At 68.7% G+C, this 56,323-nt stretch carries 54 protein-coding genes and 1 tRNA gene (2 of these 55 only partly in view); 28 read left to right on the top strand and 27 right to left on the bottom strand.

The window, feature by feature from the left end:
* The 3 genes in view from ACQE3C_RS08855 to ACQE3C_RS08865 are tightly spaced (at most 12 nt apart) and all read right to left on the bottom strand, a layout consistent with a single transcriptional unit that may run on beyond the window.
* Positions 1 to 270: the 5' end (the start) of an NUDIX hydrolase gene (locus tag ACQE3C_RS08855; protein WP_434538817.1), read on the bottom strand. The gene continues 348 nt to the left of window position 1, outside the view; 270 of the gene's 618 nt are visible here — the first part of the coding sequence; the start codon lies at positions 268 to 270; its stop codon lies beyond the left edge, outside the window.
* Positions 271 to 282: 12 nt separating this feature from the next.
* A complete protein-coding gene (locus ACQE3C_RS08860; RefSeq protein WP_434538818.1) occupies positions 283 to 1,548 on the bottom strand; it encodes an MFS transporter in 1,266 nt (421 codons plus the stop codon).
* Positions 1,538 to 2,809 carry an amidohydrolase family protein gene (locus ACQE3C_RS08865; protein WP_434538819.1) on the bottom strand — a complete coding sequence of 424 codons (1,272 nt, stop codon included), beginning with the start codon at positions 2,807 to 2,809 and terminating at the stop codon, positions 1,538 to 1,540. The genes ACQE3C_RS08860 and ACQE3C_RS08865 overlap by 11 nt, the downstream gene beginning before the upstream one ends.
* 76 nt (positions 2,810 to 2,885) lie before the next feature.
* On the opposite strand from ACQE3C_RS08865, the gene ACQE3C_RS08870 reads away from it, so the two are divergent.
* Positions 2,886 to 4,049 carry a MalY/PatB family protein gene (locus ACQE3C_RS08870; protein WP_434538820.1) on the top strand — a complete coding sequence of 388 codons (1,164 nt, stop codon included), beginning with the start codon at positions 2,886 to 2,888 and terminating at the stop codon, positions 4,047 to 4,049.
* Positions 4,050 to 4,101: 52 nt separating this feature from the next.
* Here the strand turns inward: ACQE3C_RS08870 and ACQE3C_RS08875 are convergent, their stop codons facing one another.
* From ACQE3C_RS08875 to ACQE3C_RS08885, 3 genes are read right to left on the bottom strand one after another with little or no spacing between them, the layout of a single operon-like run.
* A complete protein-coding gene (locus ACQE3C_RS08875) occupies positions 4,102 to 4,968 on the bottom strand; it encodes an ABC transporter permease (protein ID WP_434538821.1) in 867 nt (288 codons plus the stop codon).
* Positions 4,965 to 5,825 carry an ABC transporter permease gene (locus ACQE3C_RS08880; RefSeq protein WP_434538822.1) on the bottom strand — a complete coding sequence of 287 codons (861 nt, stop codon included), beginning with the start codon at positions 5,823 to 5,825 and terminating at the stop codon, positions 4,965 to 4,967. Before ACQE3C_RS08880 ends, ACQE3C_RS08875 begins: the two co-directional genes overlap by 4 nt.
* Positions 5,818 to 6,747, bottom strand: a complete 930-nt coding sequence (locus ACQE3C_RS08885; protein WP_434538823.1) for an ABC transporter ATP-binding protein — start codon at positions 6,745 to 6,747, stop codon at positions 5,818 to 5,820. Before ACQE3C_RS08885 ends, ACQE3C_RS08880 begins: the two co-directional genes overlap by 8 nt.
* Positions 6,748 to 7,106: 359 nt before the next feature.
* Between ACQE3C_RS08885 and ACQE3C_RS08890 the strand changes: the two genes are divergently transcribed.
* On the top strand, positions 7,107 to 7,418 hold the full coding sequence (locus tag ACQE3C_RS08890) for a hypothetical protein (protein WP_434538824.1): 312 nt from the start codon (positions 7,107 to 7,109) through the stop codon (positions 7,416 to 7,418).
* Here the strand turns inward: ACQE3C_RS08890 and ACQE3C_RS08895 are convergent.
* Entirely contained in the window at positions 7,363 to 8,070 is a 708-nt protein-coding gene (locus ACQE3C_RS08895; protein ID WP_434538825.1) for a copper homeostasis protein CutC, read from the bottom strand. The genes ACQE3C_RS08890 and ACQE3C_RS08895 overlap by 56 nt on opposite strands.
* An 85-nt stretch (positions 8,071 to 8,155) precedes the next feature.
* Between ACQE3C_RS08895 and ACQE3C_RS08900 the strand changes: the two genes are divergently transcribed.
* From ACQE3C_RS08900 to ACQE3C_RS08915, 4 genes are all read left to right on the top strand, one after another.
* Positions 8,156 to 8,629, top strand: coding sequence for a hypothetical protein (locus tag ACQE3C_RS08900; protein WP_434538826.1), 474 nt, complete (start codon positions 8,156 to 8,158; stop codon positions 8,627 to 8,629).
* Positions 8,630 to 8,734: 105 nt separating this feature from the next.
* Positions 8,735 to 9,022: a hypothetical protein gene (locus ACQE3C_RS08905; RefSeq protein ID WP_434538827.1), complete on the top strand. Its 288-nt coding sequence runs from the start codon at positions 8,735 to 8,737 to the stop codon at positions 9,020 to 9,022.
* 10 nt (positions 9,023 to 9,032) lie between these two features.
* Positions 9,033 to 9,809 (top strand): hypothetical protein, encoded by a 777-nt coding sequence (locus ACQE3C_RS08910; RefSeq protein ID WP_434538828.1) that lies wholly within the window; start codon positions 9,033 to 9,035, stop codon positions 9,807 to 9,809.
* A gap of 2 nt (positions 9,810 to 9,811) precedes the next feature.
* Positions 9,812 to 10,585: a hypothetical protein gene (locus ACQE3C_RS08915; protein WP_434538829.1), complete on the top strand. Its 774-nt coding sequence runs from the start codon at positions 9,812 to 9,814 to the stop codon at positions 10,583 to 10,585.
* Between the two features lie 6 nt (positions 10,586 to 10,591).
* Here the strand turns inward: ACQE3C_RS08915 and ACQE3C_RS08920 are convergent, their stop codons facing one another.
* The 3 genes from ACQE3C_RS08920 to groL form a co-directional block, all read right to left on the bottom strand.
* Positions 10,592 to 10,912: a hypothetical protein gene (locus ACQE3C_RS08920; RefSeq protein ID WP_434538830.1), complete on the bottom strand. Its 321-nt coding sequence runs from the start codon at positions 10,910 to 10,912 to the stop codon at positions 10,592 to 10,594.
* A complete protein-coding gene (locus ACQE3C_RS08925; RefSeq protein WP_434538831.1) occupies positions 10,909 to 11,346 on the bottom strand; it encodes a hypothetical protein in 438 nt (145 codons plus the stop codon). The genes ACQE3C_RS08920 and ACQE3C_RS08925 overlap by 4 nt, the downstream gene beginning before the upstream one ends.
* A gap of 221 nt (positions 11,347 to 11,567) precedes the next feature.
* Positions 11,568 to 13,190, bottom strand: coding sequence for a chaperonin GroEL (gene groL, locus ACQE3C_RS08930; RefSeq protein WP_434538832.1), 1,623 nt, complete (start codon positions 13,188 to 13,190; stop codon positions 11,568 to 11,570).
* Between the two features lie 229 nt (positions 13,191 to 13,419).
* On the opposite strand from groL, the gene ACQE3C_RS08935 reads away from it, so the two are divergent.
* On the top strand, positions 13,420 to 13,896 hold the full coding sequence (locus ACQE3C_RS08935) for a hypothetical protein (protein WP_434538833.1): 477 nt from the start codon (positions 13,420 to 13,422) through the stop codon (positions 13,894 to 13,896).
* Between the two features lie 27 nt (positions 13,897 to 13,923).
* On the opposite strand, the gene ACQE3C_RS08940 is transcribed toward ACQE3C_RS08935, so the two are convergent.
* Positions 13,924 to 14,226 (bottom strand): DUF3263 domain-containing protein, encoded by a 303-nt coding sequence (locus tag ACQE3C_RS08940; RefSeq protein ID WP_434538834.1) that lies wholly within the window; start codon positions 14,224 to 14,226, stop codon positions 13,924 to 13,926.
* A gap of 142 nt (positions 14,227 to 14,368) precedes the next feature.
* Between ACQE3C_RS08940 and manA the strand changes: the two genes are divergently transcribed.
* Positions 14,369 to 15,565 (top strand): mannose-6-phosphate isomerase, class I, encoded by a 1,197-nt coding sequence (manA, locus tag ACQE3C_RS08945; protein WP_434538835.1) that lies wholly within the window; start codon positions 14,369 to 14,371, stop codon positions 15,563 to 15,565.
* 302 nt (positions 15,566 to 15,867) lie between these two features.
* Here the strand turns inward: manA and ACQE3C_RS08950 are convergent.
* A tRNA-Thr gene (locus ACQE3C_RS08950) sits at positions 15,868 to 15,940 on the bottom strand.
* An 86-nt stretch (positions 15,941 to 16,026) separates the two neighbouring features.
* On the opposite strand from ACQE3C_RS08950, the gene ACQE3C_RS08955 reads away from it, so the two are divergent.
* The gene (locus ACQE3C_RS08955; RefSeq protein WP_434538836.1) at positions 16,027 to 16,650 is read left to right on the top strand and encodes a class I SAM-dependent methyltransferase; all 624 of its coding nucleotides are present in this window, start codon (positions 16,027 to 16,029) and stop codon (positions 16,648 to 16,650) included.
* Here the strand turns inward: ACQE3C_RS08955 and ACQE3C_RS08960 are convergent.
* The 5 genes from ACQE3C_RS08960 to ACQE3C_RS08980 form a co-directional block, all read right to left on the bottom strand.
* Positions 16,602 to 17,129: a MarR family winged helix-turn-helix transcriptional regulator gene (locus tag ACQE3C_RS08960; RefSeq protein WP_434538837.1), complete on the bottom strand. Its 528-nt coding sequence runs from the start codon at positions 17,127 to 17,129 to the stop codon at positions 16,602 to 16,604. The two genes, ACQE3C_RS08955 and ACQE3C_RS08960, sit on opposite strands and share 49 nt — an antisense overlap.
* A 270-nt stretch (positions 17,130 to 17,399) precedes the next feature.
* Complete coding sequence (locus ACQE3C_RS08965; RefSeq protein WP_434538838.1) at positions 17,400 to 19,238, bottom strand: serine/threonine-protein kinase; 1,839 nt, start codon at positions 19,236 to 19,238, stop codon at positions 17,400 to 17,402.
* Between the two features lie 85 nt (positions 19,239 to 19,323).
* The gene (locus tag ACQE3C_RS08970; RefSeq protein ID WP_434538839.1) at positions 19,324 to 20,010 is read right to left on the bottom strand and encodes a response regulator; all 687 of its coding nucleotides are present in this window, start codon (positions 20,008 to 20,010) and stop codon (positions 19,324 to 19,326) included.
* The gene (locus ACQE3C_RS08975) at positions 20,007 to 21,233 is read right to left on the bottom strand and encodes a sensor histidine kinase (RefSeq protein WP_434538840.1); all 1,227 of its coding nucleotides are present in this window, start codon (positions 21,231 to 21,233) and stop codon (positions 20,007 to 20,009) included. The genes ACQE3C_RS08970 and ACQE3C_RS08975 overlap by 4 nt, the downstream gene beginning before the upstream one ends.
* 76 nt (positions 21,234 to 21,309) lie before the next feature.
* The gene (locus ACQE3C_RS08980) at positions 21,310 to 22,140 is read right to left on the bottom strand and encodes a DedA family protein (RefSeq protein ID WP_434538841.1); all 831 of its coding nucleotides are present in this window, start codon (positions 22,138 to 22,140) and stop codon (positions 21,310 to 21,312) included.
* 231 nt (positions 22,141 to 22,371) lie between these two features.
* Here ACQE3C_RS08980 and ACQE3C_RS08985 point away from each other — a divergent pair, with 231 nt between their 5' ends.
* From ACQE3C_RS08985 to ACQE3C_RS09000, 4 genes are all read left to right on the top strand, one after another.
* On the top strand, positions 22,372 to 24,159 hold the full coding sequence (locus ACQE3C_RS08985) for a glycoside hydrolase family 3 N-terminal domain-containing protein (protein WP_434538842.1): 1,788 nt from the start codon (positions 22,372 to 22,374) through the stop codon (positions 24,157 to 24,159).
* A 29-nt stretch (positions 24,160 to 24,188) separates the two neighbouring features.
* Positions 24,189 to 25,478, top strand: coding sequence for an exo-beta-N-acetylmuramidase NamZ family protein (locus tag ACQE3C_RS08990; RefSeq protein WP_434538843.1), 1,290 nt, complete (start codon positions 24,189 to 24,191; stop codon positions 25,476 to 25,478).
* Positions 25,475 to 27,196: a serine hydrolase gene (locus ACQE3C_RS08995; RefSeq protein WP_434538844.1), complete on the top strand. Its 1,722-nt coding sequence runs from the start codon at positions 25,475 to 25,477 to the stop codon at positions 27,194 to 27,196. The genes ACQE3C_RS08990 and ACQE3C_RS08995 overlap by 4 nt, the downstream gene beginning before the upstream one ends.
* A gap of 291 nt (positions 27,197 to 27,487) precedes the next feature.
* Positions 27,488 to 28,585 carry an ABC transporter ATP-binding protein gene (locus tag ACQE3C_RS09000; RefSeq protein WP_434538845.1) on the top strand — a complete coding sequence of 366 codons (1,098 nt, stop codon included), beginning with the start codon at positions 27,488 to 27,490 and terminating at the stop codon, positions 28,583 to 28,585.
* Positions 28,586 to 28,660: 75 nt separating this feature from the next.
* On the opposite strand, the gene ACQE3C_RS09005 is transcribed toward ACQE3C_RS09000, so the two are convergent.
* Positions 28,661 to 29,251, bottom strand: coding sequence for a MarC family protein (locus tag ACQE3C_RS09005; RefSeq protein WP_434538846.1), 591 nt, complete (start codon positions 29,249 to 29,251; stop codon positions 28,661 to 28,663).
* A gap of 36 nt (positions 29,252 to 29,287) precedes the next feature.
* Here ACQE3C_RS09005 and ACQE3C_RS09010 point away from each other — a divergent pair, with 36 nt between their 5' ends.
* The 8 genes from ACQE3C_RS09010 (at position 29,288) to rlmB (ending at position 38,977) form a co-directional block, all read left to right on the top strand.
* Complete coding sequence (locus ACQE3C_RS09010) at positions 29,288 to 30,220, top strand: rhodanese-related sulfurtransferase (RefSeq protein ID WP_434538847.1); 933 nt, start codon at positions 29,288 to 29,290, stop codon at positions 30,218 to 30,220.
* 495 nt (positions 30,221 to 30,715) lie between these two features.
* On the top strand, positions 30,716 to 31,891 hold the full coding sequence (metB, locus tag ACQE3C_RS09015) for a cystathionine gamma-synthase (RefSeq protein WP_434538848.1): 1,176 nt from the start codon (positions 30,716 to 30,718) through the stop codon (positions 31,889 to 31,891).
* 55 nt (positions 31,892 to 31,946) lie between these two features.
* A complete protein-coding gene (locus ACQE3C_RS09020; RefSeq protein WP_434538849.1) occupies positions 31,947 to 33,341 on the top strand; it encodes a DUF4032 domain-containing protein in 1,395 nt (464 codons plus the stop codon).
* Between the two features lie 377 nt (positions 33,342 to 33,718).
* Complete coding sequence (locus ACQE3C_RS09025) at positions 33,719 to 34,603, top strand: MetQ/NlpA family ABC transporter substrate-binding protein (RefSeq protein ID WP_434538850.1); 885 nt, start codon at positions 33,719 to 33,721, stop codon at positions 34,601 to 34,603.
* A gap of 18 nt (positions 34,604 to 34,621) precedes the next feature.
* Positions 34,622 to 35,776, top strand: a complete 1,155-nt coding sequence (locus ACQE3C_RS09030) for a methionine ABC transporter ATP-binding protein (protein ID WP_434538851.1) — start codon at positions 34,622 to 34,624, stop codon at positions 35,774 to 35,776.
* Entirely contained in the window at positions 35,773 to 36,435 is a 663-nt protein-coding gene (locus tag ACQE3C_RS09035; RefSeq protein WP_434538852.1) for a methionine ABC transporter permease, read from the top strand. The genes ACQE3C_RS09030 and ACQE3C_RS09035 overlap by 4 nt, the downstream gene beginning before the upstream one ends.
* A 102-nt stretch (positions 36,436 to 36,537) precedes the next feature.
* Positions 36,538 to 38,016 (top strand): cysteine--tRNA ligase, encoded by a 1,479-nt coding sequence (gene cysS / locus ACQE3C_RS09040; protein ID WP_434538853.1) that lies wholly within the window; start codon positions 36,538 to 36,540, stop codon positions 38,014 to 38,016.
* Position 38,017: 1 nt separating this feature from the next.
* Positions 38,018 to 38,977 carry a 23S rRNA (guanosine(2251)-2'-O)-methyltransferase RlmB gene (rlmB, locus tag ACQE3C_RS09045; protein WP_434538854.1) on the top strand — a complete coding sequence of 320 codons (960 nt, stop codon included), beginning with the start codon at positions 38,018 to 38,020 and terminating at the stop codon, positions 38,975 to 38,977.
* Between the two features lie 98 nt (positions 38,978 to 39,075).
* On the opposite strand, the gene ACQE3C_RS09050 is transcribed toward rlmB, so the two are convergent.
* Complete coding sequence (locus ACQE3C_RS09050; protein WP_434538855.1) at positions 39,076 to 39,906, bottom strand: DUF559 domain-containing protein; 831 nt, start codon at positions 39,904 to 39,906, stop codon at positions 39,076 to 39,078.
* A gap of 230 nt (positions 39,907 to 40,136) precedes the next feature.
* Here ACQE3C_RS09050 and ACQE3C_RS09055 point away from each other — a divergent pair, with 230 nt between their 5' ends.
* Complete coding sequence (locus ACQE3C_RS09055) at positions 40,137 to 41,576, top strand: glycine hydroxymethyltransferase (protein ID WP_434538856.1); 1,440 nt, start codon at positions 40,137 to 40,139, stop codon at positions 41,574 to 41,576.
* A 109-nt stretch (positions 41,577 to 41,685) separates the two neighbouring features.
* On the opposite strand, the gene ACQE3C_RS09060 is transcribed toward ACQE3C_RS09055, so the two are convergent.
* Positions 41,686 to 43,413: a DUF2207 domain-containing protein gene (locus ACQE3C_RS09060; RefSeq protein WP_434538857.1), complete on the bottom strand. Its 1,728-nt coding sequence runs from the start codon at positions 43,411 to 43,413 to the stop codon at positions 41,686 to 41,688.
* A gap of 193 nt (positions 43,414 to 43,606) precedes the next feature.
* On the opposite strand from ACQE3C_RS09060, the gene ACQE3C_RS09065 reads away from it, so the two are divergent.
* The 3 genes from ACQE3C_RS09065 (at position 43,607) to ACQE3C_RS09075 (ending at position 48,132) form a co-directional block, all read left to right on the top strand.
* Positions 43,607 to 44,878: a neutral zinc metallopeptidase gene (locus ACQE3C_RS09065; protein WP_434538858.1), complete on the top strand. Its 1,272-nt coding sequence runs from the start codon at positions 43,607 to 43,609 to the stop codon at positions 44,876 to 44,878.
* Between the two features lie 85 nt (positions 44,879 to 44,963).
* Positions 44,964 to 46,388: a neutral zinc metallopeptidase gene (locus ACQE3C_RS09070; RefSeq protein WP_434538859.1), complete on the top strand. Its 1,425-nt coding sequence runs from the start codon at positions 44,964 to 44,966 to the stop codon at positions 46,386 to 46,388.
* A gap of 70 nt (positions 46,389 to 46,458) precedes the next feature.
* On the top strand, positions 46,459 to 48,132 hold the full coding sequence (locus tag ACQE3C_RS09075; protein WP_434538860.1) for a neutral zinc metallopeptidase: 1,674 nt from the start codon (positions 46,459 to 46,461) through the stop codon (positions 48,130 to 48,132).
* On the opposite strand, the gene ispF is transcribed toward ACQE3C_RS09075, so the two are convergent.
* The 3 genes from ispF to ACQE3C_RS09090 all read right to left on the bottom strand — a co-directional run bounded on the left by ispF (position 48,102) and on the right by ACQE3C_RS09090 (position 49,915).
* Positions 48,102 to 48,596, bottom strand: coding sequence for a 2-C-methyl-D-erythritol 2,4-cyclodiphosphate synthase (gene ispF, locus ACQE3C_RS09080; protein WP_434538861.1), 495 nt, complete (start codon positions 48,594 to 48,596; stop codon positions 48,102 to 48,104). The two genes, ACQE3C_RS09075 and ispF, sit on opposite strands and share 31 nt — an antisense overlap.
* Entirely contained in the window at positions 48,593 to 49,342 is a 750-nt protein-coding gene (gene ispD / locus ACQE3C_RS09085) for a 2-C-methyl-D-erythritol 4-phosphate cytidylyltransferase (RefSeq protein WP_434538862.1), read from the bottom strand. Before ispD ends, ispF begins: the two co-directional genes overlap by 4 nt.
* An 87-nt stretch (positions 49,343 to 49,429) precedes the next feature.
* Entirely contained in the window at positions 49,430 to 49,915 is a 486-nt protein-coding gene (locus ACQE3C_RS09090) for a CarD family transcriptional regulator (RefSeq protein WP_434538863.1), read from the bottom strand.
* Between the two features lie 244 nt (positions 49,916 to 50,159).
* Between ACQE3C_RS09090 and ACQE3C_RS09095 the strand changes: the two genes are divergently transcribed.
* Complete coding sequence (locus ACQE3C_RS09095; RefSeq protein ID WP_434538864.1) at positions 50,160 to 50,651, top strand: hypothetical protein; 492 nt, start codon at positions 50,160 to 50,162, stop codon at positions 50,649 to 50,651.
* Between the two features lie 67 nt (positions 50,652 to 50,718).
* Here the strand turns inward: ACQE3C_RS09095 and ACQE3C_RS09100 are convergent, their stop codons facing one another.
* The gene (locus tag ACQE3C_RS09100) at positions 50,719 to 51,396 is read right to left on the bottom strand and encodes a response regulator (protein WP_434538865.1); all 678 of its coding nucleotides are present in this window, start codon (positions 51,394 to 51,396) and stop codon (positions 50,719 to 50,721) included.
* A 27-nt stretch (positions 51,397 to 51,423) separates the two neighbouring features.
* Entirely contained in the window at positions 51,424 to 52,566 is a 1,143-nt protein-coding gene (locus ACQE3C_RS09105) for a sensor histidine kinase (RefSeq protein ID WP_434538866.1), read from the bottom strand.
* A gap of 308 nt (positions 52,567 to 52,874) precedes the next feature.
* Between ACQE3C_RS09105 and phoU the strand changes: the two genes are divergently transcribed.
* Complete coding sequence (phoU, locus tag ACQE3C_RS09110) at positions 52,875 to 53,543, top strand: phosphate signaling complex protein PhoU (RefSeq protein WP_434538907.1); 669 nt, start codon at positions 52,875 to 52,877, stop codon at positions 53,541 to 53,543.
* Between the two features lie 170 nt (positions 53,544 to 53,713).
* Here the strand turns inward: phoU and ACQE3C_RS09115 are convergent, their stop codons facing one another.
* Positions 53,714 to 54,463: a phosphoglyceromutase gene (locus tag ACQE3C_RS09115; protein ID WP_434538867.1), complete on the bottom strand. Its 750-nt coding sequence runs from the start codon at positions 54,461 to 54,463 to the stop codon at positions 53,714 to 53,716.
* Positions 54,464 to 54,553: 90 nt separating this feature from the next.
* Between ACQE3C_RS09115 and ACQE3C_RS09120 the strand changes: the two genes are divergently transcribed.
* Positions 54,554 to 56,113, top strand: a complete 1,560-nt coding sequence (locus ACQE3C_RS09120; RefSeq protein WP_434538868.1) for an ATP-binding protein — start codon at positions 54,554 to 54,556, stop codon at positions 56,111 to 56,113.
* Here ACQE3C_RS09120 and ACQE3C_RS09125 read toward each other — a convergent pair.
* Positions 56,093 to 56,323: the 3' end of a lysylphosphatidylglycerol synthase domain-containing protein gene (locus tag ACQE3C_RS09125; protein WP_434538869.1), read on the bottom strand. 858 nt of this gene lie beyond the right edge of the window; 231 of the gene's 1,089 nt are visible here — the last part of the coding sequence; its start codon lies off the right edge, out of view; its stop codon occupies positions 56,093 to 56,095. The genes ACQE3C_RS09120 and ACQE3C_RS09125 overlap by 21 nt on opposite strands.

A 56,323-nucleotide genomic window follows, 5' to 3' on the forward strand; every position in this document is an offset into this window, starting at 1 on the left:
CCCCGTCTCCTCGAACAGTTCGCGCACCGCGGTCTGGGCCCAGGTCTCCCCCGGGTCCATGCCGCCGCCGGGGGTGACCCACCACTGGGTGCCCGGCAGGCCGGGGTCGCGGTCGGCGAACAGCAACACCCGCGGACGACCCTCCGTCGCACCACTGCGGACGATCACCCGGGCCGCGCGCCGGTGCCGGAGCCGCCGCCCGGCAGTCCCGGGGTCAGGAGCGCCGGGGCCGGGAGCGCGCGGAGCGGGTGAGTCAGGGGCTGCGGCCACGTGGGGTCCTCCTCAGCGTTCGGGGTGTTCGGTGAGGCTGTGCACCACCACCGGCATCACGCGCGCCCGCACGGCGGCGAGCAGCAGCACGAACAGCACCGCGGTGGCCATCAGGTTGATGCCCACGAACCCCTGCCAGGCCAGCACCACACCAGCGAAGGCGGTGATGCCGGCGGCACCGAAGTTCATGAACGCGTCCACCGTACCCTGCATGGGCACCCGGATCCCGGGGTCGACGGTGGCGGTGACCAGCGCCGAACCGGCCAGCATGGTGCACGACCAGGCCACCCCCAGCAGGGTCAGCGCCGGGATCAGCCGCACCAGGTGGGACTGGCCGACCGCATCCAGGATGCCGACGGCGAACGCGGCCAGGAACAACACCATCCCGGTGTGGATCACCTTCGGGGCCCCCAGCCGGTCGATGGCCCAGCCCACCAGCGGTGAGAGGCCGTACATGCCCAAGATGTGGCTCGAGATCACGATGCCGACCACCTCGAGGCTCATGTCCCGGTGGTACATGTGCAGCGGGGTCATCACCATGACCACGGTCATCATCATCTGTCCGGTGACCACCGCGACCAAGCCGAACAGCGTCATCGGGTGGTTCCACGCCACCCGCAGGCACTCGGCGACCGACACGTTGCGGCCGGCCTGGTGCACCTCCCCCAACGGCTGCTGCGGGCGCTTCATGCTGAGCGTGACCAGGGTGGCCGTGACGAAGGCCAGCACCGAGAACAGGTAGGGCCCGACGAGGTGGTTCAACCCGAGCAGGCGTCCCAGTGCCGCCCCGGGGGCGGACAGGTGTGGCCCAGCGACCGACCCGACGGTGGTGGCCCAGACGACGATCGACATGGCCCGCGCGCGCATCTGCGGTGGCGCCAGGTCGGTGGCCGCATAGCGGGACTGCAGTCCCGCCGCGGTGGCCGCCCCGAACAGGGCCAGCCCGAGGAACAGCACCGCCAGCTGCCGGGTCTGCACCCCGAGCAGGATGAACAGCGCACCCACCGCCCCCAGGCCGAACCCCAGTCCCAGCGCGATGCGGCGTCCGCGGGAATGGGCCAGCCGCGACAGGGGGAAGGCCAGCAGCCCGGCACCCAGGATGGTGGCGGTCTGCGCGAACCCGGCCACGCTGGTGCTGCCGGAGACCTCTTCGACCAGCACCGCCCCGACCGCCACCCCGGACGCGATGCCGATGCCGGACAGCAGTTGCGCGAGCGCCAGTCGCCACTGGTTGGGGCGGTAGGCGGGGTCGACGGCGGTGGGCGGCTCAGGCGTCATCGCCGTCCAGGCGTTCGAAGCTGTGCCGCTCGGTCATCGGGACGAGGTCGTCGGGCAGCGGCCCGATCTCGGGCAGTTCATCGGGGACGAAGCGTCGTCCGCGGGCCACCACGAGTTCCAGGTCGGCCAGCGCCGAGAGGTCGTCCAGCGGGTTGCCGCGCACCGCGACCAGGTCGGCGTCCAGCCCGGGAGCAAGTCGTCCGGTGACCCCCGACAGGCCCAGCGCGGTGGCGGCGAGGCTGGTCGCTGACTCAATGACCTCGGCCGTGCTCATGCCCAGCTCGCGGTAGAGGGGCAGTGACTGCGGGTAGCCGTGGTGGGGCACGTGGTCGATCCCGGCGTCGGTGCCGGTGATGAACCTGGCCCCGGCCCGGCGCAACTGTCCCAACCTTTCGATGAAGGTGGGGTCGAAGTCCTTGGCGCGCAGGTTGATGGTGGGCGAGACGAAGGCGCGGCTGGCGGCGATCAGCTCACCGAGCTGCGGGTCATACGACAGTTCGCCCCCCTCGAGGACGAAGGAGCAGTGCTCGAGGGTGTCGACCCCGGCCTCCACCGCCCGGCGGATGCCCTCGACGCCGTGACAGTGCGCCGCGACCCGCATGCCGACGCGGTGGGCTTCAGCCACGATGACGACCAGCGCCTCGGTCTCGTACTGCGGGTACCAGGGGGCCGACCCGAGGGTCATGAACCCGCCGGTGGCCATCACCTTGACCTGGTCGACACGGTTCTTGTGGTGCAGCCGCACGATCTTGCGCACGTCGTGGAAGGAGTCGGCCTCGCCGCCCATGAACCAGCAGTGGCCGCCGGTGATGGTGATGGGGGCACCAACGGTCAGCAGCCGCGGGCCCTGCAGGGTGCCCTCGGCAATGGCGTCGCGAACCACCACATCGGTGTAGCCGCGCGCACCCAGGTCGCGGGCGGTGGTGACCCCCACGCTCAGAAGCCGACGAGCACTGCGCACCATCAGGGCCACCTGCTGGGTGTCGCTCTCGCGGTTCATCCGGTCGACCGGGTTGTCGCCGCCGTCGAAGGCCAGGTGTACATGAGCGTCGATGAGCCCCGGCATCAGGGTGACATCACCGAGGTCGACCAGCTGCGCCCCACGGCCCGCGCCGAGCTTGTCGAAGTCGGCCCGGCGCCCCACCCACTCGATGCGGCTCTCGTCGACCAGCACGACACCCCGCTCAATGGTCTCGACGGGATCGGTGTTCAGCACCCGGTCGGCGGCGTAGGCAATCACTGCGGACGAACCCCTGTCCATGCTCCTCGGACGACCCCGTGCGGGTCGTCCGGTGGCGTAGATTCACAATCTACAGTGACCACTCGCGAGGAGAACGATGACCGCTCAGCAGCCCGTCCGCTTTGATGACATCACCGCCGAGGACCTGTTCCGGTTGGGCGGCAGCAAGTGGAGTCGCCACGGCGACGCGCTGGGCGCCTTCGTCGCCGAGATGGACTTCGGGTTGGCCGAGCCGATCAAGCGGGTGCTGCACCAGATGGTCGACGACGGGCTGTCGGGCTACATCTCCCCGGCCTGGGACGAGCAGCTGAAGCAGGCCACCGTTGACTTCGTGGGCCGCCGCTACGGCTGGCAGGTGGACACCCGCAATGTGCTCTCGGCACCCGACGTGCTGACCGGGATGCTGATCACGATGCGCCACCACCTCAAGCCCGAGGCGCGGGTGATCCTGCCCACCCCGGCGTACATGCCGTTCATGTTCCTGCCGCAGATGGCCGGCCACGAGCTGGTGCAGGTGCCGATGCTCCGCACCGCCGACAACTGGGAACTCGACTTCGACGCGATCGAGGATGCCTTCGAAGAGGGCGACATGTTCGTCCTGTGCAACCCGCACAACCCGATCGGCAAGGTCTACACCCGTGACGAGCTGGCGCGGCTGGCGCAGATCGTCGAGAAGTACCACGGCCGGGTGTTCAATGACGAGATCCATGCCCCGCTGACCCTCAACGGGGCCACCCATGTGCCCTACCCGAGCGTCAGCGACGAGGCGGCGGCGCATTCACTGACCGCGATGTCGGCCTCGAAGGCCTGGAATCTGGCCGGCTACAAGTGCGCCCAGCTGGTCCTCAACGACGAAGACCTGAAGACGTCGAAGAAGTTCGCCTTCGACCTGCACGGCACCGCCACCCCGGGGATGCTGTCGAACATCGTCGCCTTCAACGAGGGTGAGCCGTGGCTCGAGGAGGTCATCACCTACCTCGAGGGCAACCAGCAGCGGCTCCTCGAGCTGGTCGCCGAGGAACTGCCCGGGGCGGTCTTCGTGCCGAACCAGGGCACCTACCTGGCCTGGCTCGACGTGGAGGCGCTCGGGATCGAGGGCCGCCCCAGCGACTTCTTCCTGCGGCAGGGCCGGGTGGCGCTCACCGACGGTGGGGCCTGCGGTGATGTCGGCAAGCACTCGGTGCGGTTGAACTTCGGCACCCCGCGCCCGGTGCTGGAGCAGGTCGTCCGCCGGATGGGTGCGGCGCTGCGCAACCGCTGAGTGGGACCGGTTGGCCCGGGGCCTCGTCGCGAGGATCCCGGGGTTGCCGGCCTCAGCGCAGGAACAGCTTGCGCAGGCGCAGGGTGGTCAGCAGGGTGCCCAGCGCGCACATGGCGACGAAGTACACGATGTGCCCGAGGGTGGCCCAGGTCAGGTGGCCGACGGCCAGGTGGCGCATCATCTCGACGCCGTGCCACAACGGCAGGGCCTTCACGAACCACTGGACGGCCTCGGGGAACACCTCGATCGGGTACAGCGTGGCCGAGAACAGGAACATCGGCAGCATCACGAAGATGATGATGTCGAGCTGCTGGAAGGTCTTCATGTAGCTGGTCACGGCCATGCCGATGCTGGCGAACCCGAACGCGATCAGCAGCGCCGCCGGGATCATCGCCAGCGCCCACCACGAGGTGACCAGGCCCAGCACCGCCATGACCCCCATGAACCCGATGGCATAGATCAGCCCACGCAGCAGCGCGAGCATGATCTCTCCGAGGGCGACGTCCATCGGGCCCATCGCCGTCTGCAGCATGGTCTGGTAGATCTTGCCGTAGTTCAGCTTGAAGAAGACGTTGGTGGTGGAGTCGTAGAGCGCACCATTCATCGCCGAGGTGGCCAGCAGGGCCGGGGCGATGTAGGCGGCGTAGCTGATCGTGCGCCCACCGGGGCCGGGCACGTCACCGACCAGGGCCCCGACGCCGATGCCCATGGCCAGCAGGTAGAGCACTGGTTCGACGAAGCCGCTGATCAGGATCACCCAGTTCTGGGTCTTGATCGCGATCCAGCCCCGTTCGAGGACGGCCAGCAGGTTGCCCGAGTAGAGGCTGGGGAAGGGTCGCGGGGCCGCCAGCCGGCGTTCGACCACCGTGACGGGGTCGATCGTGGCCGGTTCACGTTCCTGGACGGGCAGGCTGGTCATGACCACAACCTCCGGCGGTAGGTGCGGGCAGCGAGCACGGCGCTGACCGCGGTCAGCGCGACCAGGACCAGCACGTGGACGGCGACCAGCCACCAGGGCTCGGTCATCCCGTAGGTGGCCCACCGGGCCAGCTGGGAGCCGTGCCAGATCGGTGAGATCCAGCCGATCCACTGCAGGTAGATCGGCATCGACCCCAGGGCGAAGAAGGTGCCGGCGAACAGGAACATCGGCATGATCACGAACCGTTGGATGGTGGTGAACTGCGCCGCCTCGTTCTCGAGGGTCGCGGCGTAGGCCTGCATGGGGGCGGCCATCGACAGCGCGGTCAGCGTCGAGATCGGGATCGCCACCCACGACCAGGCGCTGGGGGCGGCACCGAAGGCGACCATGATCACCCAGAAGACGATTGACTGGGCGGTGAAGCGCAGCCCGACGCCGACCAGGTGGCCCCAGGCGATCTGGGCCGGGTCCATCGGGGTGGCGGCCGGCCCGAAGTAGGTGCGCTGCCACTTGAACCCGCCCATGATCGGGTAGGTCGACTCACCGAAGGCCGACTGCGCCGCGGTGGCGACCATGATCGCCGGCGCGACGAAGACCAGGTAGCTGACCCCGTCGACGGTGGTGCCCTGCCGGTCGAGCAGGCCACCCAGGCCCACCCCCATCGCCAGCATGTACAGCAGCGGGGTGCCGACGGCGTTCAACACGATGGACGACAGGTAGGCGCGCGCCCCCCGCAGGTAGGTCTCGGCGTAGTAGAAGACACCCCAGCGGGTGGCGCGGGCGGCCATCACCTCGGGGGCGGGCACCCGCCCCGAGTTGGCCAACTGCCGCGTGTCCAGTTCAGCGATGTCAGTCAACGAGGGTCCTTCCGGTCAGCCGCAGGAACACGTCCTCCAGCGAACTGCGGCGCACCAGTGAGGTGACCGGCAGCAGGCCCGCGTCGGTGACCTGCGCCAGCGTCGCCTCACCGTCGTGGGTGTACATCAGCACCCGGTCGGGCAGCACTTCGATGCGTTCGGCCAGGTGGCCGAGCTGCTCGACGACGGCGGCGTTGCGATCGGACCCGAAGCGCAGCTCGAGCACCTCGCGGGTCGAGTACTCGCGGATCAGCTGGGCCGGTGACCCCTCGGCCATGATGGTGCCCTTGTCGACCACGATGAGCCGGTCACACAGCTGCTCGGCCTCGTCCATGAAGTGGGTGGTCACGATCAGGGTCACCCCGGCTTCCTTCAACCGGAACAGCCGGTCCCACAGGGTGTGCCGGGCCTGCGGGTCGAGGCCGGTGGTGGGTTCGTCCAGCAGCAGGATGCGCGGCTCGTTGACCAGCCCGCGGGCGATCGTGAGGCGGCGTTTCATACCGCCGGACAGTTCCCGGACGCGGACCTCAGCCTTGTCGGTCAACTGGGCGAAGGCCAGCAGCTCGTCCGACTTCGGGCGCAGGTAGTCGCGGCGCAAACCGAAGTAGCGACCGTACATGATCAGGTTCTCGCGCACCCGCAGGTCTTCGTCGAGATTGTCCTGCTGGGGCACCACGCCCAGGTGGGCGCGCACCTGCGGGCCGTGGGTCTCGGGGTCGAGGCCGTTGATGGTCAACGTGCCCCCGCTGCGGCTCAGCGTGCCACCAATCATGCGCATGGTGGTCGACTTGCCCGCCCCGTTGGGGCCGAGCAGCCCGAAGGACTCCCCCGGTGCCACGTCGAAGTCGATGCCGTCGACGGCGGCGAGTTCTCCATACAGCTTGCGCAGGCCCCTGGCCTGGATCACGGGGGTGATTGACACGTTGGCAGAGCCTACGCCTCACCACTGACACAACCAACTGCATAAGGGTTGGGCCAATTCACTGCCCGCCGGAATCATTTCCATGACAGCGTCACAAGAGCGTCACCGTCACCGGACACGGGGGTCATCGAGGGGGCAACCATGTGGGGAGAAAACCACGAACTGGACGAGGACGACCCGACGCGAGGACGAGCCCGGCGAGGCCGCCGGGGAAGGACCGCTGATGAGCTGGGACAACTACAACGCCCTCACCGAGCAGCTCGAGAAGGTGCACGACCGGCTCGAGGCGCTCACCCCCGGACGAGGGGCTCGGCCACTGGCAGGGTCGCGAGTCGACCGGTCGCAGCGCCGATGGTGCGGTGCAGCTGCGACTCTACCTGCGGCGACGCTACGCCGAGGTGCAGTTCGACCCGCGGCGGCTGGCGTCGTCGCGGATCAATGACGTCGACCGGGCCGTGCTGGAGGCCGACCGTGAGGCCCACGCCGCCGCCGGCGCCCACTACCAGCCCGGCCTGCACGGGTGGACGAACCACTTCCCCGCCGCCGACGCCACCGCTGCACAGCCCATCAGCAGCCACGTGCCCCTGAACGATGCACTTGGAGAGGTTCAGCCCCTCAGCCGGGGTGGGCGTGCCGTACTTCGGTGTCGACCAGGTGCTTCCATGAGCTGACCAGGTCGGCGTCCACCCACGCCTTGTAGCTGCCCTGCGGACGAGCGCGGCTGCCGATGTGGAAGCTGGTGACCCCGGCGCGCGCGAGCCAGGGCACGTGTTCAGGCGCCAGTCCGCCGCCGGCCATCACCAGGCCGGCGGCCCGGGGGACGTCACGGATGGTCTGCAGCAGGTCGTCGAGCCCGTGCTCCACCCCACGTGGGGAGCCGGCGGTCAGCACCTGGTCGACCCGCGGCAGGTCGGGCAGCACCTGCCAGGCCCGGCGGGCATCGAGGGCGTGGTCGACGGCCCGGTGGAAGGTCCACGGCCAGTCCCCCTCACCAACCAGGGCGTGGACGACCTCGGTGTCGACGTCGCCGTGGCCGTTGAGGAAGCCGAGCACGACGCCGTCGGCGCCGGCATCGAGGTAGGACATGATCAGGCCCCGCAGCCGGGTCGCCTCTCCCCCGTCGGTGCCGAACCCCGGACGAAGCCGCACCATCGGGCGCAGTTCGATGTCGATCCTGGCCCTGGTCTTCTCGACCATGGCCGGTTCCGGGGACATGCCGTCATCGTCGAGGCTGCCGAGCAGTTCGACCCGGTCGGCCCCGCCCTCCTCGGCGCGACGGGCATCGTTCTCGTGGAGGGCAATCACCTCCAGCAAGCCACTCATGGGTCAAGTGTGCTGCCGCGGGCGCGTCCCCGTCGGGAGCAACGCCGCACGAGGGCGTGCACCACGGGCGAGCTAGCCTGTCCCCATGTCACAGGGAAGCCAGTTCAACCAGCTGTTCGGCATCGTCGCCGGACTGGTGGGCCTGGCATTGGTCGCCACCATCGCGGTCTACTTCTGGACGCAGCGCGATCAATCCCTGACCACCGAGCGTCGGGTGAATGCCGCGCTGGCCAGTGCCGCCGGCGACTGCGAGGGGGACCCCCAGCTCATCCGGGTGACCAAGGACTCGATGGTCGTCCACTGCCAGGGCCCCGCCGGCTCACAGTGGGCCCAGTGGGAGGACGGCCGCGTCCGCAGGTACGGGTCAAGCGCTGCTCAGCCCAACGCGGCCACCTTCCCCGTCCTCCACCCATTTCCCGACGTGGTGGCTTCACATCTGGAGGCACACCCTGATGACGTCATCGTCTACGAAGCTCGCGAGGAGGGCGGGCTCCGCATCACCCTCGGGCGCGCGGGCAGCGCCACCGCAGTGGACGAGAACCTCCAGCCGTTGCGCTGAGTGCCCCTGTCAGGCAGGGTCCACCGCCGCAGGCCATGACCCCGCCCCGTGCCATGATTCTGCCCACGAGCTGAACGAGGTCATCAAGGGGGAGGGCACCGCAGGATGAGCTACTACACCGAGACCGCACGACCGGACATGATCCGCGTCTCAGAGCTGATGGACGGGCTCGCCACCGACTACGAGTCACAGGTGAAGGGCGCCACCGGCCAGATGGGTGCGTTGGGTTGGCCCCTGATGATGTTCTTCTGCGTCGAGCCGTACAACCAGTCGCTGCGCTACGCCCGCGACGCCGCGGAAGATGTCGGGGCGAGCGTCACCGCCATGTCCACAGCCATCAACCAGATCGTCGAGGTGTATCGCCGCCTCGAAGACGCCGCCGTCGTCCGCTGAGGAGCCAGTCATGAGCGAGACCTCCCTGAACCTGGCAGGACCGGCCGTCGCGGCCATGTCCGGCCCATCCATCGCCATTCTGGCCACCCAGGCGGCCACGCTTGCCGCTGCCGCCGGGGCCACCGTGCCGAGCGGTGCCGCCACCATCGTCCTGGCCACCGACGTCGGCGCGATTGCTCTTGCCCTGTGCGACCCGGTGGCCTTCTTCACCGAGGGGGGCCAGTGGTCGACGGTGAGCCAGTACTGCAACGCCTTCACCAATGGCCTCGAACTTCCCATCGTCGAGCTGGGCAAGTCGTGGCAGGGTCCCGCTGCTGAGGCCTTCGTCGCGTACATCGACCAGTTGCGCACCGATGTCTTCCCCAAGATCGCGGCGCTGGCCGACGCGGAGAAGGCCCTGCTGGAGGCCGCGGGGTGGGCTGTGGTGTCGGCCGCCATGGGCTTCGTGGCCCTGAATGTCCCGCTGATCGTCACCGCCTTGATGCTGCTCGGCCTCGCCCCGGCCACCTTGGGGAGTTCCCTGGCCGGGCAGTGGCCGGCAGCTGCCAGCTGGGCCGCGCTGATCCTTGCCGCGGTCGGTTTCGAGATCAAGCTGTTCACCGATCTCAACAAGCAGCTCACGGCCGTCACGAAGGCCGGCGAGACCCTCTCGAACTACCTGAACTCCTCCATCACCGACCTCAGCGCCAACAACCTGCGCCCGCCGGACCTCAACATCCCTCCGGTCAACGCTGACATCGACGAACTGAGTGAGTACACCTCCCAGTTCGGCCCGCAGGGGGCATGACGGTGACGCAACCCCCGCTGCCGCCCCGATTCGCCGAGGTCTCCGAGGCCCTGCGCTCGGCCATGGGCGACCCCGAAGCCATCGCGGTACAGGCCGAGCGCATGCAGGCGCTCCACCAGGAACTGCTGTCGATCACGGCCGAACCCCAGGAGGGCCACTCCGAGTCCTCCCGCTGCACGGTCACGCTGGACGCAGGCGGCGCCCTCCATGCCGTCGCCTTCGACGGCAGCCTCACCTTGCGCCCGACGCCGACCACCATCACGCAGGAGTTCCAGGAGGCCTACGAATCGGCCAGGGCCACCGCCTTCGAGAACATGCGGACGAAGTACAAGGAGCAGTTCGACATTGAGCTGCCCGAGTTCGATGCCCGCACGGCCGAGGCCACCCAGGAGGCCGAGGCGGGGATCGCCGCGAGCCTCGCGCCGGCCCTGCAGGATTCACTGCTGGGGCCGAAGCTCGCCGGCATCGTCGAGCGGACCCGCGCCTTCGCCCAACGGGAGTTCGTGGGTACCGACGGCTGCGTCACCCTGACCATGCGTCCGGACAAGCAACCGACCACCGTCGAGATCGACCCGATGCTGTTGCGCGACATCGACAACATCACCTTGGGCGAGCAGTTCCTGCGCGCCTGGCAGAATGCCGCCGCTGCCATCGATGAGGCCCAGGCCGAACTCAGTGCTGTCGAATGGGGAGACCTGGATCCCCAGGTGATCCGCGCCCGCGCCGAGGAGTCCCTGGACGTCGCTCGACGCAAGATTGCCGAAGCCGGGTTCTGACGGCGCTCAGACCCGGGCACCGTCCAGGGTCCAGGTGCCGTTGGTGCCCTCTGCGGTCACGAAGAGCCTGATGCCCTCAGCCGTGCTGCGCACGTCCACGTACTGGATGGTGTCCCGGGGGATCTCCGAAAAGACAGCCTGCAATGCCGCCGCCAGCTTGTCGGCGGGCACGTCGGCCACCGCGAAGGGCTGCTCAACCAGCAGCGAAGCATTCGAGTCGCACGGCAGCGTGATGCCCTGGCCGCCCTCGCCGAATGTCGAGTGCTGCAGCCCGGGCAGGCACTGGGTGCCGCTGACGTCGGCCTGCTCGGGGGTGAAGACGGTCACCGACGGCGATCCGCATGGTGCCCACCTGCCCGCCGTGGCTGGTGCCGAACTCCGCCAGCACCTGCGCCAGTGAGGCGGACGTCCTTGCACTGCTGGTCGGCAGCGGCGCGGGCGTCGACCAGCTCCTGGATGGGCAGTTCGTCCACCGGTTTGGCGCCCAGGGACAGGTGGTTGACCTCACCCACCGAACCACCGCCGCACAGCACCCCGTAGCTGGTGAGCTGGTTGCCCTTGCGCAGGACGATGCCGCCGCCGGTGCTACTGAGGGTGAGCTCGGCGACCCCGTCCGCCCCGGTTTCGGTCACCCTCGCCGAGGCCTGCTCACGCACATGGTCGACGCTCAGGGGTTTGTCACCCCCGGTGCAGCCGACGAGGGCAACGCAGGCGATGCCTGCGGCGAGGACGGCCCGGAGCCTGGCGGTGGCGTGTCGCACGGGTCATGGTCATGACCGTAGTCCCCTCACCGTCCGGCCGGCGCGGGCAAGCCCCTACCAGCCGGAGGAACTGCCGGCTTGGTTCAGGATCGCATCGGACTGGTTGACATCCATCCAGTCCGCTTCGTCCGGAAAGGCCCGGGCGGACGAGGGGAACGCCGAACGGGCGGCCCTCCCGCAGGAGGACCGCCCGTCCAGCTGGTGCAACTGGTGGCGTGGACTCAGAAGTCCATGCCGCCCATGCCGCCGTCAGCGCCACCGGGCATCGCGACAGCCTTCTCGGGCTTGTCGGCGATGATCGCCTCGGTGGTGAGGAACAGGCCGGCGATCGAGGCCGCGTTCTGCAGCGCCGAACGGGTCACCTTGGCCGGGTCGATGATGCCGGCTTCCAGCATGTTGACGTACTCGCCGGTCGCAGCGTTCAGGCCGTGCGAGGTCTCCAGGCCAAGCACCTTCTCGACCACGACACCGCCCTCGAGGCCGGCGTTGCTGGCGATCTGGCGCAGCGGGGCCGAGGTGGCCGAGAACACGATCTGTGCACCGGTGGCCTCGTCACCCTCCAGGTCGACCTTGGCCGACTTGGCAGCCTGCACCAGGGCCACGCCGCCACCGGCGACCAGACCCTCTTCGACGGCAGCCTTCGCGTTGCGGACGGCGTCCTCGATGCGGTGCTTGCGCTCCTTGAGCTCGACCTCGGTGGCAGCGCCGACCTTGATCACGGCAACGCCGCCGGCCAGCTTGGCCAGCCGCTCCTGCAGCTTCTCGCGGTCGTAGTCGGAATCGGAGTTCTCGATCTCGTTGCGGATCTGCTGCACGCGACCAGCGATGGCCTCGGGGTCACCGGCGCCCTCGACGATGGTGGTCTCGTCCTTGGTGATGACGACCGAACGGGCCTGGCCCAGCAGGTCGAGGGTGGCGGTGTCGAGCGAGAGGCCGACCTCGGAGGAGATCACGGTGCCGTTGGTCAGGGTGGCGATGTCCTGCAGCATGGCCTTGCGGCGGTCACCGAAGCCGGGGGCCTTGACGGCGACCGACTTGAAGGTGCCACGGATCTTGTTGACGATCAGGCCGGCCAGGGCCTCGGAGTCGACGTCCTCAGCGATGACCAGCAGCGGCTTGGAGGCCTGCATGACCTTCTCGAGCAGCGGCAGCAGGTCCTTCAGCGAGCTGACCTTGGAGTTCACGATGAGGATGTAGGGGTCCTCGAGCACGGCCTCCATGCGCTCGGTGTCGGTGACGAAGTAGGGCGAGATGTAGCCCTTGTCGAAGCGCATGCCCTCGGTGAGCTCGAGCTCGACGCCGAAGGTGTTCGACTCCTCGACGGTGATGACGCCTTCCTTGCCGACCTTGTCCATCGCATCGGCGATGATCTCGCCGACCGACGGGTCAGCGGCCGAGATCGAGGCGGTGGCAGCGATCTGCTCACGGGTCTCGACGGGGCGGGCCTGCTCGGCCAGCTCGGTGACGATGGCCTCGACGGCCAGCTCGATGCCGCGCTTCAGCTCGATCGGGTTGGCGCCGGCGGTGACGTTGCGCAGGCCCTCGCGGACCATCGCCTGGGCCAGCACGGTGGCGGTGGTGGTGCCGTCGCCTGCGACGTCGTCAGTCTTCTTGGCGACCTCCTTGACCAGCTCGGCGCCGATCTTCTCGTAGGGGTCGTCCAACTCAATTTCCTTGGCGATGGACACGCCGTCGTTGGTGATGGTGGGGGCGCCCCACTTCTTCTCCAGCACGACGTTGCGGCCCTTGGGGCCAAGGGTGACCTTCACCGCGTCGGCGAGGGTGTTCATGCCCCGCTCGAGGGCGCGGCGGGCCTCGACGTTGAATTCAATCAGCTTTGCCATGGTTCCTGGGGAATCCTCCCGCGTCGGGGGCTGTCGAGCCCCATTGGTGGTGAACGCCAAACCGGTGCCCGCGACGGACGGCTCGTGGGAGCCTCACCTGCCTGGCGGCGGTAGCACTCTGACGCAACGAGTGCTAACACCATTCTTAGCACTCGACCCAAGCGAGTGCAAAGATCGGGACGATCCCAGCACGCCTGCGACCGGGTCCGGGTCCGGCAGAATGGACCTCGTGAGCAACCCACTGATGCCCCGCGTGCGCAACTTCGCGAACTGGTGCAACCTGTCGACCCCCTTGGGCCTGGTCGTCGCCGCGATCGGCCGCGCGCGGGTCTTCCGCGGCCCGGACGGGATCTGGATGGCCGAGGGCTACCGGTTGGGCTTCCCGATGGCAGGCGCCTTCACCATCGGTTCGGTGGTGCTGACCGCCTCACCGTCGTGGGCCGCGATCATGGCGCGTCGTCCGGGGTTGCTGGAACACGAGGTCAACCACACTTGGCAGTGGGCCTACTCGCTCGGGTTGCCGTACCTGCCGGTGTACGCGGCGGCCATGGGCTGGTCGTGGCTGCGCACCGGTGACCGCGCAGCGGCCAACTTCTTCGAGCAGTCGGCCGACCTCCAGCTGGGTGGCTACCGCAGCGCCCCGGTTCGTCCGCTGCGCCAGGGCTTCGCCCAACTGCGGACGATGGCCTCGCGCCCGCGCAAGTAGAGCGGTCGCCCCCGGTCGGTGGTGGGCTCAGCCGTGCTGGGCCAACCGCGAGGCTGACCGGGCCCGCTGGCGCTGCTCGCGCAGTCGGCGCAGTCGCTTGACCAGCAGGGGCTGGGCCGCGAGCGCAGCCGGGTCGTCCAGCAATGCGTTCAGGATCTGGTGGTAGGCGGTGGTGGACATGCCGAAGCGTTCACGGATCTCGCTGCTCTTGGTCGCGTCGGCGGCCCACCAGGACTTCTCGAACTCGAGAATGGCGGCGTCACGCTCGCTCAGGCCCGGCTCGGCGGCGGGCGCCTGCGGGACGGCAGTGATGTGGCTTCGAACTGACATGGCGACAGTCTAGCGACCGAATCACAGCCATGTCATTCATGCCGGTGGTGCCGCATTCGTTAGAATCGGCTGGGCACTCGCCCACCCGATGCTGCACCATTGCCCGTCGGACGACCCCCTGAACACACTAGGAACTCAAGAAATGCTGCTCCTCGAGGGCCGGATCCAGAACTACGCCTGGGGCTCGGTGGACTCCATCCCCAGCATCCTCGGCGTGGACCCGACCGGGGAGCCGCAGGCCGAGTTGTGGTTGGGAGCCCACGGACTGGCCCCGAGTGACCTGCCCGAGCAGGGCCGCGACCTGCGGACCTGGTTGTCGGAGCACCCCGAGGCGCTCGGGCAGCGTTCGGTCGAGGCCTTCGGGCCGCGACTGCCATTCCTGCTGAAGGTGCTGGCGGCGGCGCAGCCGCTGAGCCTGCAGGCCCACCCGAACCGCGAGCAGGCCGAGGCCGGGTTCGCCGCCGAGAACGAGCGCGGCTTGTCGCTGACCGACCCGCGGCGCAGCTTCAAGGACGACTGGCCCAAGCCCGAGATGGCAGTGGCGCTCACCGAGTTCAGCACCCTGACCGGGTTCCGCCCGGCCGCCCAGACCGCTGCACTCTTCGAGGGACTCGGGGTGGCTGCGGAGCTTGCCTCGGTGATCGGCCCGCTCACCCAGCGCAGCGGCAGCGCCGCCCTGGCAGAGGTCTTCCTGGACGCCCTGAGCTTGTCGGAGGAGCGTCGCGGCCTGGTCGACATGGTCGTGGCGGCGGCCCTGCGCCACCTTGATTCCCCCGGCGAACTGGGCAAGTTCGCCCGCACCGCCGTCGAGCTGGACGAGCACTACCCCGGCGACCGCGGCATCCTGGCGGCCCTGCTGCTGAACCGGCTCGACATGACACCCGGGCAGGCGCTGCACCTCTACCCCGGCAACATGCATGCCCACCTCAAGGGCACCTGTCTGGAGATCATGGCCAGCAGCGACAACGTGCTGCGCGGTGGGCTCACCCACAAGCACATCGACGTGGACTCGCTGGTGCAGGTCGTGGACTTCGTCGCCGAGGTGCCCCAGCTGGTCGAGCCGGACTGTTCGACCCCGGGGCTAAGGCACTACCCCACCCCGTCGCCGGAGTTCGACCTGTGGATGGTCGAACTCGGCCGCCACGGCCAGTCCGAGCCGGTCGTGCTGCCGGCCGCCGAGCATGCCCGGATCCTTCTGGTGCTCGACGGCTACCTGGCCTGCGCCAGCGCCGAGGAGACCACCGAACTGGTCAAGGGCCAGTCGGCGTTCATCCCCGCCGGCGAGATCGTCCGCGTCCAGGGTGACGCCGAGGCCGTCCTGGCCAGCACCGGCGCCTGACGGGCTGAGGGCGGCGCCTGAGCCGGGGGAACCTGCATTCTTTGCGTGGGCGCAAGGATTACACGTCCCCTGTACCCGATCGGGATGCATTCTTTGCGTGGGTGCAAGGACCGCAGCATCGTAGGAGCTTGGCGGCGCCGTCCGAGCGGAGCGAGGACAGAAAACCAGACGCAACCGACACCGCCGCCCGGCTGAGCGAGGAACGAGCGAAGCCCTCCCGCAAGCGAGCGAGGGACGAGCGAGCGCGCCGGGAACAAGATCTTGGCGGCGCCGTCCGAGCGGAGCGAGGACAGAAAAGCCCGAGCCCCCGGTGGGAGTCGAACCCACGACCGCCTGTTTACAAGACAGGTGCTCTGGCCGCTGAGCTACGGAGGCATGCCCGCGCAGCGGGCTCGTCCATTGTGCCGAAGTCACGGGGTCCGGCGAAATCGGGACGAGGGGTGCCCGGCTAGCATGGCGGGGTGAATCAGCACCGCACAACCCCCGAACCGTCGAAGTGGGCCAGGATCATCCAGGCCGACCCGGAGCACACGAATCGCTACATCCAGCGCTTCAAGGTGATGGAGGAACAGGGCCATGACCTCTACGGCGAGGCCAGGTTCGTCGATGCGATGGTGGGGCGCAATGCCCACATCCTCGACGCCGGCTGCGGGCCGGGGCGCCTCGACGGTTGGCTCCACGAGCGTGGCCACCGGGTGGTGGGTGTCGACCTGGACCCGGGATTGATCGCCGCCGCTGAGATCGACCACCCGGGGCCGACCTATTTCGTCGGTGACCTGGCCGAGCTCGACCTGCCGGCACGTGGCGTCGAAGACCCGTTCGACGTCATCGTCTGCGCCGGCAACGTGATGGGCTTCCTGGCCGAGTCGACCCGCGGTGAGGTGCTGCGGCGCCTGGCCAACCACCTCGCCGACGACGGACGACTGGCGATCGGCTTCGGCGCCGGGCGCGGTTATGGGTTCGACGAGTTCATCGGGGACGCCACCGCGGCGGGCTTGCAGTTGGAGTTGGCGCTGTCGACGTGGGACCTGCGTCCCTACCGCGACGGCGACGGGTTCCTGGTCGCGGTGTTCGCGAGGGCCTGAGCCCCCATCGACTCGGGGTTGCCCTGGGTCTGGGGCAGCGCTCCCAGCAGGGCGGCCGAGATGTCGCTGAGCTGGTTGACCTGTTCGGGGCTGAGCACGTCGAAGATGGTGCGCCGCACGTGGTCGACGTGGTCGGGGGCGGCCTCCTTGACCAGCTGCCAGCCCTGCTCGGTCAGGTGGGCGTTGGTCGAGCGGCCGTCCTGCTCGCACGGGGTGCGTTCGACCAGCCCGCGCTGTTCAAGGCGCCGCACGGCGTGCGACAACCGCGGCAGGGTGGAGTTCACCATCGCCGCCAGGGTGCTCATGCGCAGGGTGCGGTTCTCGGCCTCGGACAGGATCGCCAGCACGTAGTACTCGAAGTAGACCAGGTTCGCCTTGCCGCGCAGTTCCGCGTCAAAAGTGCTGGGCAGCAGTTCGATGAGGGCGACCAGCCTCACCCATGCTTTGCGCTCCTGCGGCGTCAACCATCGCGCAGCCATCCCAGCCACTCCCCTTCACTTGTGCGTTCAACTTTCCATCCATGGTATCAGTTGAATCCGCAACCATCCGAACGGTCGCGTGACCCGCTCGTCCGGATGCTCGATGGGTCGCTGATCGTGGCACTTGATCGCGGGGCTACTGCCCGCCACGACCCCCGTCGTCCGAGTTTGCGCAGGTTCCGTCACGGATCCATCCGTGCCAGCGAGGATTCCAGGCAGGAAGTTGCGCATCCGCGCTGTCCGGGGTGGCGGTGGCGGGACGCACGAACCTCAGCGGATGTAGACCGCGGCGTTGTTGCCCCCGGTGCAGATGGTGATCTCGCCGGCCACGCAGGTCATGGCGTAGGTCTGGTTGGTCACCGGGCTGGTGGCCTGGACGGTGGTGGTGCCGGTCATGCTGGTTGCCCGCCAGGCAGCGGCCACGTTCACGGCGAAGGCACACGAGGTGTTGGAGTTGACTCCCACCGTGTCTCCGCAGGTCGCGACGCCGGGCGGGAACGGCGGACGACTGGTCGGGGGCGCCGATGAGGACGGGGGTCCCGACGTCGTCGGGGGTGCCGAAGTGGTCGGCGGGGCGCTGGTCTGCGGGACCGTGGTCACTGCGGTGGTGACCGGTTGGGTCGTGTCCGCGGTCGTTTCCGTACCCGTCGTCTGGGCCTGCGTTGTCTCGCCGGTCGTCTCGGCAGCCGTGGTCACCGGACTGGCCGAGGTGGCGGGCGTCGCCGAGGGGTCGCCATCGCTCAGCAACAGGTAGGCCACCACGGCGACAACGAGCACCAGTGCGCCGAGGGCGATCCACAGCCCCACCGGACGACGCGGCTCCTGCTCCTCGGGGGTCTGCGGGTAGCCGCCTTGACCGTAGCCTCCCGACCCGGGGCCACCCGGGCCGTACCCGCCGTGACCAGGACTGCCAGGGCCGGGACCACCCGGACCATAACCACCAGGCGGGTATCCGCCCTGACCGGGCCCGCTCGGACCGGGGCCGCCCTGCCCGTACCCACCCTGGGGGTAGGACTGTCCCTGGGCGGAGGGCGGACCCGAGGACCAGGACTGACCCTGTGGGTACGGCTGCGCCGCCGGGTACTGCTGGGTCGACTGGTACACAGGCGGGGAGGTCATCGAACTCGGCACCGGGCTGGCCGACACCGAACCAGCCGAGGCCGGGCCTCCCGACACCGAACCAGCCGACACCGACGGGGCGCTCCCCGACCCAGCAGGCACCTCACCCCGACCCGGCCCGAGCGGCGCGGGCGGGGCGTGCAGTCGCGGCGCCGCCGGCAGCCCGGCCACCCGTTCACGGACCCGGGACAGTCGTCCGGCGACCTGGTTGGCCCCCTCGGGCCGCCGGGAGGGGTCCTTGGCGAGCAGGGACGAGACCTGCTCCCAGACCAGGTCCGGCACGCCCGGCGGCCGACCGGGCGCAAGGTTCGCGTGGGCGTGGGCGAGGTCCTCGGGCGCCACCCCGTCGAAGGGCCGCACGCCGCTGCTGAGTTCGTAGAGCATGACGCCCAGCGCATACAGGTCGGACGCGGGGCTCGGTGCCCGGCCGGCCTGCAGCTCGGGGGCCTGGTAGGCGAGGTTGCGGTCGATGGACTCGGCCGGCAGCCGGATCAGCCCGGCGGTCCCCAACCGGTAGACCGCGAAGTCGGTGATCTGGGCGGTCAGCAACCCGTCGACCTCGTGCAGCATGACGTTGTGCGGGCGCACCGCGCGGTGCGCCATGTTCTTGGCATGCAGCGCCCCGAGTCCGTAGGCCACCTGGCCACCAACCGCCATGACGTCGACCGGCGGCAGCGTCTCGTGGCCGAGCATGGCAGCCAGGTCACCCCCGTCGGCCAGGTCCATCACGATCCCGACCTGGGTCCCCTCGACGATCAGCAGGTCACGAACCTGGACCACATTGGGGTGGCGGATTCCGGTGAGCCGGTCACGCTCAGCCAGGAAGCGCTGCTCGGCGTCGCGGCCCAGGGACGGGGCGAGGTCGATGACCTTGACGGCCATGGGCGCGTCCCACTCGTCCACGGCGCGCCACACCTGGCCCACCGCGCCACGTCCGATCGGTTCGAGCACGTGGTAGCGGCCGTCGAGGCGCGTTCCGGAGAGGGTCATGGACAGATGATCCCAGCCGGGGCTCACGCTCGTCCAGCAGTTCGCCGGACGGGGACCCGACATCCGGCGCCCACCCAGAACGCCGTCAGTCCAGTTGGGCGTCGTGGAACCGGATGGCCACTTGCACCCGGTTGTTGACCCCGAGCTTGTCGAAGATGCTGGTCACGTGGGCCTTGACCGTGGCGACGCTCATGTAGCGGGCGCGGGCGATGTCCGGGTTGGTGAGCCCGTCGGCGATGGCCCGGGCCACCTCGAGTTCCCGCTCGGTCAGCCGTTCGAGGTCCTTCCGGGCCTGGTTGCGGCGCGACCCCGCGAAGCCCCGGGTGGCGGCCGCGATCACCTGCGCGGTGACGCTGGGCGACAGCGACTGCTCACCGGCGGCCACCTGCCGGATGGACTCGACCATCCGCTCGGGAGCGGTGTCCTTGAGCAGGAAACCGGAGGCACCCACTGTCAGCGCCCGCATCACCAGGTCGTCGGCGTCGAAGGTGGTCAGCATGATCACCTTCGGTGGCTGCGGGCGGGCCAGCAGCTCACCCGCGGCGTCGAGCCCGTTCTTGCGGGCCATCCTGATGTCCAGCAGGACGATGTCGGGGTGGTGGGCATCGACCAGCGCGAGCACCTCGTCCCCATCGCTGCCCTCGGCGACGATCTCGAACTCGTCGGTGCCGCCGAGGATGAGTTTGAGCCCGGCGCGCACCAGCGCATCATCGTCGACCAGCACCAACCTGGTCGCCCGGGCGCCGGCATCGAGGTTCGTCGAGGGGTTCACCACGGCAACCACACCTCCACCTCGAATCGTCCGTCCTGGGTCCGCACCGCCATCCGGCCCCCGCTGAGGTCCACCCTTTCACGCAGCCCGACCAGCCCCAGCCCCGACCCCGGGACGGACGGGGACGTCGCCCTCAACGGGTTCGCCACCCGGATCACGAGACCGGACCCGGGAGCGCCGCTGAGCCGGAGGTCGACCCTGCCGCCGGGGGCGTGCTTGCGGGCATTGGTGAGCGCCTCCTGGACGACCCGGTAGCCATGGCGGGCGATCGCACTCGGCAGCGGCGAGGTCCGGTCCAGCTCGTCGACGAAGTCGACCACCGCTCCCCCGGCGCGGGCCTCGGCGACCAGGTCTTCGACCGCCAGGTCAGCGGGTTGGGGCTTCTCGAGCACGCCGACCTCACTGCCGTCACGCAGCGAACCAAGCACGGTGCGCAACTCGGCCAGGGAGGCGTGGGCGTTGTCGCGAATGGTCGCCGCGGTCTCGCGCATCTGCTCGGGGGTGAGGTCTGTGCGGTAGGCCAGCGCCCCGGCGTGCAGGCTGACCAGGCTCATCCGGTGGGCCAACACGTCGTGCATCTCACGGGCGATGCGGTTGCGTTCCACGGCCTGGCCCTGCAGCACGCGCAGTTCCTGCTCACGCTCGGCGGTCTCGGCGCGCTCCTTCATGCCGGCCAGCAGGTCACGCCGGGCGCCGATGAACAGTCCCACGGCGATGTAGGCGGCCGTCGAGGCCACCACCGCCAGAGTCACCACGACCATGACCGTCCACGACGACAGCATCGGGTCGGTGCTCCACAGCAGCACCGAGCCCACCACCCCGATCATGTAGGCGAACGCGGCCACCAGCACGTCGCGGGTGCGCCGGTGGGTGGCCAGGCTGATCAGCGCCCAGCCGGTGACCATGCCGCTCGTGGTGGAGACCAGCAGCATCGCGCTGGTCACCAGCGAGGTCGTCAACGGGTGGCGTCGGCGGAAGCGGATGATGAACAGCGCGACCAGGCCGAGCAGCATGTCGAGCAGCACCACGCCCGCCGGGGGGACCGTGCCCAGCACCACGTCGACGGCAGCCGACCCCCTCATCAGCAGCACGCCCAGCAGGATCAGCACGCCCAGCAGGTAGTTGGCGATGGCCAGGCCGTAGCGCCACGCCACCTGCCAGCCCGTCAGCGGCGGGGGCGGGTAGCGCTCACGCGTGATCTCGGCGACGGGGGTGGCGCTCATGACACCGAGGCTAGCGGCGCCACCCGGACGAGGGGCCCGGCCGATGGTCGACCAGTCCTACCCGGGCGGCCAGATCTCAGGCGCGCTTGCGGCGGGGGGCGAACATGGTCGTGGCGACCACGAAGATGATCAGGCCGATGGCCACGTAGTTGGCGATCTTGGCGTACTGCTTGAGCAGTTCCACAGCCGGTTCACCGACCACCCAGCCGAGACCCACGTAGAACAGCAGCCACACGGTACTGGCGATGAAGTCGAGCACCAGGAACTTCTTCAGGCTCATCTTCGAGGCGCCGAACAGGACGAAGATGACCTGCATCAGCGGCAGCGGGATCGGCACGTAGGCCACGAACATGCCGACCCAGCCGAGCTTGCCGGCCAAGCGTTCGGCGCGGGCGTAGTTCTTGGCGGCCCGGGGTGAGCGGCCGGCCCAGACCTCGATCATGCCGCGACCCCACAGCTTGCCCGCCCACCAGAACACCCAGTCGAACTTGATCGACATGACGGTGCCGGCGAGCAGGTACCAGACCCAGTTGTCGGCCAGCCCCTGCGAGGCCAGCGCGCCCATGGCCGCAGCGCCGGACCGTGAGCCGGTGAGCGCCACCAGCAGCGGCGGGTTCAGGCCGAGCAGCCAGCCGCGCAACGGCAGCATGGCCAGCCCGAACAGGCCCATGAACGCGATCCAGGCCATGCAGGCGAAATCCGAGCGGGTGGGCTTCTGCTTCCAGGGCATGCCCTCTTCCTGCCACCACTCCTTCTCGGGCTCCTCGGTCGCGCCCGGGGGAACAGCGGCCTGAGCGGCGGCAGCCGGGGACGAAGCGGCCTCGGCCTGCGCCTTGGCCAACGCGCGGTTGGCGGCCGCAACCACGGGATCGGTGGCGCCCGTGGGGTCCTCGGGGTGGGGATGCATACGACGAGGCTAGCCCGGCCGACTCGCTCACGAAAACTGACTGATTGCCAAGGATTCCTCACGCTGATCTCAGGTAAGCCTTTACCCGCGCCACTAGGCATTACACCGACCACCCAGAGAGAGCTTGAGATTTCAATCATCACGAACGGCAATTTCGTTAGCCGAGCGAACTAGCGTCACAGCACCCCCTCGAGGACCAGGTTGGTCCTCGTCCGACGAAGTGAGGTATTCGTGACTCCCCTCGACTCATCGTTGTCGCGCCGTGCGGTCCTGGCCACCGGCGCCGGCGTTGCCGGAGCGATCGCCTGTGCGGGACAGGCCAGCGCAGACCCCGTCAACAGCAAGGGCAAGGGCTGGATCCGTTCCACCCTGGCTCGCATGACCAAAGACCAGAAGATCGGCCAGTTGTTCATCGCCGAACTGTACGGCGCCACCGCAGACACCCCCGACAACCGCAACGTGACCCAGTTCGGCCACGCCACCCCCGCCGAAGTGGTCCGCAAGCTCCACCTGGGTGGGGTCATCTACTTCGCCTGGACCAACTCCTTCCAGAACCCCCGGCAGGTGGCCGCGCTGAGCAACGGCCTGCAGCGCGCGGCGCTGACCGCGGGGCAGAAGGTGAGTGTCCCGCTGCAGATCGCGACCGACCAGGAGATGGGTGTGGTCACCCGGCTCGGGTCGCCGGCCACCCAGTTCCCCGGGTCGATGGCCCTGGGTGCGGGCCGCAGCACCGACGACGCCCGTGAGGCCGCCGACATCACCGGCAAGGAACTGCGTGCGGTGGGCATCAATGTGAACTTCGCCCCCACCTCCGACGTGAACGTCAACCCGCTCAACCCGGTCATCGGGGTGCGAGCGTTCTCGTCCGACCCCACGCTGACCGCCGACATGGTGCGCGCCCAGGTCAGCGGTTACCAGGACCGTGGCAACGTGTCGAGCTCGACCAAGCACTTCCCCGGCCACGGCGACACCGCCGTCGACAGCCACTACGGCCTGCCGATCATCGACCACACCCGTGAGGAGTGGGAAACCATCGATGCGCCGCCGTTCCGGGCCGCGATCGCCGCGGGGGTCGACATGGTGATGACCGCCCACCTGCTCATGCCGGCCTTCGACGACTCGGGCGACCCGGCCACGTTGTCGAAGCCCATCATGACGGGCCTGCTGCGCCAGCAGCTCGGCTACGACGGGGTCGTGGTGACCGACAGCCTCGCCATGCAGGGTGTGCGCGACAAGTACGGCGACGCCGAGGTGGCCGTCCGGGCCCTGGAGGCAGGGGTCGACCAGCTGCTGATGGCCCCCAAGCCGCTCGAGGCGATCGCCGCGATCAAGGCGGCCCTGGCCAGCGGCCGCCTCACGTGGAAGGACATCGACGCCAAGGTCGAACGCATCCTCACCCTGAAGTTCCGCCGCGGCTACGTGGCCGAACCGTACGTCGATGTGAACAAGGTCGACGCCTACCTCGGCAACACCGCGCACATGCAGGCCGCGGATGCGATCTCCGACCGCACGGTCACCCTGGTCACCAATGACGGCATCCTGCCCCTGAGCACCGGCAAGAAGGTGCTGGTGACCGGATGGGGCGTCAGCACCACCGCCACGGTGGGCAACCTGCTCACCGCAGCGGGGCATCCCTCAACTGTCGTCGAGACCGCCACCAACCCGAACGCCACCCGGATCGCCGCTGCCGTGGCAGCCGCCGCGGGTGTCGACGTGGTCGTGGTGCTGACCAACAATGCCCGCACCAGCGCCAATGTCGGCCAGCGCAACCTGATCGCGGCCCTGCGGGCGACCGGCAAGCCGGTGGTCGTCGTGGCCGTCCGCGACCCCTATGACCTGACCTGGGTCGAGGGTGCGGCGAAGATCGCGACCTACTCCTACTCACCGGTGACCCCCGGGTCGCTGGTGCGGGTGCTGACCGGCCAGGTCAACCCCGGCGGCCTGCTGCCGGTCGACCTGGTCTCGCCCACCGACGTGAACACCGTCATCCACCCCTTCGGCCACGGCCTGAGCTACTGACCACCACCCCTCAGAGAAAGAACGACACCATGGGATTCAATCGACGCATGATGATCAGCGGGGCCGGCGCTGCCGCCGGTGCAAGTGCGCTGGCACTCGGTGGGGCGCTGCCCGCCCAGGCCAACGGCAATAATGGCAACGGCTACGGCCAGCAGGTGCGCACCGGCGCCGACCTGCAGGCCGCCGCCGGCTGGAAGGCCTTGCGGAGCCGCAAGCTGGGCATCATCACCAACCCCACCGGTGTGCTGGCTGACGGCACCTCGATCGTGGACTCGATGGCGGCTGCCAACCTTGACATCAAGGGCATCTTCGGCCCCGAACACGGTTTCCGCGGCACCGCGCAGGCCGGCGACGCCGAGGGCACCAGCATCGACCCGCGCACCGGCTTGACCATCTACGACCTGTACGGGGCGACGGTCGCCAAGACCGCCGACCTGTTCGCCCAGTCGGGCATCGACACCGTCGTCTTCGACATCCAGGACGCGGGTTCGCGCTTCTACACCTACATCTGGACGATGTACCAGTCGATGCGTGCCGCGGTGCGCACCAACGTGAAGTTCATGGTGCTCGACCGGCCCAACCCGGTCGGTGGGGTGGCGAAGGGCCCGCTCATGCAGCAGGCCTTCACCACCTTCGTGGGCCTGGAGGCGATCGTGCAGCAGCACGGCATGAGCGTTGGTGAGCTGGCCCAGTTGTTCAACGGTGAGTTCCTCACCGAGGACGAGGGCGCCAGGCTGCGTGAGCTGACCGTCATCGAGACCAAGGGGTGGAAGCCCCGCGACCTGTATGCCGACACCGGCCTGCAGTGGGTGCCGCCGAGCCCCAACATGCCGACCCCCGACACCGCCCTGCTGTACCCGGGCACCTGCATGTTCGAGGGGACGAACCTGTCCGAGGGGCGCGGCACCACTCGTCCGTTCGAGTTCATCGGGGCCCCCTACATGGACCACCGGTGGTCGGTCCGGCTGACCGAGCGCCGCATCCCTGGCGTGCAGTTCCGCGAGGCGTACTTCACCCCGACCTTCAGCAAGCACGTGAACGTCGTCTGCGCCGGGGTGCAGGTGCACATCACCGACCCCTACAAGGTCGACGCGATCCGCGTCGGTGTCGAGATGCTGGTCGCCGCCAAGGCGCTCTACCCGGGCTTCGGGTGGCGTACCGACAACTGGATCGACAAGCTGACCGGCTCGGACCGGATGCGGCTCCAGATCAATGCCGGCGCCGGCGCCGATGAGGTCATCAACGCCTGGAAGGCCGAACTGGCCGGCTTCGACAAGCTGCGCCAGAAGTACCTGATCTACAAGGGGAACCGCGGATGATGCGCCACACGATGCGCGCCGGTGCGGCGCTGGCAGTCTCGGTGGCGCTGACGGTGGGCCTGGTCGGGCCCGCCGCCGCCGAGGACTACACGAAAGTCCACAAGGGCTACGCCTCCTCCGGCACGGTCCTGAAGGACTCCACGCCGGAACGCGCGGGACTCAACCCCGAGCCGATCCGGGCCGCCAAGGCTGCGCTGGACGGCTACACCGTCCCGCAGGCCAACGGCTATCCCCTCTACCCCGGCTATGCCGCGGTGATGGGCCACAACGGCAGCATCGTCTCGCGTGAGGTCGGCGGCCATGCGCTGCTGTACGCCGATGCCACCAACCTGCTGCCCGAGTCGGAGCGGATCGCGGTCACCGACGAGACCATCTTCGACCTGGCTTCGGTCTCGAAGCTGTTCACGTCACTGGTGGCGGTGCAGCTGGTCGAGGAGAACAAGCTCACGCTGGACGAACCGGTGGCCACCTACCTGCCCGCCTTCGCGGCCAACGGCAAGCAGGAGATCACCGTCAAGCAACTGCTGACCCACACCTCAGGGCTGGTCTCGTGGCTGCCGCTGTGGTCGATGGTCGACAACGACGCCCGCATCGCGGCCGTCATGAACGCCACCCCGACCGCCACCCCCGGCACGAAGTACGAGTACTCCGACCTCAACCTGATCACGCTCGGGTTGATCGTCGAACAGTTGCGCGGCATGCCGCTGGACGAGGTCGTCGCGCAGCGGGTCACCCAGCCCCTGGGCATGGTCGACACCGGTTACAACCCGACCGACCAGCAGCGCACCGCCGCCACCGAGTTCCAGTCCGTCCCCAACCGGGGCATCGTCTGGGGCGAGGTGCACGACGAGAACGCCTGGTCCTTCGGTGGCGTCGCCGGCCATGCCGGGGTCTTCTCGACCACCAAGGACCTCTCGATCCTGTCCCAGGCGCTGCTGAACGGCGGCACCTACCAGGGCAAGCGGATCCTCAAGGAGTCCTCGGTCGACCTGCTGATCACCGACTTCAACGAGGCCTTCCCAGGCAATGACCACGGGTTGGGCTTCGAGATCGACCAGCGCTGGTACATGGCCGGCCTGTCGGGCCCGAAGACCGCCGGCCACACCGGCTACACGGGCACCAGCCTGGTGATCGACTTCAGTTCGCGCTCGTTCGCGATCCTGCTGACCAACCGGGTGCACCCCTCGCGCAACGCCGGGTCGGTCAATGGGCCCCGCCGGGTCTGGGCCCAGGGACTCGCGCTGGCCATGCCGGTGCGCCCCACCCAGGGCAACACCGCCTGGCGGACGGGCATCACCGACCGGACCACTTCCACCCTCGACCTGCCGGTGGGCACTCAGGCCGGTGAGGGCAAGCTGAGCTTCGACCTGTTCGTCGACACCGAGGACCAGTGGGACCCGTTCACCCTGCAGTTGTCCACCGACGGGGGCCAGACCTGGGCCGCGCTGCCCTACCGGTTGAAGGACCGCGACTTCAAGGAGCAGACGATCACCGGTGGGCTCGCGCTCAGCGGCCTGCGCCGCTGGATGAAGGCCGAGGCGCAGGTGCCGGCAGGTGAGAACCTGGTGATCCGCTGGAAGCACACCACCGACAACCTGTACACCGGCCGCGGTGTCTACGTCGACAACATCAAGCTGCGCGGAGGAGGTGTGAACCTGTCGCCGGAGAAGGACCCCTCCCTCCTGGTGGCGGTGAACTGGACGCCCTCGTCCAACTAGCCCACGCACCCCCGGGCACCCGGCCCGGCCGGGCGTGACCCCGCTCCGCACTGCTGCCGCACAGGCAGCAGTGCGGAGCTGTCTGTGGGCCGGTGCGCTCACCGCAGGTGACGGTTCGGTCTCGCCACGCTCGGATCCCCTTTCCTCACCCGGCTTCACGCGCTAATCTCGGCGGAGCGTTCCTCACCAGTCACGGCTGATTGCTGGGGCGCCGGTGCCTGCGCGGTTGCAGGCATGGGTTTCCACTACGGATCGTCGGGCACGTACCTGCCCGTGGAAAGGACAATTGGCATGGCCAAGGTCACATTCACTGACGCGACGCGCGTCTACCCCGGGTCGGAGCGCCCGGCAGTCAACAAGCTCAACCTCGACATCGGTGACGGCGAGTTCATGGTGCTCGTCGGCCCCTCGGGTTGCGGCAAGTCCACCAGCCTGCGCATGCTCGCCGGCCTCGAAGAAGTCAACGCCGGCAGCATCCACATCGGTGAGCGTGATGTCACCGACCTGCCGCCGAAGGACCGCGACATCGCGATGGTCTTCCAGAACTACGCGCTGTACCCGCACATGACCGTGGCCGACAACATGGGCTTCGCGCTGAAGATGCAGAACGTGCCCAAGGCCAAGCGCCAGAAGCGCGTGCTCGAGGCGGCCAAGTTGCTGGGCCTGGAGGAGTTCCTCACCCGCAAGCCGAAGAACCTCTCCGGTGGTCAGCGCCAGCGCGTGGCCATGGGCCGCGCCATCGTGCGTGACCCGCAGGTCTTCCTGATGGACGAGCCGCTGTCGAACCTCGACGCGAAGCTGCGCGTGCAGACCCGTACCCAGATCGCTGCCCTGCAGTCGCGCCTGGGTGTCACCACCGTCTACGTGACCCACGACCAGGTCGAGGCCATGACCATGGGTGACCGGGTGGCCGTGATGAGCGCCGGTGAGCTGCAGCAGGTCGACAGCCCGCTGGCCCTCTACGACACCCCGCGCAACCTGTTCGTCGCCGGCTTCATCGGCTCGCCGGCCATGAACCTGATGAGCGGTAAGGTCGTCGACGGCGGCGTCCAGATCGGTGACTACGTCGTGCCGGTGGCCCGTGAGATCCTCGACCGGGCTCCCGGTGAGGAGACCCTGACCCTGGGCATCCGCCCCGAGACCTTCGTGCTGTCCGACAGCGACGAGGGCATCGGCCTCGACGTCGCCGTCGTCGAGGAGCTCGGCGCTGACGCCTACCTCTACGGCAGCCTCACCGGCCTGACCGACGACGAGAAGATCACCGCGCAGCAGATCGTGGCCCGCATCTCGTCGCGTCGCCCACCCCAGCGTGGGGCACAGGTGCGCCTCGGGGTCGACAAGGACCACGTGCACGTGTTCAGCAACGCCACCCAGGACCGCATCAGCTGACCTCGGTACCTCAGGAGTGCAAGCCGCAGGGGCCCAACCGTTCGGTTGGGCCCCTGTGGTCTTTCCCGGCTGGGGTCAACTCAGGACGAAGGCTTTGAGCCCCTCGAGCATCATCTGCACCCCGATCATCACCAGCACCATGCCCATCAGGCGCTCGGTCGCCACCAGTGCCCGCTCTCCCACGAACCGCTGCAGCCAGCCGGCGCTCAACAGCACCACTGCCGACACGAGCCAGGCCACCCCCAGGGCCAGCAGCCACCAGGGCCAGTGGGTCGCCGGCCCCGAGTTCGAGACCAGGATCAGGGTGGCCAGCAGCGACGGCCCGGCCAGGTAGGGCACCGCGAGGGGGACGATGAAGGGTTCCCCGTTGACCGGCTCATGCAGGTTCTTCTCCGGGGTGGGGAAGACCATCCGCACCGCGATGAGCAGCAGGATCACCCCACCGGAGACCATCAACGCCTCCTGCGAGACGTGCAGCAGGTTCAGCAGGAATCGTCCGGAGAACAGGAACACCAGCATGATGCCCAGCGCGATCAGCAGTTCCCGCAGGATCACCCTGACCCGCCGTTCGGGGGCGGTGTTCCGCAGCGCGGCCAGGAACAGGGGCACGTTGCCCAACGGGTCCATCACGAGCAGGAAGGTCAGTGCAGCAGAGGTCCAGGTCACGCGCCGAATCTAGCTGTCGGCGGGCATAATCGCATCGTGCCTGTGCCCAAGATCCTGCTGTACTACCACTTCACCCCACTCAGGGACCCCGAGGCGGTCAGGTTGTGGCAGTGGGAGCTGTGCCGGTCGCTGAAGCTGCGCGGGCGCATCATCATCAGCGAGCACGGCATCAACGCCACCGTCGGCGGCACGGTCGAGAACTGCAAGACCTACCTCAAGCGCACCCGGGCCTACGCCGGTTTCCGCGAGCTCGACGTCAAGTGGTCGGCTGGCACCGCGCTGGACGACCAGGGCTACAGCACCGACTTCCCGAAGCTGCGGGTGCGGGTGCGTGACGAACTGGTCACCTTCGGTGCCCCCGACGAGATCGTGGTCGACGAGACCGGTGTGGTCGGCGGGGGCACCCGGCTCGACCCCGAGCAGGTCAACGCGCTGGTCGAGCAGCGCCCCGAGACCGTCTTCTTCGACGGCCGCAACGCCATCGAGGCAGCGGTCGGACGATTCCGCGACGCCGTGGTGCCGCAGACCTCCACCACCGGTGACTTCGTCGCCGAACTCGAGTCTGGCAAGTATGACCACCTGAAGGACAAGCCGGTGATCACCTACTGCACCGGCGGCATCCGCTGCGAGGTGCTGACCGTGCTGATGCGCAACCGCGGCTTCCAGGAGGTCTACCAGGTCGACGGCGGCATCGTCCGCTACGGGGAACGCTTCGGCAACGACGGCCTGTGGCAGGGCAGCCTGACCGTCTTCGACCAACGCTCGGTGGTCGACCTCGGCCCCGACCCGCAGGTGATCGGCCGCTGCCACCGCTGCGAGGGACCGACCAGCCGACTGCAGAACTGTTCCGACCTGCCCTGCCAGGAACGACTGGTCACCTGCCCCGACTGCGCCGATGACCAGAACTGGTGCCCCGACCATGTGGCGGTCGAGAACCGCTCCCCGCTGACCCTGGCGAGGCAGCCGTGAGCGAGATCGAGAAGCGCCGCTCGTCCGGTCAACTGCGCCCGGTCACCGGCGGGCAGTGGGTGCACCGAACGGGTGCGCCGCCGGCCGACAGACGCACCTGACCATGGGCTCGACCTCGCCCTCGTCCAAGCTGCAATCCCTGCACCGGAGCAACGGATGCACACCGCCACACCCGGACGAGGCGTAATCAGTGCACCCACGCAAGGACTGCAGGTTCGAGCGGTCGGCCCGCCTTGCGCACGACGAGGCGCGCCCGCACGAATGCGGGACCCGTCTTGCATCATGGTTCGCGCGGGACTTGGCCAACCCCACCGTGGCCGGGGCGAGCGACCTAAGGTGGTGGATTTTCCCTCTCCATGGGAGGAAAACCCGCCAGCAAGGGCCACAGCGGGTTGCACCATGCAGAAGATCGCGGTGACGACCCCAAACGACCATGCCTACGACCCGGTTGGGCATTGAGCTCAACCCCACGACCCAGCCACTACCCTCGTGGGCATGGACCAGCCCGAAATCTCGCGACTGACCCGCGCCCTGCGCCACGGCATCGGTCAGGACGACCAGCACCGCGCTGTGGTGCCCGCCTGGTACGGGTCGTCGAACTACACCTTCCCCACGATCGCCGAGGAACCCGACTACGCCTACAGCCGCTCGGGCAACCCGACACGCGACCTGTTCGGTGAAGCGCTGGCGACCCTGGAAGGGGGCGCCGGCACGGTGGTCACCTCCTCGGGCATGTCAGCGGCCACACTGGCAGTGCTGGCATTGGTACCGGCCGGCGGACGAGTGGTCGCTGCCCACGACCTGTACGGCGGCACGTGGCGGCTGCTCAACCGGTTCGCCGCCGACGGCCGGCTGCAGGTCGACTGGGTCGACCTGACCGACCTGGACGCGGCCCGAGCGGCGCTGGCCACCGAGGCCGACCTGGTCTGGGTCGAGAGCCCGTCAAACCCGCTGCTGCGGATCACCGACATCGCCGCGGTCTGCGAACTGGGCCATACTGCCGGTGCAAAGGTGCTGGCCGACAACACCTTCTGTTCCCCCGTGCTGCAGCAGCCGCTGTCGATGGGCGCCGACCTGGTGCTGCACTCGACCACCAAGTTCATCAACGGCCACTCCGACGTGGTCGGGGGCGCCCTGGTCAGTGCCACCGAAGAACTTCACGCCGACCTGGACTGGTGGGCCAACACCACCGGCGTCTCCGGCTCCAGCTTCGATGCCTGGCTGCAGCTGCGCGGGCTGCGGACCCTGGACGCAAGGATGCGCGTGCACCAGGAGAACGCCGCCGCGGTCGTCGAGCTGCTGGTCGACCACCCGGCGGTAACGAGAGTCCACTACCCCGGCCTGCCCGACCACCCGGGTCACGAACTGGCCACCCGCCAGCAGTCCGGCTTCGGTTCGCTGATCAGCTTCGAGGTGGCCGGGGGCAGGGCAGCCACCGAGGCCCTGGTCGACGGCCTGCGCACCTTCTGCCTGGCCGAGTCACTCGGCGGGGTCGAGTCGCTGGTGGTACACCCCGCCGCGATGACCCATGCGGCGATGAGCGACGAGGCGTTGGGGCTGGCCGGCATCTCCCAGGGGTTGCTGCGCCTGTCGGTGGGCATCGAGCAGTCCGCCGACCTGGTGGCCGACCTCGCCGCGGGGCTCGACCGGGCGGCCGCGGTCACCGGCTGAGGTCGTCCGCAGCCCATCGCTGTCCCCGCGCGGGTTGGACTGGCAGACTGGGCGGGTGCCCAGGTTCCTGTCAGCCCACCCGGATTCGCGGTTGCTCGCGCTGCCGTGGAGCACCCCGCTGGAGGAATGGCCGACCGACCTGCTGGTGGCACTGCCCCGCGGCATCTCCCGCCACGTCGTGCGGTTCATCCGGGTCGGTGAAGAGGTCTACGCCGCCAAGGAGGTCATCGAGCACTTGGCCGTGCACGAGTACCGGCTGCTGCACGACCTGCGCCGGTTGGGGGCGCACGGGGTCGAGGCCCTGGCCGTGGTCAGCGGCCGCACCTCCGCCACCGGCCAGCCACTCGACCCGATCCTGCTGACCCGGCACCTGTCCTTCTCGTTGCCCTACCGCTCGCTGTTCCACTCCGGCGTCCGCCAGGAGACGGTGATGCGCCTGATCGACGCCCTGGTCGTCCTGCTGGCCCAGTTGCACCTGCTCGGGTTCCTGTGGGGTGACGTGTCGCTGTCGAACGTCTTGTTCCGGCGTGACGCCGATTCCTTCGCGGCGCACCTGGTCGACGCCGAGACCGGCGAACTGCACGAAAAGCTCACCGACGGCCAGCGTCTGCACGACCTGACCATCGCCCAGACGAACCTGTTCGGGGAGTTCCTCGACCTCGAGGCCGGTGGGCTGCTCGACGCCTCGCTCGACCCGCTCAACCTGGTCCAGACCATCGAGAACCGCTACGAGGAGCTGTGGACCGAGCTGACCGGTGTCGAGGAGTTCACCGGCTCCGAGCTGCACCGCATCGAGGGTCGGGTGCGGCGGTTGAATGCGCTCGGCTTCGACGTGGCCGAGCTCGACATCTCAACCTCACCCTCGGGTGACAAGGTGCGGCTGCAGCCGAAGGTGGTCGACGTAGGCCACCACCCCCGCCGCCTGCTGCGGCTGACCGGCCTCGACGCCGAAGAGAACCAGGCCCGCCGCATGCTGAACGACCTCGACACCTACCGGGCCCGCAACAACTGGGGCCACATGGACGAGGCCGTCGTTGCCCACCGCTGGCTGACCGAGTGCTACGAGCCGACCGTGGCCACCATCCCCGCGGAGCTGCGGGGCAAGCGTGACAATGCCCAGTTCTTCCACGAGGTGCTCGACCACCGCTGGTACCAGTCGCAGAAGTTCAACCGTGAAGTGCCGCTCACCGAGGCGGCGCACAGCTACGTCAACGAGTACCTGGCGGGACTGCCCGACGAGGCCCTCAGCTCGGAATCGATGCTGCAGGTCACCCAGGCCGGGAACACCCCCAACAACCCCTACGACCCGTCGAAGGGGTTCGCCGAACCCACCGACGAAATCCCGATCTACGACCCGTGGGAGGACGAGGCCGAAGAGGTCGACCCCGCCTCGGCCAGCGTGCTCGACATCGCCGCACTGCGCGCCAAAGCGGGCGACCACCCCGCCTGAGGGCGCCCACCCCTGTTTGCCCCAGAACGGTGCACTTGCCACCGTTCCGGAACGGTGGCAAGTGCACCGTTCAGGGGCAAGTAGAGGTTGAGCAGCGGGCAGTACAGGTTGGGGACGGCAGTCAGGGGCAAGTAGAGGTTGAGCAGCAGGCACACACCGGGCCGGGCACGCGTCACGGACGGATAACGAGGTCTCGAGTGTGGGAATAACTCCGCACGGTGCAGAATTGTCCCGGTTGGGCGTTGGACCGCTTGTCGTGGTCCTTGTCGCACCCGCGGCCGCCCCGCTGCCACCCCAGCCCTGTGCAGGTGGCGGCACCAGAGACGCGTCGCCCCGGCGACGTCGGGGCTTGTTGCCCCCAGTTGAAAGGAAGCATCATGCTCAAGCGTTGGGCCACCCCACTCGCTGCCCTGACCACTGCCATCGCCCTGCTGCTGAGCGGCTGCGGCTCCGATGACCCCAGCGGCGTCGGCGACGGCACCGACACCCCGATCTCGGTCGGCGTGGTCGGCGCCTCGGACCCGCAGTGGAACATCTTCACCAAGAAGGCTGAAGAGGCCGGCATCAAGGTCGAGATCAAGGACTTCACCGACTACACCACCGAGAACCCGGCGGTGAAGGACGGTTCGCTCGACTCCAACCAGTTCCAGCACATCCTGTACCTGGCCCGGTACAACAAGGACCAGAACGCCGACCTCGTCCCGATCGCCTCGACCGCGATCTACCCGCTGGCGCTGTACTCGAAGAAGCACACCTCGCTCGACCAGATCCCCGACGGCGGCCAGATCGCCGTGCCGAACGACGAGACCAACAAGTCCCGCGCGCTGCACGTGCTCGCCGAGGCCGGGCTGCTGACCCTCAAGGAGGGCACCGGTGTCATCGCCGGTGAAGAGGACATCGACACCGCCGCCTCGAAGGTGACCGTGTCCCCGATGGACGCCCAGCAGACCGTCACCGCGCTCGCCTCGATCGACGGTGCCGTGGTGAACAACGACTTCGTCAACGACGCCGGTCTCGACCCGAACACCGCGCTGTTCGCCGACGACGCCTCCTCGAAGGCTGCCGAGCCGTACATCAACGTGTTCGTCGTCCGCAAGGCTGACGCCGAGAACGAGCAGCTGCTCAAGCTCGCCGCCATCTTCGCCGACCCCGAGTTCACCGCCGCCCTGCAGGAGAACTCCGGCAACTCGGCCGTGCTGGTGAACAAGACCCCCGAGGAACTGCAGCGGATCCTCGCCGAGGTCACCGAGTCGCTCGACTGATCACCCAGTGACCAGCCGATGAGCACACCCATCATCACGCTGGACGGCGTGCACAAGCGCTTCGACGCCTCGTCGGGCGATGTGCACGCCGTCAACGGCGTGTCCCTCGACATCCATCCCGGTGAGATCTTCGGTGTCATCGGGTTCTCCGGAGCCGGCAAATCGACCCTCGTCCGACTCATCAACGGGCTCGAACCGACCACCTCGGGCACCCTGGTCGTCGACGGGCACGTGGTGTCGTCGATGACCGAGAAGCAGCTGCTGCCGGTGCGCCACAACATCGGGATGATCTTCCAGCAGTTCAACCTGTTCGCCTCCAAGACGGTCAGTGAGAACATCGCCTACCCGCTGACGATCCTCAACTCCGAGAACAAGCAGTGGGACAAGGCCCGCCGGGCCGCCCGCGTGGCCGAGCTGCTCGACTTCGTCGGCCTGTCCGACAAGGCCAAGGCCTACCCCCACCAGCTGTCCGGCGGCCAGAAGCAGCGCGTGGGCATCGCGCGCGCCCTGGCGTCCAACCCCAAGATCCTGCTGGCCGACGAGTGCACCTCTGCCCTCGACCCGCAGACCACCGAAGAGGTGCTGGGGCTGCTGCGCAAGGCCAACGACGAACTCGGCATCACCATTGTGATCATCACCCACGAGATGGACGTCGTGCGCAACCTGTGCCACCGCGTCGCGGTGATGGAGAACGGCCACGTGATCGAGACCGGTGAGGTCTACGACATCTTCAGCAACCCGACCCACCCGACCACCCGCCGCTTCGTCAACACCTCGCTGAAGGACCGGCCCAACGCCGCCACCCTGCAGCGGCTCGCGCAGAGCTACCCCGGCCACCTGGTCACGGTCACCATCCGCGACCACGACACCGGCGGACGAACCGTGGTCAAGACCCTGGACGAGGCCAATGTGCGCGCCGACCTGGTCTATGGCTCGATCGTCGAGATCGCCGAGCGCCCCTACGGTTCGCTCACCTTCGCCCTCAGCGGGGACGAGGCGCAGATCGCCCACGCCCTGGGCCTGCTGCGCGAGTTCACCGACGTCGAGGAGCACCCGGTCAGCGCGCCCGGCGGGCCTGCTGAGCCCGCGACCCCGGTCGGCGACCAGCCCGCTGGCAGTGGGCCGGATGAGCCCGGTGAACCCGTCGTCATCACTGTGGAGGACCCCCGATGAAGTTCGACTTCTCCACCAACGGCCACGTGTTCGTCGAGGCCATCTTCACCACGCTGTACCTGGTCTCGATGGCCCTGGTCATCGGTGGCCTGATCGGCATGGTGCTGGGCCTGACGTTGACCCTGACCCGCAAGGGTGGGCTGCTGCAGAACTCGCTGGTGTTCAACGTGTTGAACGTGGTGATCAACTTCTTCCGACCGATCCCGTTCATCATCTTCGTGGCGGCCATGGGCCCGCTGACATTGGCAGTGGTCGGCACCAGCATCGGCACCAACGCGTTCCTGTTCCCCATGATCATCATGGTGTCGATGGGCACCTCGCGCATCGTGGAACAGTCGCTGGTCGGCATCGACCCGGGCGTCATCGAGGCGGCCCGCTCGATGGGTGCCTCAACCTGGCGGATCATCCGCACGGTGATGATCCCCGAGGCGCAGGCACCGCTGATCCTCGGCTACACGTTCCTGTTTGTCGCCATCGTGGACATGTCGGCCCTGGCCGGGATCGTCGCCGGTGGCGGCCTGGGTGCGTTCGCCCTGTCCTACGGCTACCAACGCTTCGACTGGGCCATCACCTGGATCACCGTGCTGGTGATCGTCGCCCTCGTCCAGGTGGTGCAGTTCCTCGGCAACTGGCTGGCGCGCAAGTCCCAGCACCGCTGACCCTGCACGCGCAGCTTGCGGAGGATGACCCCCTGCACCCCCACACTCCGCGTTCGGGGCGCACGGTGCAGGGGGCGCTGCACCGCATGTCAGAATGAGCGGGTGAGCTTTCGACTGTATGACTCGGCCAGCGGCCAGGTCCACGACTTCCACCCCTTGGAGCCGGGGAAGGTCTCGATCTACCACTGTGGGCTGACCGTCCAGTCCTCGCCGCACCTGGGTCACATCCGCAAGGAGGTCGTCTTCGACGTCCTGCGGCGCTGGCTGACCGCCTCGGGCCTCGAGGTCACCATCGTCGCCAATGTCACCGACATCGACGACAAGATCCTGGCCAAGTCGGCCGAGCGCGGGGTGCCGTGGTGGGCGCATGCCTACGAGTTCGAGAACGAACTGCACGAGGCCTATGCCTCACTGGGCTGCCTGCCGCCGACCTACGAACCGCGGGCCACCGGGCACGTCCCCGAGATGGTCGAACTCATCGAGACCCTGATCGAGCGCGGCCACGCCTACGTGGCCCCCGACGGCTCCGGCGACGTCTACTTCGACGTCAAGTCGTGGCCCGAGTACGGCTCCCTGTCGCACCAGAAGGTCGACGACATGGAGGACGCCGCCGATGCCGACCCACGCGGCAAGCGTGACCCGCGCGACTTCGCGCTGTGGAAGGGCCACAAGCCCGACGAACCAGCCTCGGCATCGTGGCCCAGCCCCTGGGGACGCGGTCGTCCGGGGTGGCACATCGAATGCTCGGCGATGGCCGGCAAGTACCTGGGCGACGCCTTCGACATCCACGGCGGCGGCATCGACCTGCGCTTCCCGCACCACGAGAACGAACTGGCCCAGTCACGGGCGGCCGGTCGTGGGTTCGCGACCTACTGGATGCACAATGCCTGGGTCACCATGGCCGGGGAGAAGATGAGCAAATCCCTCGGCAACACCGCCAAGGTGACCGAGGTGACCAAGCTCTACGACCCCCGCGCGGTGCGGTTCTTCCTGCTGGCACCGCACTACCGTTCGATGATCGAGTTCTCCGCCGCCGACGAGGCCACCCGCGGGTCACTCGACGAGGCCACCAAGGCGATCGAGCGCATCGACTCTTTCCTCGCCCGCGCCACCGAGGCACTGGGCACCCCGACGACCACCACCACCGACGAGGCAAACGCCGCGGACGACCCGGCCCAGCCCGGCACCGCCCAGTGGCAGGCCTTCACCGCCTCGATGGACGACGACCTGGGCACCCCCGGCGCGGTGGCGGCGCTGTTCACCGCCGTGACCGAGGGCAACAAGGCGATCGCCGCCGGCGACCTGGCCGCGATCGGCGAGCACGAGAGCACCGTGCGACGCATGCTCGACGTGTTCGGGCTCAACCCCGACGCCCCCGAATGGGCCCACCTGCGCGGCTCGTCCGGTGGCGACCTGGCACCCGTGGTCGACGGCCTGGTGAGCGCCCTGCTCGACCAGCGCGCAGAGGCCCGTGCCCGCAAGGACTGGGCGGCCGCCGACACCATCCGTGACACACTGGCCGGTCTTGGCCTCAAGATCACCGACACCCCGCAGGGTGCCCGGTGGGAACTGGAGAACTGACATGGCCGGAAACAGCCAGCGCCGCGGTGCGACCACCAAGGGCAAGGGCCGCACCGCCGGCTCGGGCGGGCGCGTGCGCCGTGGGCTCGAGGGCAAGGGCCCCACCCCCAAGGCGGAGGACCGCCCCTACCACAAGGCCTACAAGGCCAAGCAAGCGGCAGCCCGGCGGGCGTCTGGCCGCCAGCAGCGCCCCGGGCAGGGCGGCAAGGGTCGTCCGGGGTCGGGGCCCGAATGGGTGGCCGGGCGCAACCCTGTGCTGGAGGCGCTGCACGCCGGCCTGCCGGTGAAGACCGCCTACATCGCCGACGGCGCCGAACGGGACGACCGGCTGCGCGACATCCTGAAGTTCGCCGCCGAGCACACCATTCCCATGGTGCAGGTGCACCGCTTCGAACTGGACCGGCTGACCGGCGGGGCCCTGCACCAGGGGGTCGCCCTGCAGCTGCCGGCGTTCGAGTACGCCCACCCCGACGACGTGCTCGCCGATGCGATCGACGACGAGGATTCCGAGGCGCTGGTGGTCTTCCTGGACCAGATCACCGACCCGCGCAACCTGGGTGCGGTGATCCGGTCGGCGGCGGCGTTCGGCGCCCACGGTGTGGTGATCCCCGAGCGGCGTTCCGCGGGGATGACCGCGGCAGCCTGGAAGACCTCGGCCGGTGCGGCCGCCCGCATCCCGGTGGCGATGGCCACCAACCTGAACCGTGCCCTGGAGTCGTATGCCAAGGCCGGCTTCACGATCGTCGGCCTGGCCGGTGAGGGTGATGTCGACGTGGCCGGCATCCCGGGTGTCGACGGGCCCCTGGTCGTGGTGATCGGTTCCGAGGGTGAGGGCCTGTCGCGCTTGGTCCGTGAGCACTGCGATCACCTGGTCTCCATCCCGATCAACAGCGACGTGGAGTCGTTGAACGCGTCGGTGGCCGCCTCGATCGCCCTGTACGAGATCAATCGCTGCCGCTGAGTTCCGTCGGCTGCAGTCCGGCACGGGGATGTCCGTGAAGTTGCCGACTTCGCGCGCCCGACGCGGGTCCGGAGTGAACCCGGTGGACGTTTCTGTGTTCACCGGCGCCGCTGAAGCTTCTCGGCCTGCCTGACCGATTCGGGTAGGTCACCCAGGTTGCGTTCGGTGAACCGCAGCACCATCCACCCAGCCAGCACCAGCAGGTTGTGACGAACGGCATCGTTGTCCATCACCTCGCGGGTTCGGTGGGCTGACCACCCATCAATCTCGACCGCCAGCATCTGATGCGGAAAAGCGATGTCGATGTAGAAGGTGCGACCGCGAACCCTCACCCGGTGGTTCGCCTGCCAATCGCCGATGCGATGGCGTCTCAGGCCCCGATGAGCCTGCCGCTCCAGGAACGACCAGGGCTGGTCGCGGGAGTCAGAAAGCAAGCGCCGAACCTCTGTGTTCCCGTGTCGCCCCGGCAGAGCGGCGAGCGTCTCGTGCAGCCTGTCCAGCGTGGTGGCTCGTCGACGCAAGGCCTCATCGATGGCATTGCCGCCGTCAACCTCAACGAGGTCGAGCACGGTCAGCGGGGTGCTGGTCCAACGCAGGGTCCCACTCCCCCTGACCATGTCACTCGGCACCGAACGAGTCGTCTGCCGCACCCACTGCGGACAGCCACGCCGGAATCGGGCGCCCGCAACCCAGATGTCGTCGATGCGATGGTCAGGCCAGAAGGTGAGTCGGGCAGCCGTCGGACCGGTCAGCACACCCTCTGGTCGCGCAGCCTGTACCGCCCAGACCCGGTCATGCCAGGTGAGCGCTTCCGATGGTGAGTAGATGCCCGGCAGTACCCGGTGCAGTCGACCGGCCCGAACCAGCTCGTCAACCCGGCGCTGGCGCGAGCGGGGCAGCTCCTTGCGAATGATCATCGGATTCTCCATGACACGGTCATGAGTGCGGAATGCGCCAAGTGTTCAGCTGGCCACAGAGAAAGTGGCGGGAGGATGGTCTTCCACAGCAGTCCACCCAGGAATGTCCACGAAGTTGGCCTCAGAGGGCTCAATGAGGGGCTCAGCCCGCAGCTCATGGACATCTCTGGGGGCAAACACGATCGACGCCACCACCTCGACCCGCGGTAGATTGTCCCCAGACCAAACTGCGAGGAGCACCCGTGTCGAACGTGAACGCTGAACTGGCCAGCGCCTACAAGACCATCCTTGACGTCGTCGGCCGCACCGAGCCGCGCATCGCCGAGGCCACCCGTCAGGAACTGACCGACCAGCGAGGTTCGCTGAAGCTGATCGCGTCGGAGAACTACGCCTCCCTGCCGGTGCTGGCGACCATGGGCACCTGGCTCAGCGACAAGTACGCCGAGGGCACGGTCGGACACCGCTTCTACGCCGGTTGCCAGAACGTCGACACCGTCGAGTCGGTGGCCGCCGAGCATGCCCGTGAGCTGTTCGGCGCCGAGTACGCCTACGTGCAGCCCCACTCCGGCATCGATGCCAACCTGGTCGCCTACTGGGCGATCCTCGCCAACAAGGTCGAGTCCCCCGCTCTCGAGCAGGTCGGCGCCAAGACCGTGAACGACCTGACCGAGGACGACTGGGAGTCGCTGCGCAAGGCCTTCGGCGAGCAGCGCATCATGGGCATGTCACTGGACGCCGGTGGCCACCTGACCCACGGCTTCCGCCACAACATCTCCGGCAAGATGTTCCACCAGCGTTCCTACGGCACCGACCCCGAGACCGGCCTGATCGACTACGACGCGCTGGCCGCCTCGGCCAAGGAGTTCAAGCCGCTGGTGCTCGTGGCCGGCTACTCGGCCTACCCGCGTCGGGTGAACTTCGCCAAGATGCGCGAGATCGCCGACTCGGTCGGCGCGGTGCTGATGGTCGACATGGCCCACTTCGCCGGCCTGGTCGCGGGCAAGGTGTTCACCGGCGACGAGGACCCGATTCCCCACGCCCAGGTCGTGACCACCACCACCCACAAGTCGTTGCGCGGCCCCCGCGGTGGCATGGTGCTGGCCACCAAGGAGTTCGCCGCCGACATCGACCGTGGCTGCCCGATGGTGCTGGGCGGCCCGCTGTCTCACATGATGGCCGCGAAGGCCGTCGCGCTGGCCGAGGCCCGCACCAGCGAGTTCCAGACCTACGCCCAGGACGTGGCCGCCAACGCGAAGGCGCTGGCCGAGGGCTTCCTCACCCGTGGCGCGAAGCTGGTCACCGGTGGCACTGACAACCACCTGGTGCTGCTCGACGTCACCAACTACGGGCTGACCGGCCGCCAGGCCGAGTCGGCGCTGATCGACGCCGGGGTGGTCTCGAACCGCAACTCGGTGCCGCAGGACCCGAACGGCGCCTGGTACACCAGCGGCGTGCGACTGGGCACCCCCGCCCTGACCTCGCGCGGGTTCACCACCGACGACTTCGACCGGGTGGCCGAGCTGATCGTCGACGTGCTGTCGAACACGACCCCGGCCACCACCAGCACCGGTGCGCCCGGCAAGGCGAAGTACGTGATCGCCGACGGCGTGGCCGACCGGACGAAGGCTGCTGCCCAGGAACTGCTGGACGCCCACCCCCTCTACCCAGGATTGGAGTTGTGAGCGCGCCATTGGCCGCGGGGGGTGACCCCCAACGAGAAGTGCCCCTGCGCATCGCGCAGGGGCACTTTCATTTCTTGACCGGGTGCAGGGGTCATCCCCCGAAAACGGATCAGCGCGAGAACAGGCGGCCCTGGACGACGGTGATGAAGGCATCCAGTGAGGCCGGCAGGTGGTGCAGGTGCCAGTCGTCGGGGGCGTGGTACCAGTCGAGCTTCTTGGAGTCGGCCTGCTCGTCCCCATCGGCCGCGACCAGCGCCTCGATCCAGCGGTCCTTGCCACCGAGGACGACGGCATAGGGCAGCAGTTCGGAGATCTCGTGCAGCTCGCGACCCTTGGGCATCTGGTCGGTGCGCTGGTGCTGCAGCAGCGAGGCGAACCCGTGCAGGCCGGCCAGCAGCTCCGACCCGCGGGCCGAGCGGCGCGGCATCAACTGCGAGACCCACAGAAGGCCGACGGCCACCGCGACCAGCGCCAGGCCGAGCAGGCCGTAGGTGGTGAAGGCCACCAGCAGGCCGAGGGCCACCAGAGCCACGACCAGGGTGACCCACCCGGCGATCGCGAAGGTGTTGCGGGCCGCGTCGGGGCGCTTGTCGAACCAGCCCTGGGCCACCACGTCGTCGTAGAGGGCGTCCTGCACCTCGGGGATGACCGGGCCGACGGCCTCGGAGATGTGCGAGACCAGGACGGGGTTGCCACCCTTGGGAGCCACCGCGTCGAGCAGCAGGGTCTCGTAGGGGTGCAGTTCCCCACGGCCACCCTCGAGACGGGTGAACGACCAGTCCATCGGGCTGTGGCCGTCATTGGGCAGTTGTTCGATGCGCAGGTGACCGCGGACGGCGAGGTCGAGCAGGGTGCCGGTCACGTCGACAGGGTCGACGCGTTCGTCGGCCACGGTGCCGATCTGGCCCGGTCGCACGTCGCTGACCATGCTGAACTCCGACTCACCCTCACCCACCGGGGCGAACTCGGCGACCAGGGTCGGGTGGGACAGTGCGGCAATGTCACGCCCGGCGCGCCGGTGCAGTGACCACAGCGCCAGCGCCCCGAGCAGCAGGGCGGCCAGCGCCGCCAGGGCGGTCGGCCAGCTGAAGGTGAAGGCCCGGTCGAGGGTCCAGCGGTGGTCGATCTGCTCGTTGGCGCTGAGCAGGCTGGCCGGCGAGATGAACGTCACCATGACGACCTCATTCGCGCCACGCGGGCCGTCCTCGAAGGTCGGGACGGGGGCCTCATGGGTGCCGGCCTGCCAGTTCGAGCACGCCCCCGGTGCGACGGGGTTGCCGGAGCGGCAGTCGATCCAACTCACCGGAGCCGAGGTGTTGATGCTGCCGGTGACCGAGGTGACCCCGACATTGAGGCCCTGCAGGAAGTGCCAGGCGAAGGTGGTGGTGGCCTCGTGCTCGTCGGGCTTCTCGTTGGCGGCGACGGCACCGACGACCTTGTAGCTGATCACGATGGGTTCGTTGTTCGCGGCGGCGGTGTTGATCTCGATGACCTTGTCGTCACCGTCGTCACTGACGGTGGCACCCAGGTCGTTCCCGCCGGCGCTCGCCTTCAGGTCGGTGATCGTGTAGACGTAGTCGCTGGTCGAGGTGGCCGGTCGCCGGGTCCGGAAGGCCTGCCGCAGGGTTTCCGGCTTGGTCTCACCCAGGGTGACGGTGGCATTGACCGTCAGCGCACCGTCGGACGCCAGCTGCGCATCGATCTCATAGGACGCGGCAGTATCGTCGGCGCGCGCCTGCACTGCCACTGGCCCTGCCACCAGCATCGCGCCCAGGATGAGCGCGAGCAGCAGCCGAAGGGGGCGGGTCAGCCAGGTACCCACAACTTGGTTCGACATCACGAGACCTCTCCGCAGTGCGGGCTCCCGCACCTTCGCTGACGGCTACTATTCCACACCCCGGGGGTCATTGCCGAGACCCTCGGAGCAGCTATTGTTACAACGTGACAGAACGTGGTTTTGTGATTCTGCACACAGCAGCGGGCGACCGGCCCGCGCACCCCGGCAACGCGCCTCAGCAATGGGAGTCGAAATGTCCAACCAGCCCTACCCGCCCGGCTCCCCCCCAGCCCAGCCCTACGGCCAGCCCCAGCAGTTCGGGCAGCCCCAGCAGTACGGGCAGACCCAGCAGTACGGGCAGTCGGGCCAGTTCGGGCAGCCCCAGCAGTACGGTCAGCAGCAGTTCGGGGGGCAGGGCTTCGGACCCCAGGGCTTCGGCAATGCCCCGGGCGGCTTCAGCACCTGGGGTGCTCCCCCGCGAGGTGTCCCCGGCCCGGGCTTCCAGGGTCAGGGCCTCCAGGGCCAGGGACACCCGGGCCAGGGGTTCGGTTCCGGTTACCCGAGCGGCACGATGCAGCCCCATGGCGGTGGCTGGCAGCCGCCGCAACAGCAGCAGAAAGAGAGCATCCTGCCCGCGGTACTGATCGTGGTGGGCGCCCTGGTGGCCGTGCTGGTCCTGGCGCAGCTGTTCGGCGGCGGTGGCAGCCCGGGCGGTGACGACCCGGCACCCGGTTTCAAGCACGACGACTACCAGGTTCCCCCGGCCGCCGGCCAGCACCCGGACCTGCCCTGGCCCAGCTCGGATGCCGAGGTCGAGCAGTGGATGACCAACAACAACCTGTACAACTTCCAGATCGCCAAGCCGGTGCGCTGCGAGCTGCCGGCGTTCAACCACGTCGGCGCCAGTGCCGAGGCCAAGAAGGCCCAACTGGAGTTGACGCTGGTCTGCCTCGTCCGCTTCTGGGGCCCCACCCTGGAGGAGGCCGGCTTCACCATCACCCACCCGACCGTGACGATGTACGACTCCCCCATCCAGAACGCCTGCGGCAGGGCCGAGACCCGCAACGCGTTCTACTGCGGCGCGGACCAGAACCTGTACTTCGCCACCGACGTCCACGAGCTCGTCGGCATCAAGATGAACGACCCGTGGGTCTACGAGTCGGTGATGGCCCACGAGTTCGGGCACTCCGTGCAGGGGCGAACAGGCATCATTGCCGCCAAGGCCATCAAATCGGACAAAGCCACCGACGAGGCCGGGAAGCTCGAACCCACCCGCCGAAATGAGGCGCAGGCCGACTGCCTCGCAGGACTGTTCTTCAATGGCGCGCAGGAGTCGATGGGGTTGAGCCCGCAGGACGCCCAGGGCATCGGCGACATCTACGGGCAGATCGGCAACGAGGATCCCAACCGGCTCAGCAGCCATCCCCAGCCGCCGACCCGGCAGAAGTGGTTCACCACCGGCCTGACCAGTCTCAACATCAGCGCCTGCAACTCCTACATCGCCCCGCTCGACGACGTGAAGTAGCCCGCTGCCCCCGGGCGCCCGTGGGGCCTGCTGCCGAACAGCTCGAGCACCCGGCGGCGACCCATCGGGAGGCTAGCCTGAACAGGTGAGCAATCCTGAGGGTCTTGACGATCTCGCCACCCGCCGCCGGGCGCCGGGCACCCAGTCACCCGGGGCCCCGAAGCCTGCCGGCAGCGGGTTCGGCACCCAGTCGCAATGGCGCAAGCCCGCGCCGGGCACCCGGCACCCCCAGTTCACCGCGCCCCAACCGTGGGGCAGCCAGCCCGCCGCCCCGGCCCAGCCGGTCGGGACGGCCGCGCAGCTCGGTCAGCAGCCCCAGTTCGGTCAGCAGCCCCAGTTCGGCCAACCGCCCCAGCAGGCCGCACCTCGACCCGCCCAGCAGCCCGGGCAGCAACCGTTCGGACGACCCCAGGGCTCGCCGTACCCCGGTGGGCAGCCGGCCCCCTACTCGAGCCAGTTCCAGCAGCAGCCGGGAGCCTGGCCCCAGCAGTACCCAACCGGTCGCCCAGGCCCCTACGCCCAGGGCCAGTACCCCCAAGGCCAGTACCCGCAGGCCGGCTACCCCCAGCAGCCCTACCCGCAGTACCCGTCGCCCCAGCAGCCCCCGCGGCAGAAGTCGTTGATGCCGGTGGTGCTGGTGTGCATCGTGGCCGTGGTCGCGGTGCTGGCGGTTGTCTCGCAGCTCAATGGCGGCGGCACCACCGACCCGACCAAGCGCTACGAGAACGACGACTACCAGGTGCCGCCCGCCGCCGGGCACCACCCGGATGCGCCGGCGCCCACCAGCGAGAGCCAGGCCATGGGGTGGCTGGAACGCAACCCCATCTACGAGCAGAACATCGCCAAGTCGGTGCGCTGCGAACTGGACGACTTCGACCACACCAGCGCCACCGCTGACCAGAAGAAGGTCCAACTCGAGAAGACGCTCGAGTGCCTCGTCCGCCTGTGGGGGCCCACCGTCGAGGCGGCCGGGTTCACCATCACCCACCCCACGGTCACCATGTACAGCACGGAGACCCAGGGTGCCTGCGGCAAGATGCCGATGCGCAATGCCTTCTACTGCGGCAACGACCAGAACCTCTACTTCGCCACCGACATGCACACGCTCTTCGGGCCCAAGTCGAATGACCCGTGGGCCTATGAGGCAGTGATGGCGCACGAGTTCGGGCACTCGCTGCAGGGCCGCACCGGCATCATCCCCGCGCGCAACTACGTGCTGGAGGACGAGACCAGCAAGGAAGTCGCCTACCTGTGGGTGCGCCGCAACGAGGCGCAGGCCGACTGCCTGGCCGGGTTGTTCTTCAACAGCGTGCAGGAGTCGATGGGGCTCACCCCTGAGGACGTCCAGAGCATCCAGGACTTCTACGGCCAGATCGGCAACAAGGACCCGAACCGGATCAGCACCCACCCCCAGCCGCAGACCCGCTACGCGTGGTTCCAGAAGGGCATGACCGACACCTCGGTCGGGGTCTGCAACAGCTACGTCGTGACCGCCGAAGAGGTCAAGTAGCCCGCTCACCCCGGTCGGGGCCGGTCACGCATCCTGCGGGGGCGACCCGGCAGCGAGCTACTGTGGAAAAGTGACCACCCCCCAGGATTCCCGCGGCGACGGCACCCGGAGCGGACAGCGCCCCGTGCGTCCTGCGCAGACCGGTCGTCCCACGGGCCGACAGACCGGCCGCCAGACCGGCCGACAGTCTTTCGGTGGCAGCAACGGGGGGTTCGGCACCCAGTCGCAGTGGCGTCGTCCTGACCCTCGGACGAGTGGGTCTGCGGCCCCTGCTGCCCGGTTCCAGCAGCCGATGGTCCACCCCGGTGCGCCGGCGCCGAGCGCCCCGGCCCAGCCGGTGCCGGCCGCGCACCTCGATGCCGGTCAGGGACCCCAGCACATCGTCACCCCGCCCCGTGTCCGGGCAGCTGAACCCCAGCAACCCCAGGGACAGCAACCCCAGGGCCAGCAGTCGGGGTGGTCGTCACACCCGGGGCCCTCGTACCAGCAGTCCTCCCAGTTCGGACAACAGCCGCTCGGTCAACAGCAGTACGGGCAACAGCAGTACGCACAGTCGCAGTACCGGGCGCCCCAACAGGCCCCCCACCAGCCGACCCAGTACCAGCCGACCCAGTACCAGCCGACCCAGTACCAGCCGACCCAGTACCAGCCGACCCAGTACCAGCCGACCCAGTACCAGCCGACCCAGTACCGGGCTCCCCAGGCCACCGGCTGGCGGCCCGGACCGGCGGCCTTCCAGCAGTACCCGGCCCCGCAGGGCCCGGCGCTCCCCTACCCGGCCCCCAGCCGACCCGGCCCGTCGCGCACACCCCGCAGCGGCGGCACCATCACGGTGGTCGTCCTGCTGCTGATCGCCCTGGTGGCCGAGGTGTCGCTGACCTACCTGTTCCGCGGCGGCACCGTCGAGGTCGAGACCACCCCGACCCCCACGGCCACCACCCCCGAGTGGGAGAACGACGACTACGAGATTCCCTCGGTCGCCAACCAGGTGCCGCAGATGCCGGCCCCCAACGACTCACAGGCTGACGAGTGGCTGACCAACAACAAGATCTACTCGGTCACCATGGCCACCCCGGTGCGCTGCGAGGCTGAACCGGTCGATGCCACCACCCTGAGCACCACCGAGATGGCTGCCCAACTGAACGACGTGATGAAGTGCCTGCTGCGGGTGTGGGGCCCGGCGCTCGAAGAGGCGGGGTTCACCGCCACCCGCCCGTCCATCACGGTGATGGCCAGCGAGCAGCAGACCGCCTGCGGCAAGATGCGCATGAAGAATGCCATGTTCTGCTCCAGCGACCAGAACCTCTACTTCGCCAGCGACCTGCCCGAGCTGTTCGACCCCACCCACGCCACCAAGGCGTGGGTGATCGAGTCGGTGCTGGCCCATGAGTACGCCCATGCTTTCCAGGGCCGCACCGGCATCATCCCGGCGCGCAACGTGCTGGCCGACGAAGCCGCTACCCGCGAGGAGGAGTACCTGCTCGTCCGCCGCAACGAGGCCCAGGCCGACTGCCTCGCGGGGATGTTCTGGAATGCGGCGGCCAAGTCGCTCGAACTCGACGAGGAGGACATCGCCAACATCGTCGAGACCTTCCGCAGCATCGGCTCCGACCGGGACGGGACGACCCGGTTGAGCACCCACCCGACGATGGCCACGCGCGCCAAGTGGGTCAACACCGGGTTGGCGGCCACCGACATCGGGGCCTGCAACACCTACAGGGTGCCGGCCTCCGAGGTGGCCTGAACCAGGGCGGTCGCGATCGCGGCCACACCCTCACCGCGCCCGGTCAACCCCAGTGCGTCGGTGGTGGTCGCCGCCAGGCTCACCGGGCAGCCCAGCGCTGCTGCCATGACCTGCTCGGCCTCGGCGCGGCGGGCGGCGATCCGGGGCCGGTTGCCGATCACCTGGACGGCCACATTGCCCAGCACGAACCCGGCCGCACGCACCCGGCGGGCCGTCTCGGCCAGGAAGGCCACCCCGGACGCACCGGACCAGGCCGGGTCGGAGGTGCCGTAGTTGCTGCCCAGGTCTCCCAGGCCCGCCGCCGAGAGCAGGGCGTCGCTGGCCGCGTGGCAGGCGACGTCCCCGTCCGAGTGCCCGGCCAGGCCGGCCGGTTCGTCGGGGAAGTGGAGCCCGGCCACGTGCATCTCGACCCCGGGTTCCAGGCGGTGGACATCGATGCCGATACCGGTGCGGGGCAGGTTCATCGGACCGGTTCGCGTTCCCGGCAGATGGCCTCGGCCACCAGCACATCATGGGGTTCGGTGATCTTCAGCGCATCGCGTGACCCGGCCACCAGCACCACGTCGTGGCCGTTGGCCTCGCAGACCGCGGCATCGTCGGTGACCTCCAGCGCCAGTTCGACGGCGCGGGCGTGGCTGTCCAGCAGCACCTGGCGGTCGAAGCCCTGCGGGGTCTGCACCAGCCGCAGTTCGCTGCGGTCGACGATGGAACTGCCGTGCCCGCCGCTGATGACGTGGTCGCGGCGCACCGAATCGATCATGGGCACCACGGGGATCACGGCAGCCGCCCCGGCCTGCACGGTCGAGATCACGGTCGCCACGACCGCGGGGGGCACCAGGGCGCGGGCGGCGTCGTGCACCAGCACCACCCGGCAGGCCTCCAGTTCGGGCACCCGGGCGAGCACGTCGAGCCCGTTGACCACCGAATCCTGTCGGCGGTCCCCGCCCAGGGCGTAGTGCACCGGCACGGTCACGCCGCCCAGGGCAGCCTCGAAGTCGGGTTGCAGCCCGTCGGCGATGACCACGACCAGGTCGGTGCACCCGCCGGCCACCAACGCATCGCAGGACCGGGCCACCAGGCTGCGGCCGTTGACCTGCCGCAGGGCCTTCGGCACCGAGCCCCCCAGGCGGACGCCCGATCCGGCGGCGACGATGACCCCGACCACGGGCAGGCCCTGGTCGGGCGGGAGGAACTGGTCGTCACTCGGCATGGTCGCGATCCTAGCGGGGGGACGTGAAAAGTCGGGGCCCGTCACCGGACCCCGACTTTGTGTTGAGCTACCTGAATTGTCCTGGGCTCAGGACGCGAGCACCTCGTCGAGCAGCACCTCGGCGCGCTCCTCGGCCACCTTTTCTGCCAGTGCCAGCTCGGAGACGAGAATCTGGCGTGCCTTGGCGAGCATGCGCTTTTCGCCTGCCGACAGTCCCCGGTCCTTCTCGCGGCGCCACAGGTCGCGGACGACCTCGGCCACCTTGAGCACGTTGCCGGAGTGCAGCTTCTCGAGGTTGGCCTTGTACCGACGCGACCAGTTGGTGGGCTCCTCGGCGTGAGGAGCCCGCAGCACGTTGAACACGCGCTCCAGGCCGTCTGCGTCCACCACGTCGCGGACACCCACGAGGTCGAGGTTGCAGGCGGGCACACGAACCACCAGGTCGTTTTGACCGATGATCCTCAAGACTAGGTACAGCTTGTCTTCGCCCTTGATTTTGCGGGTTTCGATGTCTTCAATGACAGCCGCCCCATGATTGGGATAGACCACCGTTTCGCCGACCGTGAACGTCATGAGATTATTACCCCTTTCGCCCATCCATTCTAGCACGGAAGGGCCTAGGGGTACCCATCGTTCATCCTAGCCACCGCGCAAACCAACCCTTGACAGGATGGCGGTGGTGTGCGTGGCGTGTCGTCCAGTTGCGTCACGTGTCGTGCCGATCGTCGGCGTTTTCGCTAGTCTACCGAGGGACGCGGCATGTGCCGCCGACGATGGTCGCCACCCGGGGACGGGTTACCTGGTCACAACGAGGGAGATGGACATGGTTAAGGCCCGCATGCGCACCGCCGCTGCAGCTCTGGCTCTGGCCGGTGTCGTGGCGCTGGGCGGTTGCACCAGCACCTTCACCGCGCAGCCCTACACCCCCGGCATCGGCACCAACGTCGACGCCGGCCCGGTCAAGGTCCGTGCGCTGGTCCTGGTGCTCGACGGAGAGTCCGCCCAGCTGACCGGTTCGATCGTGGGGCTGGAGGCTGACACCCTGCTCGGCATCACCGGCCATGCGCAGGACGCCGCCTTCGACAACCTCGGCGCGCTGTCCTTCCCTGACACCCGCATCGCCATCGCCAAGGACAAGCTGACCCCGCTGACCGACAAGAACCTGGTCACCCAGGCCGGCGACCTGACCCTCGGGCTGACCGCCGAGATCACCTTCAACTTCGAGAACTCCGGCAGTGCCACCGTGCAGGTGCCGGTGGTGGACGCCTCGCACGCCGACTACACCCCGACGGCCGACTCCGAGGGCTGAGCAGCGGTCCAACGTTTGGAGGCGCCGGCCGGCTTCGGTCGGCGCTTCGTTCTTCGGGCGGCGCGCTTCAGCCTTCGAACTTGTAGCCGAGCCCCCGGACGGTGACCACCAGCACCGGGTTGGACGGGTCGGCCTCGATCTTGGAACGCAGCCGCTTGATGTGCACGTCCAGGGTCTTGGTGTCACCCACGTAGTCGGCCCCCCAGATCCGGTCGATCAGTTGACCACGGGTCATCACGCGGCCGACGTTGCGCAGCAGCAGTTCCAGCAGTTCGAACTCCTTGAGCGCCAGCCGCACGGGCTTGCCCCCGACCGAGACCTCATGGCGCTCGATGTCGACCCGCACCCCGTTGCGCTCGACGACATCGGGTACCAGGTCGGTGTCGGCGCCGCGGCGCAGTACTGCGCGGATTCGGGCCACCAGCTCGCGGTGGCTGAACGGCTTGGTGACATAGTCGTCGGCACCCAGTTCCAGGCCGACCACCTTGTCAACCTCGGAGTCGCGGGCAGTCACCATGATCACGGCCACGTTGCTGCGCTGGCGCAGCTGGCGGCAGACCTCGGTGCCCGGCATGCCCGGCATCATCAGGTCGAGCAGCACCAGGTCGGCCCCGTTGCGTTCCATCTCGGCCAGCCCGGCGGCACCGTCCTCGGCCTCGGAGACCTCGAAACCTTCGCGACGCAACATGTAGGCGGTCGCTTCCCGGTAGGACTGCTCGTCCTCGATGATCAGAATCCTGGCCATCCTGTTCCCTTCACCCTTCGGTCCACGTCAGTCCTGGTCCTGCTGGGAGGTCGTGCCGGGCAGTCGCAGCGTGAACGTGGAGCCCTGCCCGGGCTGGCTCCACACGTTCACGGTACCGCCATGGATGGCTGCCACATGCTTGACGATGGACAATCCCAGCCCCGTGCCACCACTGGACCGGGAGCGAGCGTAGTCGACCCGGTAGAACCGCTCAAAGATGCGCTGCTGTTCGTCCGACTTGATCCCGATGCCGTTGTCAGCCACCGCAATCTCGACGAACTCGTCATCGCCGTCGGTGACCCGCCGGTGGCTGATCGCCACCCGGGAGCCCTCGTCGGAGTAGACGATCGCGTTCTGCAGCAGGTTGGTGAGGGCGTCCTCGAGGCGGGGCGGGTCGCACATCAGCTCGAGGGTCTCGTCGCCGGTGGTGGCGATGGTGACCCGGCGTTGCACGGCCAGTTCGCGGGTGCGGTCGATCGCGGCGTCGACGATGTGGCCCACCTCGGCGAGTTCGTGGGCGACCGGGGCGTCACCGGCCTGGAGTCGGGACAGTTCGATGATCTGGCCGACCAGGTCTGCCAACCGGCGCGACTCCTTCGACAGGCGCCCGGCGAAGTGCTCGACTGCGTCCGGGTCGTGGGCTGCTTCGCTGACGGCCTCGGCCAGCAGCGAGATGGCCCCGATGGGGGTCTTCAACTCGTGGGAGACGTTGGCGACGAAGTCGCGGCGGGTCTCGTCGACCCGCAGCAGCGGGGTGCGGTCCTCGGCCAGGACGATCACGACACCGGCGTCCAGCACCGCCACCCGTACCGTCAGGTGCAGGGTGGGTGAGCCCACGCCGCGCTGCAGTTCCAGGTCGGTGGTGGTGCTGTGCCCGCTGGCGCGGCAATCGCGGACCATGTCGAGGACGGCCGGCACGGCGATCCGGTCGGCCCGGGCCAGGCCCTGGGTGCGGGCGGCGGCGTTGGAGTGGATCACCTCGTCATGCGGGCCGACAGCCATCGCGGCAGCCTTCAGCACGCCGATCATCGTGCGGACCTGGGGGTCGACCTCCCCGAACCGGTTCACCGCCTGGGTGCGCTGCTCGCGTCGGCGCCGCAGGCTCAACCCCACCACACCGAGGATGATCCCGAGCACGAGTGCCGCCACCGGCCACAGCCACGATTCCACGCAATGAGCTTAGAGCGCCCACGGTGATCGTCCGACCGTGAGCCGGCCCGAGGGTCGGGCAGCACGCGGACATGAAAACCGCCCGTTCACCGGGTGTTCACCACTGGTTCACCGGCCGAGCACCCCGGGGTCGCCTTGGACCCCTAGCGTCATTGTCGGCCCACGCCCGGCAGCGTGGGAGGGTGCGACATGCCTGCCTGACACGGCCGGTTCGCACCAGCGAGAAGTATCGCCGGCATTTCACTACGATGTTCCGCAGAGGCCAGGCGGCCGCTGTCAGCCAAGAGAGAGGCGCCCCGATGCGTGCAATGCGCGAGACCTACCACGAGGAACTCGACTCCGTCATCAACGACCTGGTGAGCATGACCGACCTGGTGCAGGTCGCCGTCAAGGATTCCACCCAGGCCCTGCTGCAGGCCGATCTCGGCATCGCCGAGCAGGTCATCTCGAACGACGCCAAGATCGACGCGATGCACGACGACCTCGAGCAGCGCTGCTTCATCCTGCTCGCCCGCCAGGCGCCGGTCGCCGGCGAACTGCGCACCGTCGTCGCCGCGATGCGGATGACCTTCGAGCTGGCCCGCATGGGCGACCTGTCGGCCCACATCGCCAAGATCGCTCGCCTGCGCTACCCCGAGAAGGCGCTGCCCGCCGACCTGGAAGCCAACTTCACCCGCATGAGCGAGCTGGCCGGCGAGATGATCACCACCGCCAACGCGACCCTGACCGACCGTGACACCGAAGCGGCCCTGACCCTGGCCGACGAGGACGAGGAAATGGACGCGCTGCGCCGCGACCAGTTCAAGGTGCTGCTGAGCGACGACTGGAACCACGGCGTCGAGAAGGCCGTGGACGCCGCCCTGCTGGGCCGCTACTACGAGCGCATCGCCGACCACGCCGTCGCCTTGGGTCGACGGATCATCTACATCATCACCGGCGAAGCCCCCGAGGGCGAGAACTGGCCCAATACGTTCTAGTTTGTCCTCGCTCCGCTCGGACGGCGCTTCCAAAACCGGGTTCGCGGGGCGCTCGCCGTACCTCGCTCAGCCGGGCCGCGGTGCGGGCCGAGTGAGCGAGAGAGGAACAAAAGCATCACGGGCCGCACACTCTGCGAGTGTGCGGCCCGTGAAGTTGTATTGGGCTCCTACTACTTCTTGCCCTGGTTCTTGACGGCCTCGATGGAGGCGGCGGCGGCCTCGGGGTCGAGATAGCGACCGCCGGGGGTGACCGGTGCGAAGTTGTCGTCCAGTTCGTAGTACAGCGGGACGCCGGTGGGGATGTTCAGGCCCGAGATGTCCTCGTCGGAGATGTTGTCGAGGTGCTTCACGAGGGCGCGCAGCGAGTTGCCGTGGGCGGCGATCAGGACGACCTTGCCGGCGGCCAGGTCGGGCTTGATGTCCGACTCCCAGTAGGGCAGCATGCGCGCGACGACGTCCTTGAGGCACTCGGTGAGCGGGCGCTCGTCCGCAGGGATGTCGGCGTAACGGGGGTCGTTGAACTGGCTGTACTCGCCGTCCTGGTCGATCACCGGCGGCGGCACGTCGTAGCTGCGGCGCCACTGCATGAACTGCTCTTCGCCGAACTGGTCGCGGATCTCGGTCTTGTTCAGGCCCTGGAGCTTGCCGTAGTGGCGCTCGTTGAGCCGCCAGCTGCGCTTGACCGGAATCCAGTGCCGGTCGCAGCCGTCCAGCGCGATCTGTGCGGTGTGGATGGCCCGGCGCAGCAGCGAGGTGTGCAGCACATCGGGCAGCAGGTTCTCGGCCTGCAGCAGGCCGGCGGCCTTCTCGGCTTCGCCGACTCCCTTCTCGTTGATGTCGACGTCCACCCAGCCGGTGAACAGGTTCTTGGCGTTCCATTCGCTCTCACCGTGGCGGAGCAGGATCAACTTCGAGGTCATGGTCGAAAGTCTAGCGAGCAGCCCCGTCCCGCACGGGTGGGGGTGCAGCCCCGACCGGCCGGCACTGCCCTGCTCGCTAGGCTGAACCTCATGCCGTACTCGACCAGCCAGGGGCAGGGCAGCATCCGCAACCGGATCATCGCCCTGGTCATCCTGCTGACCGCGTTCGCGCTGGCCGTCTCGGGCTTCACCCTGTACGCGCTGCAACGCGCCAACACCATGAGCCGGATCGACGACTACCTGCTCAAGGTCGAGGAGGAACTGCTGATCCTGGCCCAGGACGGGGTCGACCCGGTCACCGGGCAACAGTTCGCCGGCCCCAGCGAGGTGCTGCGCACCTACCTGGAACGCAATGTGCTGGCCCAGAACGAGGGGCAGGTCGGCGTGGTGGGCGGGCAGGTGCGCTGGACCGCCGCGGACGGGGTGCCGCTGCGGCCCGAGAACGATGCCGAGCTGATGGCCACGCTGGTCCCGCTGGGCGACCTCGACCACATCTCGCGGGGCCAACTGCGGACCGGCAGCGGCAACTACGTCTACCTGGTGGTGCCGCTGCACTTCACCGCGCTCGGTGATGTGCCCGAGGCCCGCGGCGCGCTGATCCACGTCCACGACCTCGGGGTCGAGCAGCGGATCCTCAACCAGACGATCCAGCAGTACGCCCTGGTCGCGCTGGGTGCGCTGGCGCTGGTGGCGGTGCTGGTCTGGCTGGTCGTTGCGAGGCTGCTTCGTCCGATCGGTTGGCTGCGCGAGACCACCGAGTCGATCGGCGAGGACGACCTGACCACCCGGATCCCCGTCCAGACCCGGGACGACCTGGGCGGGCTGACCATCAGCATCAACAACATGCTCGACCGGGTGCACGACTCGGTCGAGAGCCAGCGCAAGCTGCTCGACGACGTCGGCCACGAGCTGCGCACCCCGATCACCGTCGTACGTGGCCACCTCGAACTGGTGGACCCGAACGACCCCGCTGACGTGGTCGCCACCCGCGACCTGGCCCTCGACGAACTACAGCGGATGGGCAAGCTCGTCAACGACCTGCTGCTGCTGGCCACCTCGACCCGGCCCGACTTCATCCAACCCGACTGGTCCGACCTGCCGACCCTGCTCGACTCCACCTTCGAGAAGGCGCGGGCGCTGGGCCCCCACCAGTGGCGCATCGACGCGATGGCCTCCGGTGAATCCTGGCTGGACTCGACCCGGATCACCCAGGCGTGGCTGCAGCTGGCCGCCAATGCCGTGAAGTATTCCGATCCCGGCAGCAGCATCGCGCTGGGCTGCAGGGTCACCCGCGGCGAACTGCACCTGTGGGTGAGCGACGAGGGCACCGGCATCCCCGCCGACGAACTGTCCAAGGTGCGCGAGCGGTTCGGACGAGCGCGTGGGGCGGCGGCCAAGTCCGCCGACGGGGCGGGCCTGGGGCTCAGCATCGTGGAGAGCATCGTCAACGGCCACCGGGGCCGGCTCCTGATCGACAGTGAAGTCGGCGTCGGGTCGACGTTCACGATGGTCCTGCCGGTGAGCCCCCACCAGAGCCTCGCCGATCCGCCACCCGGGGAGGCGTCCCCGCCCTCGTCCGGGGCTGATGGCGAACAGGCGGAGGAAACCGCTGTGGACGGATCGTCCGATTCAGCCCCTCGGGGGCACTGACACCTCGTCCTCGGACAGCATGGGGCCCGAGGTGCGGCGCCACAGCGCCAGCGCACCCAGCCCCATCAGGAAGGGGCCGGCCACCGTGTAGGTGCGCCAGATCAGCAGGGCGGCGATGACCGGTTCGGTGATGGCTTCGCCGGCGGTGCCGACCACGGCCGCCATGATCGCTGCGTCCATCACCCCGATCCCCTGGAAGGGGAACAGGGT

Source organism: Aestuariimicrobium sp. Y1814 (assembly GCF_050113895.1).
In the GTDB taxonomy this organism is placed as follows: Bacteria; Actinomycetota; Actinomycetes; order Propionibacteriales; family Propionibacteriaceae; genus Aestuariimicrobium.

Bases quoted from the DNA above. Each gene is read 5' to 3' on its own strand.
- ACQE3C_RS08860 (WP_434538818.1), bottom strand. From the start codon at position 1,548: ATGACGCCTGAGCCGCCCACCGCCGTCGACCCCGCCTACCGCCCCAAC.
- ACQE3C_RS08865 (WP_434538819.1), bottom strand. From the start codon at position 2,809: ATGGACAGGGGTTCGTCCGCAGTGATTGCCTACGCCGCCGACCGGGTG.
- ACQE3C_RS08870 (WP_434538820.1), top strand. From the start codon at position 2,886: ATGACCGCTCAGCAGCCCGTCCGCTTTGATGACATCACCGCCGAGGAC.
- ACQE3C_RS08875 (WP_434538821.1), bottom strand. From the start codon at position 4,968: ATGACCAGCCTGCCCGTCCAGGAACGTGAACCGGCCACGATCGACCCC.
- ACQE3C_RS08895 (WP_434538825.1), bottom strand. From the start codon at position 8,070: ATGAGTGGCTTGCTGGAGGTGATTGCCCTCCACGAGAACGATGCCCGT.
- ACQE3C_RS08900 (WP_434538826.1), top strand. From the start codon at position 8,156: ATGTCACAGGGAAGCCAGTTCAACCAGCTGTTCGGCATCGTCGCCGGA.
- ACQE3C_RS08905 (WP_434538827.1), top strand. From the start codon at position 8,735: ATGAGCTACTACACCGAGACCGCACGACCGGACATGATCCGCGTCTCA.
- ACQE3C_RS08910 (WP_434538828.1), top strand. From the start codon at position 9,033: ATGAGCGAGACCTCCCTGAACCTGGCAGGACCGGCCGTCGCGGCCATG.
- groL (WP_434538832.1), bottom strand. From the start codon at position 13,190: ATGGCAAAGCTGATTGAATTCAACGTCGAGGCCCGCCGCGCCCTCGAG.
- ACQE3C_RS08940 (WP_434538834.1), bottom strand. From the start codon at position 14,226: ATGTCAGTTCGAAGCCACATCACTGCCGTCCCGCAGGCGCCCGCCGCC.
- manA (WP_434538835.1), top strand. From the start codon at position 14,369: ATGCTGCTCCTCGAGGGCCGGATCCAGAACTACGCCTGGGGCTCGGTG.
- ACQE3C_RS08960 (WP_434538837.1), bottom strand. From the start codon at position 17,129: ATGGCTGCGCGATGGTTGACGCCGCAGGAGCGCAAAGCATGGGTGAGG.
- ACQE3C_RS08965 (WP_434538838.1), bottom strand. From the start codon at position 19,238: ATGACCCTCTCCGGAACGCGCCTCGACGGCCGCTACCACGTGCTCGAA.
- ACQE3C_RS08975 (WP_434538840.1), bottom strand. From the start codon at position 21,233: ATGAGCGCCACCCCCGTCGCCGAGATCACGCGTGAGCGCTACCCGCCC.
- ACQE3C_RS08980 (WP_434538841.1), bottom strand. From the start codon at position 22,140: ATGCATCCCCACCCCGAGGACCCCACGGGCGCCACCGATCCCGTGGTT.
- ACQE3C_RS08990 (WP_434538843.1), top strand. From the start codon at position 24,189: ATGGGATTCAATCGACGCATGATGATCAGCGGGGCCGGCGCTGCCGCC.
- ACQE3C_RS08995 (WP_434538844.1), top strand. From the start codon at position 25,475: ATGATGCGCCACACGATGCGCGCCGGTGCGGCGCTGGCAGTCTCGGTG.
- ACQE3C_RS09000 (WP_434538845.1), top strand. From the start codon at position 27,488: ATGGCCAAGGTCACATTCACTGACGCGACGCGCGTCTACCCCGGGTCG.
- metB (WP_434538848.1), top strand. From the start codon at position 30,716: ATGGACCAGCCCGAAATCTCGCGACTGACCCGCGCCCTGCGCCACGGC.
- ACQE3C_RS09025 (WP_434538850.1), top strand. From the start codon at position 33,719: ATGCTCAAGCGTTGGGCCACCCCACTCGCTGCCCTGACCACTGCCATC.
- ACQE3C_RS09030 (WP_434538851.1), top strand. From the start codon at position 34,622: ATGAGCACACCCATCATCACGCTGGACGGCGTGCACAAGCGCTTCGAC.
- ACQE3C_RS09035 (WP_434538852.1), top strand. From the start codon at position 35,773: ATGAAGTTCGACTTCTCCACCAACGGCCACGTGTTCGTCGAGGCCATC.
- rlmB (WP_434538854.1), top strand. From the start codon at position 38,018: ATGGCCGGAAACAGCCAGCGCCGCGGTGCGACCACCAAGGGCAAGGGC.
- ACQE3C_RS09050 (WP_434538855.1), bottom strand. From the start codon at position 39,906: ATGGAGAATCCGATGATCATTCGCAAGGAGCTGCCCCGCTCGCGCCAG.
- ACQE3C_RS09060 (WP_434538857.1), bottom strand. From the start codon at position 43,413: ATGTCGAACCAAGTTGTGGGTACCTGGCTGACCCGCCCCCTTCGGCTG.
- ACQE3C_RS09065 (WP_434538858.1), top strand. From the start codon at position 43,607: ATGTCCAACCAGCCCTACCCGCCCGGCTCCCCCCCAGCCCAGCCCTAC.
- ispF (WP_434538861.1), bottom strand. From the start codon at position 48,596: ATGAACCTGCCCCGCACCGGTATCGGCATCGATGTCCACCGCCTGGAA.
- ispD (WP_434538862.1), bottom strand. From the start codon at position 49,342: ATGCCGAGTGACGACCAGTTCCTCCCGCCCGACCAGGGCCTGCCCGTG.
- ACQE3C_RS09090 (WP_434538863.1), bottom strand. From the start codon at position 49,915: ATGACGTTCACGGTCGGCGAAACGGTGGTCTATCCCAATCATGGGGCG.
- ACQE3C_RS09095 (WP_434538864.1), top strand. From the start codon at position 50,160: ATGGACATGGTTAAGGCCCGCATGCGCACCGCCGCTGCAGCTCTGGCT.
- ACQE3C_RS09100 (WP_434538865.1), bottom strand. From the start codon at position 51,396: ATGGCCAGGATTCTGATCATCGAGGACGAGCAGTCCTACCGGGAAGCG.
- phoU (WP_434538907.1), top strand. From the start codon at position 52,875: ATGCGCGAGACCTACCACGAGGAACTCGACTCCGTCATCAACGACCTG.
- ACQE3C_RS09115 (WP_434538867.1), bottom strand. From the start codon at position 54,463: ATGACCTCGAAGTTGATCCTGCTCCGCCACGGTGAGAGCGAATGGAAC.
- ACQE3C_RS09120 (WP_434538868.1), top strand. From the start codon at position 54,554: ATGCCGTACTCGACCAGCCAGGGGCAGGGCAGCATCCGCAACCGGATC.